55 protein-coding genes (1 of these 55 cut by a window edge) are annotated in these 55,008 nt (G+C 67.9%); 29 read left to right on the forward strand and 26 right to left on the reverse strand.

The genetic code is table 11. From position 1 onward, the window contains the following. The first annotated feature begins 79 nt into the window (after positions 1-79). Entirely contained in the window at positions 80-583 is a 504-nt protein-coding gene (gene secB, locus ACP7AU_RS06700) for a protein-export chaperone SecB (RefSeq protein ID WP_426050920.1), read from the forward strand. A 2-nt stretch (positions 584-585) separates the two neighbouring features. Here the strand turns inward: secB and dnaQ are convergent, their stop codons facing one another. Genes dnaQ through ACP7AU_RS06725 form a run of 5 tightly spaced genes read right to left on the reverse strand, consistent with a single transcriptional unit; the run spans position 586 to position 4,251 of the window. Beyond that, on the reverse strand, positions 586-1,308 hold the full coding sequence (dnaQ, locus tag ACP7AU_RS06705) for a DNA polymerase III subunit epsilon (protein WP_426050921.1): 723 nt from the start codon (positions 1,306-1,308) through the stop codon (positions 586-588). A 6-nt stretch (positions 1,309-1,314) separates the two neighbouring features. Next, positions 1,315-1,956 (reverse strand): dephospho-CoA kinase, encoded by a 642-nt coding sequence (gene coaE / locus ACP7AU_RS06710; RefSeq protein WP_426050922.1) that lies wholly within the window; start codon positions 1,954-1,956, stop codon positions 1,315-1,317. Next, positions 1,953-2,783 (reverse strand): shikimate dehydrogenase family protein, encoded by an 831-nt coding sequence (locus ACP7AU_RS06715; protein WP_426050923.1) that lies wholly within the window; start codon positions 2,781-2,783, stop codon positions 1,953-1,955. The genes coaE and ACP7AU_RS06715 overlap by 4 nt, the downstream gene beginning before the upstream one ends. After that, positions 2,780-3,385: a Maf family protein gene (locus ACP7AU_RS06720; protein WP_426038522.1), complete on the reverse strand. Its 606-nt coding sequence runs from the start codon at positions 3,383-3,385 to the stop codon at positions 2,780-2,782. The genes ACP7AU_RS06715 and ACP7AU_RS06720 overlap by 4 nt, the downstream gene beginning before the upstream one ends. After that, a complete protein-coding gene (locus ACP7AU_RS06725) occupies positions 3,382-4,251 on the reverse strand; it encodes a pyruvate, water dikinase regulatory protein (RefSeq protein ID WP_426038523.1) in 870 nt (289 codons plus the stop codon). The genes ACP7AU_RS06720 and ACP7AU_RS06725 overlap by 4 nt, the downstream gene beginning before the upstream one ends. A gap of 526 nt (positions 4,252-4,777) precedes the next feature. Between ACP7AU_RS06725 and hemE the strand changes: the two genes are divergently transcribed. The 11 genes from hemE to ACP7AU_RS06780 all read left to right on the forward strand — a co-directional run bounded on the left by hemE (position 4,778) and on the right by ACP7AU_RS06780 (position 15,307). Beyond that, the gene (gene hemE / locus ACP7AU_RS06730) at positions 4,778-5,815 is read left to right on the forward strand and encodes a uroporphyrinogen decarboxylase (RefSeq protein ID WP_426038524.1); all 1,038 of its coding nucleotides are present in this window, start codon (positions 4,778-4,780) and stop codon (positions 5,813-5,815) included. Positions 5,816-5,825: 10 nt separating this feature from the next. Further along, positions 5,826-6,878 carry a ferrochelatase gene (gene hemH, locus ACP7AU_RS06735; protein ID WP_426038525.1) on the forward strand — a complete coding sequence of 351 codons (1,053 nt, stop codon included), beginning with the start codon at positions 5,826-5,828 and terminating at the stop codon, positions 6,876-6,878. Then, positions 6,875-7,339, forward strand: coding sequence for a CopD family protein (locus ACP7AU_RS06740; RefSeq protein ID WP_426038526.1), 465 nt, complete (start codon positions 6,875-6,877; stop codon positions 7,337-7,339). The genes hemH and ACP7AU_RS06740 overlap by 4 nt, the downstream gene beginning before the upstream one ends. A 237-nt stretch (positions 7,340-7,576) precedes the next feature. After that, positions 7,577-9,010, forward strand: coding sequence for a transcription termination factor Rho (gene rho / locus ACP7AU_RS06745; protein ID WP_426038527.1), 1,434 nt, complete (start codon positions 7,577-7,579; stop codon positions 9,008-9,010). A 48-nt stretch (positions 9,011-9,058) separates the two neighbouring features. After that, positions 9,059-9,292 carry a DUF6489 family protein gene (locus ACP7AU_RS06750; RefSeq protein ID WP_426050924.1) on the forward strand — a complete coding sequence of 78 codons (234 nt, stop codon included), beginning with the start codon at positions 9,059-9,061 and terminating at the stop codon, positions 9,290-9,292. 145 nt (positions 9,293-9,437) lie between these two features. Next, the gene (gene mnmE / locus ACP7AU_RS06755) at positions 9,438-10,733 is read left to right on the forward strand and encodes a tRNA uridine-5-carboxymethylaminomethyl(34) synthesis GTPase MnmE (RefSeq protein ID WP_426050925.1); all 1,296 of its coding nucleotides are present in this window, start codon (positions 9,438-9,440) and stop codon (positions 10,731-10,733) included. A 135-nt stretch (positions 10,734-10,868) separates the two neighbouring features. After that, positions 10,869-12,734, forward strand: a complete 1,866-nt coding sequence (mnmG, locus tag ACP7AU_RS06760) for a tRNA uridine-5-carboxymethylaminomethyl(34) synthesis enzyme MnmG (protein ID WP_426038530.1) — start codon at positions 10,869-10,871, stop codon at positions 12,732-12,734. A gap of 47 nt (positions 12,735-12,781) precedes the next feature. Then, positions 12,782-13,363, forward strand: coding sequence for a 16S rRNA (guanine(527)-N(7))-methyltransferase RsmG (gene rsmG, locus ACP7AU_RS06765; protein WP_426038531.1), 582 nt, complete (start codon positions 12,782-12,784; stop codon positions 13,361-13,363). A gap of 1 nt (position 13,364) precedes the next feature. Then, a complete protein-coding gene (locus tag ACP7AU_RS06770; protein WP_426038532.1) occupies positions 13,365-14,192 on the forward strand; it encodes a ParA family protein in 828 nt (275 codons plus the stop codon). A gap of 21 nt (positions 14,193-14,213) precedes the next feature. Further along, complete coding sequence (locus tag ACP7AU_RS06775) at positions 14,214-15,104, forward strand: ParB/RepB/Spo0J family partition protein (protein WP_426050926.1); 891 nt, start codon at positions 14,214-14,216, stop codon at positions 15,102-15,104. 26 nt (positions 15,105-15,130) lie between these two features. After that, positions 15,131-15,307 (forward strand): hypothetical protein, encoded by a 177-nt coding sequence (locus tag ACP7AU_RS06780; RefSeq protein ID WP_426038534.1) that lies wholly within the window; start codon positions 15,131-15,133, stop codon positions 15,305-15,307. Between the two features lie 160 nt (positions 15,308-15,467). Here ACP7AU_RS06780 and holA read toward each other — a convergent pair whose 3' ends face one another. The 4 genes from holA to ACP7AU_RS06800 form a co-directional block, all read right to left on the reverse strand. After that, positions 15,468-16,520 (reverse strand): DNA polymerase III subunit delta, encoded by a 1,053-nt coding sequence (gene holA / locus ACP7AU_RS06785; protein ID WP_426038535.1) that lies wholly within the window; start codon positions 16,518-16,520, stop codon positions 15,468-15,470. Next, entirely contained in the window at positions 16,517-16,999 is a 483-nt protein-coding gene (gene lptE / locus ACP7AU_RS06790; RefSeq protein WP_426050927.1) for an LPS assembly lipoprotein LptE, read from the reverse strand. Before lptE ends, holA begins: the two co-directional genes overlap by 4 nt. Then, entirely contained in the window at positions 17,000-19,567 is a 2,568-nt protein-coding gene (leuS, locus tag ACP7AU_RS06795) for a leucine--tRNA ligase (protein WP_426050928.1), read from the reverse strand. Positions 19,568-19,759: 192 nt separating this feature from the next. After that, positions 19,760-20,212 (reverse strand): DUF3576 domain-containing protein, encoded by a 453-nt coding sequence (locus ACP7AU_RS06800; RefSeq protein ID WP_426050929.1) that lies wholly within the window; start codon positions 20,210-20,212, stop codon positions 19,760-19,762. Between the two features lie 393 nt (positions 20,213-20,605). On the opposite strand from ACP7AU_RS06800, the gene ACP7AU_RS06805 reads away from it, so the two are divergent. Then, entirely contained in the window at positions 20,606-20,998 is a 393-nt protein-coding gene (locus ACP7AU_RS06805) for an NtrZ family periplasmic regulatory protein (protein ID WP_426038539.1), read from the forward strand. On the opposite strand, the gene ACP7AU_RS06810 is transcribed toward ACP7AU_RS06805, so the two are convergent. After that, entirely contained in the window at positions 20,995-21,534 is a 540-nt protein-coding gene (locus ACP7AU_RS06810; RefSeq protein ID WP_426050930.1) for a thiamine phosphate synthase, read from the reverse strand. The genes ACP7AU_RS06805 and ACP7AU_RS06810 overlap by 4 nt on opposite strands. A gap of 109 nt (positions 21,535-21,643) precedes the next feature. Between ACP7AU_RS06810 and ACP7AU_RS06815 the strand changes: the two genes are divergently transcribed. Further along, positions 21,644-22,369, forward strand: a complete 726-nt coding sequence (locus ACP7AU_RS06815; RefSeq protein ID WP_426050931.1) for a YggS family pyridoxal phosphate-dependent enzyme — start codon at positions 21,644-21,646, stop codon at positions 22,367-22,369. A gap of 60 nt (positions 22,370-22,429) precedes the next feature. Continuing rightward, on the forward strand, positions 22,430-23,116 hold the full coding sequence (locus tag ACP7AU_RS06820; RefSeq protein WP_303694776.1) for a response regulator transcription factor: 687 nt from the start codon (positions 22,430-22,432) through the stop codon (positions 23,114-23,116). Positions 23,117-23,119: 3 nt separating this feature from the next. Here ACP7AU_RS06820 and ACP7AU_RS06825 read toward each other — a convergent pair whose 3' ends face one another. After that, the gene (locus tag ACP7AU_RS06825) at positions 23,120-23,875 is read right to left on the reverse strand and encodes a hypothetical protein (protein ID WP_426050932.1); all 756 of its coding nucleotides are present in this window, start codon (positions 23,873-23,875) and stop codon (positions 23,120-23,122) included. Between the two features lie 178 nt (positions 23,876-24,053). Here ACP7AU_RS06825 and ACP7AU_RS06830 point away from each other — a divergent pair, with 178 nt between their 5' ends. Then, a complete protein-coding gene (locus tag ACP7AU_RS06830) occupies positions 24,054-25,466 on the forward strand; it encodes an SLC13 family permease (protein WP_426038543.1) in 1,413 nt (470 codons plus the stop codon). A 16-nt stretch (positions 25,467-25,482) separates the two neighbouring features. On the opposite strand, the gene ACP7AU_RS06835 is transcribed toward ACP7AU_RS06830, so the two are convergent. From ACP7AU_RS06835 to ACP7AU_RS06845, 3 genes are all read right to left on the reverse strand, one after another. Next, positions 25,483-26,277: an exodeoxyribonuclease III gene (locus ACP7AU_RS06835; protein ID WP_426050933.1), complete on the reverse strand. Its 795-nt coding sequence runs from the start codon at positions 26,275-26,277 to the stop codon at positions 25,483-25,485. Between the two features lie 306 nt (positions 26,278-26,583). Further along, complete coding sequence (locus tag ACP7AU_RS06840; protein ID WP_426050934.1) at positions 26,584-27,231, reverse strand: LolA family protein; 648 nt, start codon at positions 27,229-27,231, stop codon at positions 26,584-26,586. A 195-nt stretch (positions 27,232-27,426) separates the two neighbouring features. Further along, a complete protein-coding gene (locus ACP7AU_RS06845; protein ID WP_426050935.1) occupies positions 27,427-29,844 on the reverse strand; it encodes a DNA translocase FtsK 4TM domain-containing protein in 2,418 nt (805 codons plus the stop codon). 158 nt (positions 29,845-30,002) lie between these two features. Between ACP7AU_RS06845 and ACP7AU_RS06850 the strand changes: the two genes are divergently transcribed. Continuing rightward, complete coding sequence (locus ACP7AU_RS06850) at positions 30,003-31,256, forward strand: UbiH/UbiF/VisC/COQ6 family ubiquinone biosynthesis hydroxylase (RefSeq protein WP_426050936.1); 1,254 nt, start codon at positions 30,003-30,005, stop codon at positions 31,254-31,256. A gap of 288 nt (positions 31,257-31,544) precedes the next feature. Here ACP7AU_RS06850 and ACP7AU_RS06855 read toward each other — a convergent pair whose 3' ends face one another. The 4 genes from ACP7AU_RS06855 to ACP7AU_RS06870 form a co-directional block, all read right to left on the reverse strand. Further along, the gene (locus ACP7AU_RS06855; protein WP_426038548.1) at positions 31,545-31,739 is read right to left on the reverse strand and encodes a Trm112 family protein; all 195 of its coding nucleotides are present in this window, start codon (positions 31,737-31,739) and stop codon (positions 31,545-31,547) included. Between the two features lie 79 nt (positions 31,740-31,818). After that, positions 31,819-32,478 carry an LON peptidase substrate-binding domain-containing protein gene (locus ACP7AU_RS06860; protein ID WP_426050937.1) on the reverse strand — a complete coding sequence of 220 codons (660 nt, stop codon included), beginning with the start codon at positions 32,476-32,478 and terminating at the stop codon, positions 31,819-31,821. 10 nt (positions 32,479-32,488) lie between these two features. Next, positions 32,489-33,388, reverse strand: a complete 900-nt coding sequence (locus ACP7AU_RS06865) for a tetratricopeptide repeat protein (protein ID WP_426038550.1) — start codon at positions 33,386-33,388, stop codon at positions 32,489-32,491. A gap of 39 nt (positions 33,389-33,427) precedes the next feature. After that, positions 33,428-33,976, reverse strand: a complete 549-nt coding sequence (locus tag ACP7AU_RS06870) for a prolyl-tRNA synthetase associated domain-containing protein (RefSeq protein WP_426050938.1) — start codon at positions 33,974-33,976, stop codon at positions 33,428-33,430. 50 nt (positions 33,977-34,026) lie between these two features. Here ACP7AU_RS06870 and ACP7AU_RS06875 point away from each other — a divergent pair, with 50 nt between their 5' ends. After that, positions 34,027-34,767 carry a DUF6065 family protein gene (locus ACP7AU_RS06875; protein WP_425990487.1) on the forward strand — a complete coding sequence of 247 codons (741 nt, stop codon included), beginning with the start codon at positions 34,027-34,029 and terminating at the stop codon, positions 34,765-34,767. 120 nt (positions 34,768-34,887) lie between these two features. Here ACP7AU_RS06875 and ACP7AU_RS06880 read toward each other — a convergent pair whose 3' ends face one another. The 4 genes from ACP7AU_RS06880 to glmS form a co-directional block, all read right to left on the reverse strand. After that, positions 34,888-35,751, reverse strand: coding sequence for an SDR family NAD(P)-dependent oxidoreductase (locus tag ACP7AU_RS06880; protein WP_426050939.1), 864 nt, complete (start codon positions 35,749-35,751; stop codon positions 34,888-34,890). Positions 35,752-35,759: 8 nt separating this feature from the next. After that, positions 35,760-36,998, reverse strand: coding sequence for an NAD-dependent epimerase/dehydratase family protein (locus tag ACP7AU_RS06885; RefSeq protein ID WP_426050940.1), 1,239 nt, complete (start codon positions 36,996-36,998; stop codon positions 35,760-35,762). A gap of 68 nt (positions 36,999-37,066) precedes the next feature. Then, on the reverse strand, positions 37,067-37,945 hold the full coding sequence (locus ACP7AU_RS06890) for a UTP--glucose-1-phosphate uridylyltransferase (RefSeq protein ID WP_426050941.1): 879 nt from the start codon (positions 37,943-37,945) through the stop codon (positions 37,067-37,069). A 72-nt stretch (positions 37,946-38,017) separates the two neighbouring features. Next, positions 38,018-39,838, reverse strand: a complete 1,821-nt coding sequence (gene glmS, locus ACP7AU_RS06895) for a glutamine--fructose-6-phosphate transaminase (isomerizing) (protein WP_426050942.1) — start codon at positions 39,836-39,838, stop codon at positions 38,018-38,020. Positions 39,839-39,966: 128 nt separating this feature from the next. On the opposite strand from glmS, the gene glmM reads away from it, so the two are divergent. Continuing rightward, positions 39,967-41,316, forward strand: coding sequence for a phosphoglucosamine mutase (glmM, locus tag ACP7AU_RS06900; RefSeq protein ID WP_426038556.1), 1,350 nt, complete (start codon positions 39,967-39,969; stop codon positions 41,314-41,316). Positions 41,317-41,372: 56 nt separating this feature from the next. Continuing rightward, entirely contained in the window at positions 41,373-42,824 is a 1,452-nt protein-coding gene (locus tag ACP7AU_RS06905; protein ID WP_426050943.1) for a response regulator, read from the forward strand. 21 nt (positions 42,825-42,845) lie between these two features. Here ACP7AU_RS06905 and ACP7AU_RS06910 read toward each other — a convergent pair whose 3' ends face one another. Further along, the gene (locus ACP7AU_RS06910; protein WP_426038558.1) at positions 42,846-43,184 is read right to left on the reverse strand and encodes an ArsR/SmtB family transcription factor; all 339 of its coding nucleotides are present in this window, start codon (positions 43,182-43,184) and stop codon (positions 42,846-42,848) included. Positions 43,185-43,234: 50 nt separating this feature from the next. Here ACP7AU_RS06910 and ACP7AU_RS06915 point away from each other — a divergent pair, with 50 nt between their 5' ends. Further along, positions 43,235-43,714 carry an SRPBCC domain-containing protein gene (locus ACP7AU_RS06915; RefSeq protein WP_426038559.1) on the forward strand — a complete coding sequence of 160 codons (480 nt, stop codon included), beginning with the start codon at positions 43,235-43,237 and terminating at the stop codon, positions 43,712-43,714. Here ACP7AU_RS06915 and ACP7AU_RS06920 read toward each other — a convergent pair. Together ACP7AU_RS06920 and ACP7AU_RS06925 are read right to left on the reverse strand one after the other, a co-directional pair. Continuing rightward, positions 43,711-45,012: an FAD/NAD(P)-binding protein gene (locus tag ACP7AU_RS06920; RefSeq protein ID WP_426050944.1), complete on the reverse strand. Its 1,302-nt coding sequence runs from the start codon at positions 45,010-45,012 to the stop codon at positions 43,711-43,713. The two genes, ACP7AU_RS06915 and ACP7AU_RS06920, sit on opposite strands and share 4 nt — an antisense overlap. Positions 45,013-45,233: 221 nt before the next feature. Next, a complete protein-coding gene (locus ACP7AU_RS06925; protein WP_426050945.1) occupies positions 45,234-46,733 on the reverse strand; it encodes a phosphomannomutase/phosphoglucomutase in 1,500 nt (499 codons plus the stop codon). Between the two features lie 129 nt (positions 46,734-46,862). On the opposite strand from ACP7AU_RS06925, the gene ACP7AU_RS06930 reads away from it, so the two are divergent. From ACP7AU_RS06930 to ACP7AU_RS06950, 5 genes are all read left to right on the forward strand, one after another. After that, positions 46,863-47,906 carry a serine hydrolase domain-containing protein gene (locus ACP7AU_RS06930; protein ID WP_426050946.1) on the forward strand — a complete coding sequence of 348 codons (1,044 nt, stop codon included), beginning with the start codon at positions 46,863-46,865 and terminating at the stop codon, positions 47,904-47,906. Positions 47,907-47,953: 47 nt separating this feature from the next. After that, a complete protein-coding gene (gene gpmA / locus ACP7AU_RS06935; RefSeq protein WP_426050947.1) occupies positions 47,954-48,667 on the forward strand; it encodes a 2,3-diphosphoglycerate-dependent phosphoglycerate mutase in 714 nt (237 codons plus the stop codon). Further along, entirely contained in the window at positions 48,664-49,311 is a 648-nt protein-coding gene (locus ACP7AU_RS06940; RefSeq protein WP_426038564.1) for a bifunctional diaminohydroxyphosphoribosylaminopyrimidine deaminase/5-amino-6-(5-phosphoribosylamino)uracil reductase RibD, read from the forward strand. The genes gpmA and ACP7AU_RS06940 overlap by 4 nt, the downstream gene beginning before the upstream one ends. Positions 49,312-49,694: 383 nt before the next feature. Continuing rightward, positions 49,695-50,966 (forward strand): pentapeptide repeat-containing protein, encoded by a 1,272-nt coding sequence (locus ACP7AU_RS06945; RefSeq protein WP_426050948.1) that lies wholly within the window; start codon positions 49,695-49,697, stop codon positions 50,964-50,966. Next, a complete protein-coding gene (locus ACP7AU_RS06950) occupies positions 50,963-52,216 on the forward strand; it encodes a pentapeptide repeat-containing protein (RefSeq protein WP_426038566.1) in 1,254 nt (417 codons plus the stop codon). Before ACP7AU_RS06945 ends, ACP7AU_RS06950 begins: the two co-directional genes overlap by 4 nt. Before the next feature lie 53 nt (positions 52,217-52,269). Here the strand turns inward: ACP7AU_RS06950 and ACP7AU_RS06955 are convergent, their stop codons facing one another. After that, positions 52,270-52,737 carry an Hsp20 family protein gene (locus ACP7AU_RS06955; RefSeq protein WP_426038567.1) on the reverse strand — a complete coding sequence of 156 codons (468 nt, stop codon included), beginning with the start codon at positions 52,735-52,737 and terminating at the stop codon, positions 52,270-52,272. 247 nt (positions 52,738-52,984) lie between these two features. Here ACP7AU_RS06955 and ACP7AU_RS06960 point away from each other — a divergent pair, with 247 nt between their 5' ends. The 3 genes from ACP7AU_RS06960 to ACP7AU_RS06970 form a co-directional block, all read left to right on the forward strand. Continuing rightward, positions 52,985-53,815, forward strand: a complete 831-nt coding sequence (locus ACP7AU_RS06960) for a class I SAM-dependent methyltransferase (RefSeq protein ID WP_426050949.1) — start codon at positions 52,985-52,987, stop codon at positions 53,813-53,815. 142 nt (positions 53,816-53,957) lie between these two features. Then, positions 53,958-54,821, forward strand: coding sequence for a class I SAM-dependent methyltransferase (locus tag ACP7AU_RS06965; protein ID WP_426050950.1), 864 nt, complete (start codon positions 53,958-53,960; stop codon positions 54,819-54,821). Beyond that, positions 54,818-55,008 carry the start of an alpha/beta fold hydrolase gene (locus ACP7AU_RS06970; RefSeq protein ID WP_426038570.1) on the forward strand. 835 nt of this gene lie beyond the right edge of the window, so the window shows 191 of its 1,026 coding nt (coding positions 1-191); it begins with the start codon at positions 54,818-54,820; its stop codon lies beyond the right edge, outside the window. The genes ACP7AU_RS06965 and ACP7AU_RS06970 overlap by 4 nt, the downstream gene beginning before the upstream one ends.

Raw genomic sequence — 55,008 nt, forward strand, 5'->3', positions numbered from 1 at the left:
GAGGGAAAGTTGCGGGACGTCCGGGCTGATGCTAGTCGCGGCGCCTCGCTTTTCCGCCATATTGAACGGCTTCGCCTCCATGACCGACGTTTCGCCCGCCGACGCCAACGGCGCCAACCCGACCGAACGCCCCGCCACCCTGGGCTTCCGCATCCTGGCGCAGTACGTCCGCGACCTGTCGTTCGAGAACCCCAGGGCCCCCGACAGCCTGCGCCTCGAGGGCAAGCCCCAGATCGACATGGGCGTCGAGCTCAACGCCCAGGGTCGTCCCGACGGCCTGTTTGAAGTCGACGTCAAGCTGTCGATCAAGGCCTCGACCGACACGATGCCGGTCTTCCAGGTCGAGCTGCTGTACGGCGGCCTGTTCCAGCTCGAAGGCGTGCCGGAAGACGCGATCGAAGCGATGCTGCTGATCGAATGCCCGCGCTATCTGTTCCCCTTCGCCCGGGAGATCGTGGCCGGGGCGACCACGGACGGCGGCTTCTATCCGCCCTTCATGCTGGATCCGATCGACTTCGCCGGCATCTATGCGGCGCGCCAGCAACAGATCGCCGCCCAGCCGGACGCGACCGGCCAGGCCTGAAGTCAGGCAGCGGGCTCGACGACCTCGAGCCCGTAACCGGCCCACAGCGACTGGTCCTTAAGCGTCGCCAGCAGGAAGGCGCGGTGCGCCTCGGCCTCTTCGGGGTGAATCCGCGGCGTGAGCGGCCGTGATCGTGGCTGATAGCCGCCGGCGGCCGCATGGGCTGCGGCGGCCTGGCTCTCGCGACGACTGGACAGGTCCAGCACACGCTCCTTGCCGCCTTTCAGCTCCAGATAGACCTCGGCCAGAAGGCGGGCGTCGATCAGGGCGCCGTGGAACGAACGGTCGACGAGGCTGACCTTGTAGCGTTTGCACAGGGCGTCCAGCGAGTTGGGCATGCCCGGCCAGCGCTTCTGGGCCAGCTGCAGCGTGTCGATCCAGCGGGTCTCGTGCAGCAGGGCGTGACCGCAGCGACCGCACTCATGATCGATGAAATTGCGGTCGAACTGGGCGTTGTGGGCGACGACCGGGGCCTCGCCGATGAACGCCATCAGGTCGAGGACGATCTCGGCGAATTTCGGCGCGTCCTTGACCTTGTCGTCAGTAATGCCGTGCACCCGGATGGCGTCGGCAGGGATCAGCCGCTCCGGATTGACGAACCGGTGGAAGGTCCGGCCGGTCGGCAGCAGGTCCTCGATCTCGATACAGCCGACCTCGATCAGCCGGTCGCCCGTGCGGGGATCGAAGCCGGTGGTTTCGGTGTCGAGGACGATTTCGCGGGACATGCCCTTCTAATGGGGTGTTTCGGCGGCGCCCGAAAGAGTCCGGCGGAGTGGTTTCCAGTCCGGCGCCAGAATGATCCCCACGATTTCGGCGACCCGGGTCCGGGCGGCGGCGAGGTCCCGGCCGGTGTCGATGACGAAGTCGGCGCGGCGGCGCTTGTCGCCGTCCGGCATCTGACGCGCCAGAATGGCCTCGAACCGCTCCACTGTCATTCCGGGCCGGGCCAGAACCCGGCGACGCTGGATGGCTGCGTCGGCGCTGACCACGACCACCGCATCCACGGCCCGGTCGCCACCGGTCTCGAACAGCAGGGGAATGTCGAGGACGGCCAGCTTCACGCCCGCCGCCCGCGCCGCCTCCAGATCGGTCATGCGGCCGGCGGCGACGAACGGGTGGACGAGGGTCTCCAGTCGCCGGAAGGCCGTCTCGTCGCGGCCAAGCGCTTCGGCTAGCCGCCCGCGATCCACGGCGCCGTCAACGACCACGCCCGGAAAGGCCTCGCCGACCGGCTCGACCGCCGCCCCGCCGCGGGCGTAGAGGGCGTGAACCGCGTCGTCGGCGTTCCAGATCAGGGCGCCGTGCTCGGCGAACATGGCGGTTGTGGTCGACTTGCCCATGCCGATCGAGCCGGTCAGGCCCAGCAGGATCACGCCGCCTCTCCCAGATGGGCCAGCAGCAGAGGCCTCGGGTCCAGCGCGGGCGGAGGGACGCCGAAGATGGCCTCGAACGACGGCTCCGCCTGGCCGATCAGCATGGCGAGCCCGTCCACAGTTGTCAGGCCCACGTCTCGGGCGGCCTGAAGAAAGGGCGTGATGACCGGCCTGTAGGTCATGTCCATGACGGTCGTGTCGGGATTCAGCGCCGCGAGATCCATCTCGGGCCGGACACTGAGGGCATTGACCACCAGGGCCGCACCGTAGAAGGCCGCCGGCCCCTCGGCGACCGAGACCGATCCCCCGAGATCGGCGGCGAGCGCCTCGGCCCGATCCCGCGTCCGATTGACGATGCGAACCCGCGCCCCGGCGCCGGCCAGGGCGGCCGCGGCGGCTCGTGCGGCCCCTCCGGCGCCGAGGATTACCACCGGCGATCCCGCCAATGACAGTTTCGGCGCCTGTTCCTGCAGTGCCCGCAGCAGGCCCAAGCCGTCGGCGCTGTCGGCCCTCACCTCGCCGTCGCGGAAGACGAGGATATTGGCGGATCCGCTGTCCCGCGCAGTCCCGGACGCTGAATCCGCCAGGGCGAAGGCCTGTTCCTTGAACGGAGCGGTGACGTTGACGCCGCTGAGCAGGCCGGCCCGGCCGGCGGCCAAAAGGGTTTCGAACCCGGCGGCGTCCCTCGGCGAGAAGGCGACATAGGCGGCGTCCATGCCGGCCGCCTCGATCCAGCCGTTGTGGATGACCGGGCTCAGCGAGTGGGTGACGGGATTGCCGACGATGCCGCCGACCTTCACCGCCCCCGTGATCCGGGCGCGGATCATGTCCGGATCACTCCCGCGCGCCGCAGTTGGGCCAACACGGGCCACAGCGGCATGCCCAGGACGGTGAAGTAATCGCCCTCGACGCAGTCGAAGAGCTGGGAGCCCATTCCCTCCAGCCGATAGCAGCCGACGGAACCCAGCAGGCCTTCACCCTCGGCGTCCAGATAGGCGTCGAGGAAGTCGTCGGAGAACTGGCGCATCGTCAGCCGCGCGGTCTCGACGCCTGACCAGACCACCGCGCCGTTGTTGGCCAGGGCAGCCGCGGAGTTGAGATGGTGGGTGCGGCCGCGCAGAGTGTGCAACCGCTCCCGGGCCACGGTCAGGTTCGGCGCCTTGGAGATCATGTCACCGTCGAAATCCAGAGTCTGGTCCGAGCCCAGCACCCAGGCCTCCGGATCATGCCTGGAAATCGCCAGCGCCTTGGCCCGGGCCAGCTCCAGCGCCAGTTCGGCCGGATCGATCCCAGCCAGCGAGGTCTTGATGACGTCCTCGTCCACCCCCGCGTCCTCGGCGACGAACGGCACGCCGGCGCCGGTCAGCATGGCGCGACGGGCGGCGCTGCGGGACGCGAGGATCAGCCTCTCGGTCGTTTCCCCGGTCACCAGGATGCTCCCAGACGGCGGGTGCGGCGTTCAGTCAGCAGGTTCAGGATCGCGGCCGCCGTCTCCTCGACCGAACGGCGGGTCACGTCGATGGTGGGCCAGCCCCGCTTTTCGAAGGCGCGCCTGGCCTTGATCGTCTCCTCACGCACCGCGTCCGGCTCGACGTAGGATGAGGCATGGGTGGCGTTCAGCCCGTCCAGCCGGTTCCGGCGGATCTGCACCAGCCGGTCGGGTGAGACGGTCAGACCGACGATCAGCGGATTCTTCAATCCGACCAGCCGTTCGCCGTCCTCCTGCCCCGGCACCAGAGGCACGTTCGCGGCGCGGACGCCCCGATGGGCGAGATAGATGCAGGTCGGGGTCTTGGACGTCCGGCTGACCCCCACCAGGACGACGTCAGCGCCCTCCAGCTGTTCGGCCGTGCCCTGACCGTCGTCGTGGGCCATAGCGTAGTCCAGCGCCCCGATCCGGTTGAAATAGTCGTGGTCCAGGGCGTGCTGTGCCCCGACCCGCGTCGACAGGGCCGCGCCGAGATACCGCGACAGGGCTCCGACCAGCGGATCCAGCGCCCCGATGTGCGGCATGTCGAGCGCCCGGCAACCTTCCTCCAGCTGGGCGCGCAGGTCGCGATCGACGATGGTGTGCAGGACGACGCCCGGCGCCGCAGCCACCTCTGCCAGAACTCGCTCCATCTGCTTTTCGGACCGGACAAGCGCATAGATGTGCTCGATCGGGATGACGCCGTCGAACCGGGCCGTGACCGCCTTGGCCATCGCGTTCAGCGTCTCGCCGGTCGAGTCCGAGACCAGATGGACATGGAAATAGGTCGCCAGCCGCGACGCCCCCGCGGGCCGGGCGGGGCTCATCGCAGACCCCGCGACGGGAGCGCCGGATCCCGGCGAGGGAAAACCACATCAGAGGGGGTGCGAATGGCGAGGATTCCTGTGGACCGGACTGGGCGCCGCCAACCTCGGTCGGGGCGCCGAAACCTATAGCGCGGGCCTCGCCGCCCGGCGAGCGGGGACACAGGTGGAGCACGCGCCTTGTCCGACAACGGATCATCCCCTCCCCCTGATCAGCGATCGGTTCGACTGGGGAAATGCTTAACGAATGGTAAACGCCCCCCAATCCCGCCTCGGGTCAAACGCCCGGCTGAGCCCCGGGCATTAAGGCTTTGTTAAGGGTTTTGCCCGGTTTCCACAGGCGCGCGCACAGCCACCCGGCAGTCTTTACGGGACTTGGGACAAGGCCGTCCGGTGTGGGGACGAGAGCCGATTTGTCCCCGCCTTCCCACGCCCTACCTGCTTCCTCAGATATTTCTAAGATTCTGATCAGGATAAGAGGAAGGCCGTGGGCTTGAGGGGATGCGCTCATCACCGTAGACCCGGAGTCATGAGCATCACGCCTTCGTTGATCCGGGTCCTGCAGGGTGAGACCCTTGAGCGCCCGCCCGTCTGGTTCATGCGTCAGGCTGGTCGTTACCTGCCCGAGTATCGAGCCTTGCGCGCCCAGGCCCCGGACTTCATCGCCTTCTGCCTGAACCCGGAGATGGCGGCCGAGGCGACCATGCAGCCCATGCGCAGGTTCGGCTTCGACGCCGCCATCGTCTTCGCCGACATCCTGCTCATCCCCCAGGCCCTGGGGCAGGACGTCTGGTTCGAGACCGGCGAGGGACCTAAACTCGGGTTGATGCCGTCGCCAGGTCGGATGGCTGAGCTGGCCGATGGCGCCGGAGAGCATCTGCATCAGATCGGGGAAACCCTCAGCCGGGTGCGGGCCGAACTGGAGCCGGAACGGGCCCTGATCGGGTTCGCCGGCGCGCCCTGGACCGTGGCCACCTATATGCTCGACGGCCACCATAATACGATGGGCAAGGGCGAGCGGGCCCAGGCGCGGTCCTACGCCTATTCCGACCCGGACAAGGTCGATGCGGTTCTGGACGTCCTGGTCGAGGCCACCGCCCGCTATCTGAAGATGCAGGCCGACGCCGGCGCGGATGCCCTGAAGATATTCGAGAGCTGGGCCGAGGGTCTGCCGGACGATCTGTTCGAACGGCTGGTGATGCGGCCGCACAAGAAGCTGGTCGCCAGGGTGCGCGAACTGGGCGTCACCGTCCCCCTGATCGGTTTCCCGCGCGGTTCGGCCCTGCATGCCGAACGCTATGCCCGTGAGGTCGATGTCCAGGGCGTGGCGCTCGACACCGCCTGTTCGCTGGAACGCGGCAGACAGGTGCAGGCGATCAAGCCGATCCAGGGCGCCCTCGATCCCCTGTTGCTCCGCGCCGGCGGTGCGGCTCTGGACCGCAGGGTGGATGAGCTTGTCAAGGCCTGGGGTGCGGGTCCATGGATCTTTAACCTCGGCCACGGGATTCTGCCGGACGTGCCGATTGCCCATGTCGAACAGGTGCTCAGGCGCCTGGGTGCCCAGTAAGGACTGACAAATGGCCGGTAGACGGATCGCAGTCGTCCTGTTCAATCTTGGCGGCCCGGACGACGCCGACTCTGTGCGGCCCTTCCTGTTCAACCTGTTCAACGATCCGGCCATCATCGGCCTGCCCGGGTTCGCGCGGATGCCTCTGGCGAAGCTGATCTCCTCGCGCCGCGAGAAGAGCGCCCAGGCCAACTATGCGATGATGGACGCCGGCGGCGGCTCACCCCTGAAGGCGGAGACCCGCAAACAGATGGCGGCGCTCGACGCCCGGCTGGCGACCCTGTTGCCCGGCGACGAGGTCAAGAGTTTCGTCGCCATGCGCTACTGGCATCCCTTGACCGAGGAAACGGCCGTCGACGTAGCCGCTTTCGGCCCTGACGAGGTGGTCCTGCTGCCCCTCTATCCGCAGTTTTCGACCACCACGACCCAGTCGTCGCTGAAGGCCTGGAAGGCTGCTTACGCGGGCTCGGGCCGGTCACGCGCGATCTGCTGCTATCCCCGGGCCGCCGGCTGGATCGAGGCCCAGGCGGAAGGCATCCGCGGCAAGTTGGCCGAGGCCGCCCGCGACCATCCGGGCCGCTCGATGCGGGTCCTGTTCTCCGCCCACGGCATTCCCGAGAAGTTGGTGGTACAAGGCGATCCCTATCAGGAACAGATCGAATCGACGGTGTCTGCTGTCGTCAAGGCTGCCGGATTGCAGGACTGGGCCCTGTGCTATCAGAGCCGGGTCGGGCCGATGAAATGGCTGGGCCCCTCGACCCCGGATGCGATCAAACAGGCCGCAGCCGACGGGGTCGGCGTTGTCGTCACCCCGATCGCCTTCGTCTCGGAACACATCGAGACCCTGGTCGAGCTCGACATCGAATACGGCGAACTGGCCCACGAGGCCGGTCTGCATCCCTATCTCCGGGCGCCCGCCGTCGGCGTGGCCGAATCTTTCATCGGCGCCCTGGCCCAGGCCGTGACCGACAGCCTCGACCGTACCGGCACGGCGCCGTTCGGACCCGGCTGTCAGGCGCGGTGGAAAGCCTGTCCGTTCCAGACTGAACGGGCCGCAGCGTGAACCTCTATGACCTCGCCCGAGGCCTCCACATCCTGGCGGTCATCGCCTGGATGGCGGGACTTCTCTTCCTGCCCCGCCTCTATGCCTATGACGCCGAACAGGCCGAAAAGCCCGAGCCGCTGAAAAGCGAAATGCGCGCTCTCCTGCGGGCCTGGCAGGCGCGGCTGATGAAGATCATCCTCAATCCGGCCGCGGCACTGGCCCTGATCTTCGGCGCCTGGCTGATCCATCTCGATGTCCAGATGCGCGGGGCCGCCTTCCTCGCGGAGCCGTGGATGGTGGTGAAGCTGATCGGCGTCGTCCTGCTGTTCGGCTGGCACGGCTTCCTGTCGGCCGAACGCAAACGCATCACTGCCGGGACATCGACGAAGACCAGCCGTTTCTGGCGGATGACCAATGAGATCCCGTTCGTGCTGGCCATCATTATGGTCCTGTCGGTGACGACCGAGTGGACCTTCTGAGCCGCGACGCTTGACCCACAGGCCCGGAATGTGGTTCCGCTGGCGATGAGGCGTCGTTCGCGGCGCTGCCCTTCTCTTCGCGTCGACCGATCGCTGGCGAACTCGCCGCCTTCGGACCCGACGCTCTCCCACCCGGCCGCAAGGCCTTCGTCATCCTCCGGCCAGGCCGGGGGACCATCCGTCCCCGCCTGACGTCCTCGACGCCGGGCCGTGACGGCGTGAATCCAGAGCTCCGACATGACCGACGTCCGCGACACCGATACCACAGCTCCTGAAGCCGAAGCGCTCGAGGGGCTGACGCCTGAAACCGCCGACGACACCTCGCAGGCGGATGGGGCCAATGACGCCGACGTGGCCGCCGACATCGGCGACGACGCGGAAGAGGACGGCGAACCCGTCGTGCCGTCCGGCCGGATCACGCTCCAGGAGCTGAACGACAAGACTCCGGTCGAGCTGGTCGCCTTCGCCGAACAGCTGGAGATCGAGAACGCGTCCAATCTGCGCAAGCAGGATCTTCTGTTCGCCATCCTCAAGACTCTGGCCGACGAAGAGGTCGAGATCATCGCCTCTGGCACGCTGGAAATGTTGCCCGACGGCTTCGGCTTCCTGCGCTCGCCGGACGCCAATTATCTTCCGGGTCCGGACGATATTTATGTGTCTCCGTCCCAGATTCGCCGCTTCGGCCTGCGCTCTGGAGACACTGTCCACGGCGCCGTGCGCGGCCCCCGCGAAGGCGAACGCTACTTCGCTCTGCTCAAGGTCGACACGATCAACTACGAGGACCCGGAGACGGTCCGCACCAAGGTCAATTTCGACAACCTGACGCCGCTGTATCCCAATGAGCGGCTGATCATGGAAATTCAGGACCCGACCCTGCGGGATCGTTCGGGCCGGGTCATCGACATCGTCGCCCCTTTGGGCAAGGGCCAGCGCTGCCTGATCGTGGCACCGCCGCGGGTCGGCAAGACGGTCATGCTGCAGAACATCGCCAAATCGATCGAGGCCAACCACCCTGAGGTGTCGCTGATCGTTCTGCTGATCGATGAACGCCCCGAGGAAGTCACCGACATGCAGCGGACGGTGAAGGGCGAGGTCGTGGCCTCCACCTTCGACGAGCCGGCCACCCGCCACGTCGCCGTGGCCGAGATGGTGATTGAAAAAGCCAAACGCCTGGTCGAGCACAAGAAGGACGTCGTCATCCTGCTGGACTCGGTCACCCGTCTGGGCCGGGCCTACAATGCCACCGTGCCGTCGTCGGGCAAGGTCCTGACCGGCGGCGTAGACGCCAACGCCCTGCAGCGGCCCAAGCGGTTCTTCGGCGCAGCGCGGAACGTGGAGGAGGGCGGCTCGCTGACCATCATCGCCACGGCCCTGATCGACACCGGCTCGCGTATGGACGAGGTCATCTTCGAAGAGTTCAAGGGCACCGGTAACTCGGAAATCGTGCTGGACCGCAAGGTCGCCGACAAGCGGATCTTCCCGGCCATCGACGTGCTGAAATCCGGCACCCGCAAGGAGGAGCTGATCACGCCGAAGGATCAGCTGACCAAGACCTATGTACTGCGCCGCATCCTGAACCCGATGGGCCCGCAGGACGCGATCGAGTTCCTGCTCGACAAGCTGCGTCAGTCCAAGAACAACGCCGATTTCTTCCAATCGATGAACACCTGACGGCAAGCCGGGTCTGGCCAATGTTTCACGTGAAACAGGGAGAGCGACATGAAGGTCAACGTCGAAATGGAATGCACGCCGGCCGAGGCGCGGGCCTTTCTGGGCCTGCCGGACGTCGCGCCGCTGAACGATCATCTCGTCGCCGAGGTGCAGAAACGGATGGACGCCAACATGTCGGCCATGCAGCCCGAAGAGCTGATGAAGACTTGGACCAGCTTCGGCCTCCAGGCCCAGGACCAGTTCCGTCAACTCATGCAGGCCGCGGTGACGACGCCGAAGTGAAGACCCTTCTCCTCCCCCGTCGGGGGAGGGGGACCGCGAAGCGGTGGGGGGGGGCCAGCCCAGACTCGGCTTGTGTGGCGAGCCCGCTCCGTCACGTCGCGAAGCCGCGACGCGTCACCTCCCCCGACGGGGGAGGTGAAACACAATGACCGACACCGTCTTCGCTCTCGCCACCCCACCCGGCCAAGGCGCCATCGCCATCCTGCGCCTGTCGGGACCCGCGACGGATCAGGCCCTTAGCGCCCTCGGCGCGCCCGATCTGAAACCGCGCCTCGCCGCCCTGCGCATTCTGCGACACGGCGGCGTCATCCTCGACCAGGCCCTCGTCCTCCGCTTTCCAGGCCCGAACTCCTACACGGGCGAGGACTGCGCCGAACTCCACCTACACGGCGGACGCGCCGTCATTGACGCCGTCTCCACCGCCCTGATCGATCTCGGCCTACGCCCCGCCGATCCGGGAGAGTTCACCCGCCGCGCCTTCGAGAACAGCCGCATGGATCTGGCCCAGGCCGAGGCGGTCGCCGACCTGATCGACGCGGAGACCTCGGCCCAGGCGGCCCAGGCCCTGGGCCAGCTCGACGGCGCCCTCAGCCAGACCTACGCCGGTTTTCGCCGGGACCTGCTGACGGCTCTCGCCCTCGTCGAGGCCGAGATCGACTTCCCGGACGAGGACGTACCCGACCATCTGGCCTTATCCGCCGGTCCGGTGCTTGATCGCCTGACCGCCGACCTGAACGGCGCCCTGGCCGACGCCGACCGGGGCCGCCGCGTCCGTGAGGGCTATCACATCGTCCTAATCGGCGAGACCAACGCCGGCAAGTCGGCCCTGTTCAACGCCCTGGTTGAGCGGGAGGCCGCCATCGTCACCCCCATTGCAGGCACGACGCGCGACGTGCTCGACGCCGACCTCGTCATCGGCGGCTATGCCGTGACCCTGTCCGACACGGCCGGCCTGCGCGAGAGCCAGGACCTCGTCGAGGCCGAGGGTGTCCGTCGCGCCCGCGCCCGCGCCAGCACCGCCGATCTGCGCCTTTGGGTCCGGGCTCCGGGCGATCCCGAGGGGGACGCCGCCGACTTTGCCCGACCTGACGACGTCACCGTCTGGACCAAGGCCGACCTATCACCGGCCTCGGGGGAGGGCATCGCCGTCAGCGCAGTGACCGGAGCGGGCCTACGCCATCTGCATGATGCGCTCGCAGCCCGACTTGCGCGAGACCTGTCCGGCGCTGATTTTCCGGTGGTGACCCGTGAACGCCATCGGCGCAGAGTGTCAGAAGCCGTGGCGATGGTTCAGGCCGCGCGCAGCCACCTGGCGACGGCGCCCGAGTTGGCGGGTGACGATCTGCGCCGGGCCGCTGACGCTCTGGGCCGGGTCACGGGTGCAGTCGGGGTCGAGGAGATCCTCGGTGAGGTTTTCTCGACCTTCTGTATCGGCAAATAGGTTGGCCGCCGGCCGCCCGGCGTGTTTCACGTGAAACACCTTCCGCTCAGGCGGGGGGGACGCCAGGCGTCGAGCGTCAGCGCCACATTCATGTCTGAGTGGCGTTTTCGACCCATCTCGCCTATGTCCCGGCCTATGAGCTTCCCCACTTCCTTCGACGTCATTGTGATCGGCGGCGGCCATGCCGGCTGCGAGGCCGCCGCGGCCTCCGCGCGCGCCGGCGCCCGCACGTTGCTGCTGACCCAGACGCTCGAAACCATAGGCGAGATGAGCTGCAACCCGGCTATCGGAGGCCTGGGCAAGGGCCATCTGGTCCGCGAGATCGACGCCCTCGATGGCCTTATGGGCCGGCTCGGAGACAAGGCCGGCATCCAGTTCCGTCTGCTGAACCGCTCCAAGGGCGCCGCCGTGCGCGGCCCTCGCAGCCAGATCGACCGGCGCCTGTACCGCGAGGCCATGCAGGCCGAGCTGGCCGACTATCCCAACCTAACCCTGATGGCCGGCACGGCCGAGGCTCTGATCCTGAACGGAGACCGGGTCGTCGGCGTGACGACCGGTGAGGGCATCTCGCTCCGCGCGGGCGCAGTGGTTCTGACGACCGGCACCTTCCTCAACGGCGTCATCCATCGCGGCGACGAGCGGATTCCCGCCGGCCGTCATGGCGAGGCCCCCTCGACGGGTCTTGCCGCCGACCTCTATGGCGCCGGACTCAAGATGGGGCGGCTGAAGACCGGAACCCCTGCACGCCTCGACGGCCGCACCATCGCCTGGGACCGGCTGGAGATGCAGGCGGCCGATGCCGAGCCCGTGCCGTTCAGTTTCCTGACCGACCGGATCGACGTGCCCCAGATCGCCTGCGGCATCACCCAGACGACCGAAGAGACCCACGCGATCATCGCCGCCAATCTTGGCGAAAGCGCTGTGTACGGCGGCAAGCTGACCGGTGTCGGTCCGCGCTATTGCCCCTCGATCGAGGACAAGGTGGTCCGTTTCGCCGACAAGACCTCGCACCAGGTCTTCCTGGAACCGGAGGGGCTGGATGATCCGACCGTCTATCCAAACGGCATCTCCACCTCAGTCTCGCCGGGGACGCAGACCGCCTTCCTGCGCACCATGCCGGGATTGGAATCGGTCGAGGTGTTCCGCTTCGGCTATGCGATCGAGTACGATTATGTCGATCCGCGCGAACTGACCCCGGCGCTGGAGGTCAAGCGCCGTCCGGGCCTCTATCTGGCCGGTCAGATCAACGGTACGACCGGGTATGAGGAGGCAGGCGCTCAAGGGTTGATTGCCGGCCTCAACGCCGCCCGCGCCGCCGCCGGATCCCCGGAAATCGTGCTGGGGCGGGAGCAGGCCTATATCGGTGTGATGATCGACGATCTTGTCACGCGTGGTGTGACCGAGCCCTACCGGATGTTCACTAGCCGCGCCGAGTACAGGTTGACTCTCCGAGCCGACAACGCCGATCAACGGTTGACCCCGCTCGGGATTGAGGCCGGAATCGTCTCTGCGGAGCGTCGGCGCACCTTCGGGATCAAGGCGGCGGCCCTGGCCGATGCCACGCGGCTCGTGCGCGACACCCGGTTCACGCCCAACGAGGCCCAGGCGCTCGGCATCGCGGTGAATGCGGACGGCCAGCGCCGATCGATGCGCGATCTGCTGGCCTATCCGGGCGTCGATCTGACCGCCTTCGCGGCGGCATACCCCGTCATCGGCGACTGGAGCCCGTCTGTGCGCGAACAGGTCGAGATCGACGCGGGCTATGCCGGCTATCTGGATCGTCAGACCGCCGACGCCGAGGCCCTGCGCCGCGAGGAGGCTCTGATGCTTCCGGCCAACCTCGACTATGCGGCGATCGGCGGCCTGTCGCACGAGGTCCGCGAAAAGCTGTCGCTGGTTCTGCCGCGCACCCTCGGCCAGGCCGGTCGCATCGAGGGGGTGACCCCCGGTGCGCTCACGGCCCTGCTGTCCCACGTGAAAAAAGCGGCGGTCGCGGCCTGATGACTGCCGAGGAATTCCAGAAGGCGACCGGCGCCTGGCCGGAACGGATGGCCGACCTCGAACGGTTTCGGATCATGCTGACTGAGGCCAACGCGGTCATGAACCTGGTCGGGCCGGACAGTCTGCCGGACTTTTGGAACCGGCACGCCTGGGACTCGGCCCAACTCCTGGATCTCGCCGGTTTCGCACGGACCTGGGCGGACCTGGGTGCGGGCGCAGGGTTTCCCGGCGTCGTACTGGCCATCCTCTTGAAGGGGCGGCCGGACGCCCACATCTGGCTGATCGATTCCCTGCAGAAACGCTGCCGCTTCCTGCAGACCATCGTGGATGAGCTGGCCCTGCCGGCGACCGTCGTCTGGGGGCGGGCCGAGGAACAGGCGCTGAAGGTGGATGTCGTCACCGCGCGTGCCGTCGCGCCGATGGAAAAGTTGCTGGGTTATGCACAGCCCTATCTGTCTCGCGGTGCACAAGGTTTGTTTCTCAAGGGAGAGAAGGCCGAGGCGGAGTTGCGGGAGGCCTCGAAGTCCTGGCAAGTCGACGCTGAGCTTTCGGTCTCGCGCAGCGATCCGGGGGGCCGCATCGTTACCGTCCGGAGCCTTCGCCCCCGTGGAAATCAGCACCGTGGTTAGTATGACCAAGTCAGTCCCGGGCTCCGGCCCGAAGAGGTCTCCGCGCGTCCTCGCCGTGTCCAACCAGAAGGGCGGGGTGGGGAAGACGACGACCGCGATCAACCTGGGCACGGCGCTGGCCGCCATTGGCGAGAAGGTGCTGATCGTCGACATGGATCCCCAAGGCAATGCCTCCACGGGTCTGGGTGTTCCACGTGAAACACGACGGATCACCATCTATGACGTGATCGTCGACGGTCGGTCCGTCCATGATGCGGCCGTACCGACGGCCGTTCCGGGCCTGCACATCATTCCTGCCGACGCCGACATGTCGGGTGTCGAGATCGAGCTCAGCCAGGCCGATCGCCGCTCCTACCGCCTGCGCGACGCGCTCGCGGGACAGGGCGGGGAAGGCCATACCGGGTATGACTATGTGCTGATCGACTGCCCGCCGTCGTTGAACCTGTTGACGCTCAACGCCATGGCCGCGGCCGACGGAGTTCTTGTCCCGCTGCAGTGCGAGTTCTTCGCCCTCGAAGGGTTGACGCAGTTGATGAAGACGATCGAGATGGTCCGTCAATCATTGAATCCGACGCTCGAAATCCAGGGTCTGGTCCTGACCATGTATGACCGCCGCAACGCCCTCTCGGGACAGGTGGCAGCGGACGTTCGGAGCCACTTCGGGGACAAGGTCTATGACGCGGTGATCCCCCGGAACGTGCGGGTGTCCGAGGCGCCGTCCTTCGGAAAACCCGTTCTGATCTACGATCTGAAATGCACTGGCAGCCAAGCCTATCTGAAGCTCGCCAAAGAAGTTGTCGGTCGCGAACGCCGCCGCCTCGCCGCCTGATCATCATACGGAATCAAGAGTTTGTCTGAACGTCAAAGAGGTCTGGGCCGCGGCCTGTCCGCCCTGATGGGCGAGTCGATCAACGAGCCTGTGCCGGTCGCGTCGGGCGCGGTTCTACCGACCGGCGTGCTGTCGGTCCCCATCGAGAGCCTGAAGCCCAACCCGGATCAGCCGCGCAAGCAGTTCACCAAGGCGGACCACGACGAACTGACCCAGTCGATCCGCGACAAGGGCGTCCTGCAGCCGATTCTGGTGCGTCAGCAGCCCGGCGAAGACGGCGTCTGGCAGATTATCGCCGGCGAGCGCCGCTGGCGCGCGGCCCAGGGCGCGCGCCTGACCGAGGTGCCGGTCATCATCCGCGAGATGGACGACCTCGAGGTGCTGGAAGTCGCCATCATCGAGAATGTCCAGCGCGCCGACCTCAACCCGCTGGAGGAGGCCGCGGCCTATGGCGTGTTGATGGAGCGGTTCGGGCGCACCCAGGACGCGGTCGCCGGCATCGTCGGCAAGTCGCGCAGCCATGTGGCCAACACCCTGCGCCTGACCCAGCTGAGCCCTGGCGCACGAGAGCACGTGCTGGACGGCCGCCTGTCCGCCGGACACGCTCGCGCCCTGCTGACGGCCAAGGACCCGGATACGCTGGCCGACCAGGTCGTCGCCCAAGGGCTGAACGTCCGTCAGACCGAGGCTCTGGCCCGCAAGTCGCAGGACGAGCAGAAACCGAAGATCGCAAAGAGCTCCGCCGACCAGGCGTCTGCATCGCCCGACATCGCCGCCCTGGAACAGGACCTGGCCGATGCCCTGGGCGTCAAGATCGCCCTGGCCGACAGGGGCGGGAAGGGCGAACTGACCCTGTCCTACGCCAGCCTGGAACAGCTGGACGACCTGTGTCGCCGGTTGATGCGCGCCTGAGTGCCCGAGCGTGCTAGGGTGAGGTCATGACCGACACGCCTGAAACCCCCTCCGAAGCCCTGAAACGCGTCCTCGCCGCCAAGAAGGCCGCCGCGCCGGCTCACGCTGCGATGAACGGCGGCAAGGGAGAGGAACGCGCCGCCGCCGCCAAGAGCGCCGCCCTGGCCAAGCCCGCCTTCCGCAAGGCTTCGAAGCGGGGCTGATTCATCGTCTCCTCCCTGCTGCGCAGCAGTGGGGATGTTGCTCGGAGCGAAGCGGAGAGACGGAGGGGTTCTTGCCGCCGTCCAGAGCCCCTCCGTCAGCTCGCGAAGCGGCTCGCTGCCACCGTCCTATTCGCCAAGCGGCGAATGGGGAGGAGACGGGTCACAGGCCCAGTCGTCGCGCCCGTGCGGCAATCTCCAGCAGCAAACGCTCGGCAATCAGGTGCTCCGGCATCCCTGTCGTCTTCGTCGCGACATCGGCCGTATTGACGCTGTCCTGAACCACGTCGAGCTCTTCCAGCCGCCAGGCGCGGGCCTGACGCAGCATCTCGGCCTCCTGTTTCCAGAACACGCCGGCGGCCTTGGCGGCCTCCTTGGCCCCGGCGCCCGAGCCCTGAAGCACATTGATCCGGCGCAGCTTGCCGAGATGGATCGAGGCGGAGCGCACCGCCATGACGGCGCTTTCGCCTTCGGCCAGGGCGCGTCTCAGCCCGCCTTGCGCCGGAGCGGGGCGACCGCCGAAGGCCTGCAGCGCCGCATCGGCGAGCGAAGCGTCCGCTTCCACGCCCAGATGCGCCTCCAGCTCCTCGACATCGATGGTCCGGCCCGATCCCGGACCCACATACAAGGCCAGCCGCTCGATCTCCTGGCGCATCAGGCCGCGCTCGCGGGGCAGGCGGGCGACGAAGGCGGCCAGGGCGTCGGTGGTCAGGCCCACCTTGTCGACGGCGAGAGCCTCGCGCGTCATGCGGGCGATGTCGCCGGCTTCATCCTCGTAGACGGCGATGCCGACCGAACCCTTGCCGGCCTCGGCCGCCTTGCGCAGGGCGGAATCGCGGCCGAGCGCGCCCGCCTCGACCACCAGCATGCAGTCTGGATTGTAACCGCCGTCGGCATGGACCTTGAGCGCCGCCGCCAGCATCTTGTCGATCGAGGCCTTCTCCGACCCCAGCCGCACGCGGACCAGCCTGCGTCCGCCGATCATCGACAGGGCGGTCAGGGCCTCTTCCAGCCGGGCTTCGTCGCCGTCGATGTCGCTGTCGGTCAGCAGGGTGACGTTGAACGGGTCGTTCAGATCGGGGGTGACGGCCCGGCACAGGATCTCTGCGCGCTCGGCGACGCCGGAGCGGTCCTTGCCGTGGATGACGGCGGCGCGGATCCCGGCGTCCGGCTTCGCCAGGAAGCGGTCGACCTCGGGCCGCTTGGCGAGGATCATGGGGCGGAGAGAGCCCGCATCAGGTCGACGCGGATCAGCCCGGCCAGTTCGGTGGCGGCGCGGTCCTCGCCGTCCTGCTGGGCTGCGATGGCGGCATAGGGCTGGTCGGCGGCGGCGTAGGTGGTGGTGACGGCCTCGGTCCCGGTCAGGGCCGCGCCGCCCGCGACGGGCGTCAGGGTCCAGGCCCCGCGCACGGTCAGCTCATAGCGGGTGGCGGTGTCGTCGATCCGGCGGCCCAGAGGACGACGGTTCTGCTGAACCACCGTCTCCAGCCGATACAGGGGCGCGGCGTTGCGGTTCCAGCCGAGAGCGTCCTCCAGCTGCTCGCGCAGGCGGTATCCCAGCCGGTCGTCCTGGGTCGTCACGGCGATCCGGCTCAGCGACGGCGATCCACCCGCATCCCCGTACAGCGGCGTGAATCCGCACCCGGCCAGGAGCAGGGAGGCGGCCGCCAGCGCTGACAGGCTGCGGACCGACATCTAGCCGGCCACCAAGTTGACGATGCGATCGGGCACGACGATCACCTTGCGGATCGATTGCGAGTTGGCTTCCAGATAGGCCTGAACAGCCGGATTGGCGAGCGCCTGGGCCTCGACCGCCCTGGCGTCGGCCCCGCGCGGCATCGTGATCTCGCCCCGGCGCTTGCCGTTGATCTGGATGGGCAGGACGACCTCGTCATCGGCGGCGAGGGCCGGATCGAACACAGGCCAGGGGGCGTCGAGAACCATGCCGGTCTCGCCCAGACGGGTCCAACCCTCCTCGGCGACGTGCGGGGTGAAGGGGGCGACGAGACGGGCCAGGGCCGACAGAGCCTCGCGCCGCGCCCCGCCTGACGCGCCGTCGTGGTCGCGGATCGTGGCCACGAAGGCGTAGAGCTTGGCGATGGCGGAGTTGAAGCGGAAGCCTTCGACGCCTTCGGACACGGCCTTGATGGCCTTGTGTGTTTCCTTGAGCAGCAGGGCGTCGGCGGCCGGATCACCGGCTGTGTCGGCCTCGAAGCTGTCGAACAGGGTCCAGACGCGCTGGACAAAGCGGCTGGCGCCCTCGACGCCGCCGGGGGTCCACTGCACGTCGCGCTCGGGCGGGCTGTCGGACAGGACGAACAGGCGGCCGGCGTCCACGCCGTGCGAGTCCAGGATTTCCTGGGGCGCGACGACGTTCTTCTTCGACTTCGACATCTTCTCGATGTCGCCGATGATCAGGGTCTCGCCGGTCGACCTCTGGCGAGCGGATCGCACGCCGGCGTCGTTGGTCAGGTCGACGTCGGTCGGCTCGACCCAGGCGCCGTCGGCCCGGCGATAGGTCTCGTGGACCACCATCCCCTGGGTGAACAGGCCGGCGAAGGGCTCCTTCACCGACAGCATGCCGGCGTCGGACAGGGCGCGGGTGATGAACCGGGCGTAGAGCAGGTGCAGGACCGCATGCTCGACCCCGCCGATATACTGGTCGACGGCCAGCCAGCGATCGGCCGCGTTCTTGGTGATCGGCTCAACCGCCTTCGGGTCGGTGAAGCGGGCGAAATACCAGCTGGAATCGACGAAGGTGTCGAGCGTGTCGGTCTCGCGCGTCGCGTCGGCGCCGCAGGACGGGCATTGGACGTGTTTCCAGGTCGGGTGGCGATCCAGCGGGTTGCCGGGCACGTCAAAAATCACGTCGTCGGGCAGGACCACCGGCAACTGATCGCCGGGAACCTCGACCACGCCGCAGGACAAGCAATGGACGATGGGGATGGGGCAGCCCCAGTAGCGCTGCCGCGAGACGCCCCAGTCGCGCAGGCGATAGATGGTCGCGCCCTTGCCCATGCCCGCGGCCTCGATCCGGGCGATCGCGGTCGCCTTGGCGTCCTCGATCGACAGGCCATCGAGGAAGTCGGAGTGGAACAGGGCGCCAGGGCCCGTATAGGCCTCGGTCTCGACCGCGAAATCATCGCCCGCGCCATCCGGCTTCACCACGGCCAGGACTGGCAGCAGATATTTGCGGGCGAAATCCAGGTCGCGCTGGTCGTGGGCCGGGCAGCCGAAGATGGCGCCCGTGCCGTATTCCGACAGGATGAAGTTGGCGATCCAGACGCTGACCTCATGCCCGTCGAACGGGTGGAGGACCTTCAGTCCGGTGTCCCAGCCGATCTTTTCGGCCTGTTCGATGTCGGCGGTGGAGGTTCCGCCCGCGCGGCACTCGGCGACGAAGGCGGCGACCTTCGGATCGGCCTCGGCCATGGCCCTGGCGATCGGATGGTCGGGCGCGATGCCCATGAAGGACGCGCCGAACAGGGTGTCGGGGCGGGTGGTGTAGATTTCCAGACCGTCCGGCGAGGCGGCCGGAGCCTCCCCGGCCCATGTCCACGTCATCTGCAGGCCCTTTGACCGGCCGATCCAATTCTCCTGCATCAGCCGGACCTTGTCGGGCCAGCGGTCGAGGTCCTTGAGCCCGTCGATCAGGTCGTCGGCATAGTCGGTGATACGCAGGAACCACTGGTTCAGCTTGCGCTTCTCGACCACCGCGCCCGAGCGCCACCCCTTGCCGTCGATGACCTGTTCATTGGCCAGGACAGTGTTGTCGACGGGGTCCCAGTTGACGACGCCGTCCTTGCGATAGACCAGGCCGCGCCGATACAGCTCCAGGAACCAGGCTTGCTGCTTGCCGTAATATTCCGGGTCGCAGGTGGCGAATTCACGCGACCAGTCCAGCGACAGGCCCAGCAGCTTCAGCTGCGCCCGCATCGAGGCGATGTTGTCGTAGGTCCAGCCCTTGGGGTGGATGCCGCGCTCCATGGCCGCGTTCTCGGCCGGCATGCCGAAGGCGTCCCAGCCCATCGGGTGCAGGACGTCGAAGCCCTGGGCCCGCTTGTGGCGCGCGACCACGTCGCCCATCACATAGTTGCGGGCGTGCCCCATGTGGATGTTACCCGACGGATAGGGAAACATTTCAAGGACATAGTATTTCGGGCGACCCGTATCCCGGGTGACGAAGGCGTCTGCATCGGCCCAGCGCGCCTGCTGGCGCGGCTCTGCGGTCTTGGGGTCGTAACGGGTCGGAGAGGCGGACACGGGCAATCCTTCAAGGCGTCTCCTCCCTGTTCGCTGCTGGGCGAATAGGGAGGTGGATCCGTAGCGAAGCGGAGGAGACGGAGGAGTTCTTGAAGCGGACTCGGTCGTGGGGCGTCAAGAGCCCCTAAACCCCCGCCGAGCGGCGGGCGGTCCCCCTCCCCATCGCTCCGCGACGGGGAAGGGACGCGGCCTCTAGCCCGCGTTGGACAGGTTGAGCTGGCGCGCCTTGGTCAGGATCGCATTTTCCAGGTCGGCCTCGGTCTGGGCGGCCACGGGTGAGGCGGTCCAGTCGCCGCCGGCGGTGCGGACCTCCTTGGTCACCGTGACGTTCAGGGCGTCGGCGCGCAGGCGGGTGTCGAGGATGAAGACGGTCGCCTTGAAACGCTCGTTCGGCGTCTGCGGATTGACGTACCAGTCATAGTTCACGACGCCGCCCCACGGATCGGCGGTCAGCAGCGGCATGAAGCTGAGGGTGTCGAGAGTGGCGCGCCACAGATAGGCGTTGACGCCGATGCCCTGCTGCGCCGTCGTGGCGCGAGGGGCCGAACCGCCCGAGAAGGGCAGACCGCCGCAGGCGGAGAGGAGCAGACCGCCGGTGACAACCAGGGTGGTCGCCAGGACCGTCTTGCCGCGAACAGAACCCATCGAACGTCGTCTCCATCAGGGCTGATCCGCCGGTCCCGAACAGGAGGGGCGGGCGCAAGGGCGAGACGGTCCGCGACCGTTCGCCAAGCGCGGCTCTATAACACGCCCAAAAGGGGCGATGACAAGGCAATCCACAGCCGAGGCCCTCCGTATACGGCGGCCACGATCCGCATCGGGCTCGGAAGACGATTTCCCCAACCCGGCGAACACCTTCCCGACGTCTTCCCGTGACGCTTGCGCCACAGGCGGGCGCAAGAGTCGGTGGAACCGGGTTGCTTCGGCCTCGTTGCGTTGACCGGGCGGACTACCGGTGTCTAATCGGCAGGTCCACGGTGGAAACACCGGGTTCACGAACAAGGGTCCGGCGAGAAACGCCGGGTCGAAGGGTTGGAAATGCGTCTCGCCGCGGTCATCGCTGCCTCTGTCGGTCTCGTCGCCCTTCTCGGCGTCGCGGGCGAAGCGTCCGCGCAATCGCGGTCGCGCGCGCCGGCCGTGACCCTGGCCGAAGCGTCCAACGCCCAGCGTTCGACCCCCGCCGCACCGCGTCGCGGCCTGCGCTGGAACGAGAACGGCCGCTGGGGCCTCGACTTCAACCTGAACCAGCCTGTCGGCCGCGAAGCCGAATGGGGCGACGTCGAAGCCGGCGCCTACTATCGCCTTTCGCCGCGCCTGCGCGTCGGCGCCGCCGCCGGCCTGGCCACGCCCGAGCAGGACCCGGCCCGTGCGCCCGAGACCGACCGCCGCGCCCAGCCGCGCGTGCGTCTGGAAACCCTGTTCCGCTTCTAGGGCCCGAACGGCCCGGCGATCCCGCCGATCGCCGCCAGTCCGTAGACGCCCGATCCCTGCAATCCGCCTGCATTTCCGGCGGTGATCCCGCCGAGCGCGATGACTCGCATCCGGCCCTCCGAGGCGCGGGCCAGCGAATTCCTGCCGAGAGAGGGTTTCGCCGAGGACTCCCCCCCCGCCGGGAAGATCGGCGACAGCACCACCGCGTCCAGATCCCGCGCGGCCAGCGCCGCCTGGACCGAATGCACCGCACCGGTCAGAATCCAGTCCGGCCGCCTTCCCGACAGGGCATAGGCCGCCGAGATGGCCCGTTCCGGCAGATGCAGGCCGTCGGCGTCGACCCGGTCCGCCAGCCCGGCGTCCAGTCCGATCAGCAGGCTCATGCCGCGCTCCCGCGTGGCGATGCGCAGCCGCTCCGCGGTCTCGATCGCGTCCGCCGCGCCGAACGACCGATAGACGACGCCCGATCCCGCCGGCATCCGCGCCGCGATCTCCCAGGGCCTCGGCGTCCGTTCCGGGTCGGTGAACAGCAGCATCGGCGGGACACGCGACCGCCCGCCACTCCTGACAATGTCGGCGTCACGGGCTAAAGCCTGAGCCACGGCCCACAATCGGGCTCCGTCTTCCGTCATATCCGGCACGTCCATGGTCGCCTCATCCCCCGCTTCGACGCCCCCGTCTACTGACGACACCTTCGCCGCGCGTCTGGCGACGATCCGGGCGCGCATGGCGGCGGCTGCCAGGGCTGCGGGCCGCGATCCGGCCGCGATCACCCTGACCGCTGTGTCCAAGACTCAGCCGGACGAGGCCATCAAGGCCGCCCTCGCCTCGGGGCTGAGGGTCTTCGGTGAGAACCGGGTGCAGGAGGCGCAGGGCCGCTGGACCGATCGCCGGACGGCTCTGCCCGACCTCGAGCTTCGCCTGATCGGCCCCCTCCAGTCCAACAAGGCCGAGGACGCTGTCGCCCTGTTCGACGTCATCGAGACGCTGGACCGGCCAAAACTGATCGGCGCCCTGGCCTCGGCCTCGCAGAAAATCGGTCGCTCACCCCGCCTGCTGGTCCAGATCAACACCGGTGAGGAGGACCAGAAGACAGGAGTCGCCCCCCGCGACGCCGATGCCCTGATCGCCGCCGCCCGCGCCCAGGGGTTGATCGTCGAGGGACTGATGGCCATTCCGCCCGCTGACGAGGAACCGATCCTGCATTTCGCATTGCTGGCCCGGATCGCCGGCCGCAACGGCCTGGGCGTCCTGTCCATGGGGATGAGCGCGGATTACGAGGCCGCGATCCGGCTGGGTGCGACTCACGTCCGGGTCGGATCGGCGCTGTTCGGGGAACGAAACCCGGCTTTCGCGCCCTCTGGTTGCTGATTCCACGCCAAATTCAGCCGCTGCCTTGGCGTTTGCCTCCAGCCTCGCCATTCTAGACAGATGCCCCCAGCCAAGACCCTGCTTATCATCGACGACGACGACGACCTGCGCGAGGCCCTGGCCGAGCAACTGGCGCTGCATGAGGAGTTCAAGACCGTCCAGGCCTCGACCGCCACCGAGGGCCTGCGCCTGGGTCGAGAGATCCGCGCCGACCTGATCCTGCTCGACGTCGACCTGCCCGACATGGACGGCCGGGAGGCCTGCCGGCTGTTGCGCAAAGACGGCGTCTCGACCCCCGTCATCATGCTGACCGGGCAGGATTCGGACGCCGACACGGTTCTGGGTCTTGACAGCGGGGCCAACGATTATGTGACCAAGCCTTTCCGCTTCGCCGTCCTTCTGGCCCGCATCCGCGCCCATCTGCGCAGCCACGAACAATCCGAGGACGCCGTCTTCCAGATCGGCCCCTATTCCTTCCGCCCCGCAGGCAAGATTCTGGTCGATCCCAAGGGCAAGAAGATCCGGCTGACGGAGAAGGAAACCAACATCCTGAAATACCTCTATCGCGCCGGGGCCAAGCCGGTGTCGCGCGAGGAGCTGTTGACCGAGGTCTGGGGCTACAACGCCGGGGTCACGACCCACACGTTGGAGACCCATATCTATCGCCTGCGCCAGAAGATCGAGCCCGAGCCCGGCCAGGCGCGCCTTCTGCTGACCGACGCGGGCGGGTACCGGCTGCAGCCCTAGGCGTCAGCCTCCAACCCGCCACTCCGACAGGGTCTTGCCGTCGGCGGTCTCGAAAGCCACCCGATCCAGCTGAACTGCGCCGATGCAGACCGGCCTTTGGTTGGCGGAAGCGGCCCGGCAACGAAGGGCGCGCCCGTCCGCGAATGCAGCCAGGCGACCTTCCAGCACCAGCCGATAGCCGCCGGCCGGCGCGGCCGGAGCCTGGTCGCTCTCGCCGCGCACGGTGAATTCGTAGGCGCGACCGTTGCGGCGACCCAGTCGGGAGCCATCTTCCTCGAACACCGCCGCAAGACCGACGGACTGGGGCGACGGCGCCTCCACCGGGCCGCTTGCGAGGGGATCGCCCTCGACACCTGGACAACCGTCGGCTCGCAACCATGGCCGGGATATCCAGAAGCCCTCAGCCGCTTCCCAGCTGTCGGCGCTCCCCGCGAGCAGCGGCGAATCCGTCCAGTCGCCGGGGGCCAGGGTCAGTCTCAGGCTCTCGCGCCGGGGGCCCCACGACCAGGCCGCCAGCCCGTTTCCGGGCGCCGCCTCAACGGGCGGCGGGCTCGCGCCCGCGCAGCCAAAGGCCTCGCGGACGACGAACCGACGTCCGGTCAGCGAGCCTGCGGAATCCTGGCCCGCCGCATAGGCCGAGGCGGCTGCGTCCATCGCCTGCAACAGTCCGGCGCGATCCAGGGTCGGGGCGGGCGGCACGGGAGGCACGGGCGGTTCAGCCGTTTCGGCCGGCGGGGGCGCAATCGGCGGCGCAGTCACGGCTGCCTCCCGCTGACATCCGGAGAGAAGAAGAGCGGTCGCCGCGAGCGCGACGGCCGACGGGCGAAGGAACGCGGTCGGTTCGAGCATGGAACAAGCCTAGCACGGCTTCGCTGTTTCGATGTCCATCGCCTGAAAAAGGTTGACGAAAGCGTTCGGGAGCGGTCTGCACGGGATCATGACCTTCGATCAGATCGCCGCGCTCGCGGTGCTTGTCGGCGTTGTCGGCGTCTTGATCCATGGCAAGCTTCGCGCCGACGTCGTCGCCCTGACTGCCGCCGCCATCCTGCTGTTGCTCGGGGTCGTGCGGCCGGTCGAGGTGCAGGGCGCCTTCGCCAGCCCGGCCGTCATCGCCCTGGCCGGTCTGTTCGTCATCGCCTACGCCATCGAGCTGTCGGGGCTTCTGGGCTTGCTGATCCGCCAGGCGACACAACTGGCGGCGAGGATCGGAGCGACGGGAATCTGGATCGTCATCGGCCTGTGCGGCGCCGTCGGCGGCTTTCTGAACAACACCCCGGTTGTCGTGCTGGCCGCGCCGGTGATCCGCGACGTCGCCAAGTCCCTGCATCTGTCGCCCAAGCGATTCCTCATGCCCCTCAGCCATGTGACCGTCCTCGGGGGGCTGCTGACGCTGATCGGGACATCGACCAACCTGCTGGTCAACGACATGGCGCGGAACGCGGGCCAGCCGGTCTTCAGCCTGTTCGAGATCACGCCGGTGGGGCTGGTCATCGCCGTGGCCGGGGGGCTCTGGCTCTATTTCATCGGCGCGCGTCAGCTGGGCCGTGCGGTGGCCGAAGACGAGGCCGAGGCTGCACGGATCGCGATGATCGAGGAGAGCCGCCGGCGCGCCGAGGCTGAGGCGAAGAACCGCCAGCGCCGTCGGCTCCTGCCCTTCGGCCTGCCGCGCTTCGGGGAATCCCGCAACCAGCCGGACGGCTCGGGCGACGCCCATCTGGGAGACGTGGCCCTGTACGGAGCGGCGGACCAGCCGTTTCGCCTGAGACCGGCTATGATTTCGCTGGCGATCTTCGCCCTCGTCATCGCTTCTGCGGCGCTGGGATGGGCGCCCATCGCGGCCTCGGCCTTCGCCGGGGCGGTCGCCCTGATCCTGTGCCGGGTCATCACACCCGAGGAGGCCTATGCCGGGCTGAGACCGGAAATCCTGCTGCTGATCGCGGGGATGGTCGTGGTCGGCACAGCCATCGAGGTCACCGGACTGGCGGCCGCAGGGGCAGACGCCCTGATCCATGTGATTCGTCCGATGGGACCGCTGGGCGCTCTCATCGTCCTCTACGGCGTGACCCTGTTCGCGACCGAGTTGCTGTCAAACGCGACGGTGGCGGTGCTGATCACCCCGATCGCCGTGGCGCTGGCCGAGAGCCTGGGCGTGGATCCGCGCCCCTTCCTCGTCTGCGTCATGATGGCCGCTTCGGCTGCTTTCGCCACGCCGTTCGGCTATCAGACCAATGTGCTGGTCTTCAACATGGGCGGGTACAGCTACATGGACTTCGTCCGCGTCGGCCTGCCGCTGAACCTGGTGACCTGGGTCGCGGCCATGTTCGCCATTCCGATCTTCTTCCCGTTCTAGAGGCTGGAGGCCTGCTCTAGAGGTCCAGATCGACCGTGATCGGGCAATGGTCGCTCGGCTGGGTCCATGCGCGCACCGGCTCGTGGATGATCGCCGAGCCTGGTACGACCGACGGCGTCAGGCCCGGAGAGGTCCAGATGTGGTCCAGGCGCAGGCCGCGCTGCGATACCCGGAAATCCTGGGCGCGATAGCTCCACCATGAGGCCAGCTTCTGCGGTTCCGGCCAGGCGTCGCGGACCACGTCGTGGAAGCCGCCTGCCGTCTGCAGCCGGTTCAGGGTCTCAACCTCCAGCGGGGTGTGGCTGACGATCTTCGACATATAGCGGTGGTTCCAGACGTCGAACTCGCTCGGGGCGATGTTGAAGTCGCCGCACATCAGCAGTCGCGACGAACGGTCCTGGCGCGCGATCGTCGCGGTCAGCTTTTCGTAGAAATCCATCTTGTGATCGAATTTCGGGTTCAGCGCGCGGTCGGGGACGTCGCCGCCGGCCGGGATGTAGAAATTCTGGATGTCGACGCCGGCGACCCTGGCCGAGACGCAGCGGGCGTGACCCAGTTTGCAGGCCTGGAAGGTGTCCGAATGTTCGATCGGCAGGCGCGAGGCGATGGCGACGCCATGCCAGCCCTTCTGACCCGCGATCTTCAGGTGCGGCATGCCCATGTCGGCAAAGGCGTTCCGCGGGAACTGGTCCTCCAGGCATTTGATCTCCTGCAGGCACAGGACGTCGACGTTCGCCTCGGCGACGAACCGGGCGACCTGGTCGATGCGCAGGCGGACGGAGTTGATGTTCCAGGTGGCGACGCGAAGCATGGACCCCGTCTAGCGCAAGCTGGGCGGCGCTCAAGCCGTGAGCGACCGCAAAGTTCAGCCTCGGGCGGATCAAAGATCCGACCCAGGGGCTCACGACCGCGCATTGAAAAGAAAACCCCCGGCGCGGACGCCGGGGGTGAAGGTTGTTTCTCTCTCGCCGCCATCGGGAGGGGATGAGGTCCGAAGGCGCAGGAACGGCCGCCGCCGCTCTGTGTTCAAAGTGTCACTCCTCATAGAAATAGTCAAACCCCAAGAGAGGGTGATTGCCTGCGTTCTATCGAACACGGTTCACGATTCGTGGCTCCGTCAGTTGCGGCCGGGTCGGCGGGTCGGATCAATCAGGCGGAACAGGCTTGCGGCCAGGCCCGACGCTGGCGTCAGAGTGGTCAACTGGGTCCGGGTGCGCCCGCCCTGCGAATCCGTGATGGTCCATTCCTGCAGCCGCAGCGGCGTGCCGGAGAAGGCCAGGATGACCGACCCTTCATTCGGACTGCGTTCGTCGCGGGCGGTGATGGCGAAGGCGCCGGATTGCATCCGGGTGACGCGGTCGATGCGCACCCCCTGGTCCAGACGGACGTTGCGGGCGAGGAATGTCGACAGCGGCGTCACGCCCAGAGGCACCTGGCGGAAGACGTTCAGGCGAGGGTCGTAGCGTTTGACGTTATTGCCGTCCGACACGACCAGCAGGCCCGCTGGATTGGTGTATTCGAACCGCATCTTGCCCGGACGCTGCAGATAGAAGCGGCCTTCGCGGCGTTGCCCGCCGGCGCCGGTCTCGACGAAATTCCCCTGGGCCGAGGTCAGGTTCTGCAGATAGGTCTGGGCCTGGGCCAGGGTGGCGCGATCCTCCGCCGACAGCGCCGTCTGGGCACTGGCGGGCAGGGCGGCCCCCATGCCGGACAGGCCGGCGATGACGGCGAGGCCGAAGCCGAGGTCTCTGCGGGAAAGGGTCATGGTCGTCTTTCTCCCTTCGTCATCCCCCGGCTTGACCGGAGGACGGGATGGTTTTCGAGGCTGGCTTTGTGCCGGTCCAGCGCGGCGCGGCGATGACGGCAGCTAGACCTTATTCAGGCGGCGGGATGAAGCCCTGTTCAGGTCGAAAGGTTCCCGAAAGCCGTCTCCCGCCCATTTAAAGGGGAGGGAGCAGGATCAGGCCATCGGCGGCGGACCGGCCAGGATGTCACGCTTGCCCGCGTGGTTGGCCTGGCTGACGACGCCCTCCTGCTCCATCCGCTCGATCAGGGAAGCGGCGCGGTTGTAGCCGATCTGGAGCCGGCGCTGAACGTAGGAGGTCGAGGCCTTGCGGTCGCGGGTGACCACGGCCACGGCGCGGTCGTAGAGGTCGTCGCCCGACGAAGCGCTGCCGCCGTCGTCCATGGCGTTGTCTCCGTCGCCGTCGGGATCGTCGGTGATCAGGTCGAGATAGTCGGGCTCGGCCTGGGCGCGCAGATGTTTGCAGACTTCCTCGACCTCCTGGTCCGTCACGAACGGGCCGTGCAGGCGGGTGATGCGGCCGCCGCCGGCCATGTAGAGCATGTCGCCCTGGCCCAGCAGCTGTTCGCCGCCCTGCTCGCCCAGGATGGTGCGGCTGTCGATCTTGGAGGTGACCTGGAAGGAGATCCGGGTCGGGAAGTTGGCCTTGATCGTGCCAGTGATGACATCGACCGAGGGCCGCTGGGTGGCCATGATCAAGTGGATGCCGGCGGCACGGGCCATCTGGGCCAGGCGCTGGACCGCGCCCTCGACGTCCTTGCCGGCGACCAGCATCAGGTCGGCCATCTCGTCCATGACCACGACCAGATAGGGCATGGGCTCGGGTCGGATCTTTTCGGACTCGAACACCGGACGGCCCTGGTCGTCGAAGCCGGTCTGGACCGTGCGCTCGAAATGCTCGCCCTTGGCCTGGGCCTCGCGGGCGCGCTCGTTGTAGCTGGCGACATTGCGGACGCCGAGCTTGGACATTCGGCGATAGCGGTCCTCCATCTCGCGCACGGTCCATTTCAGCGCGACGACGGCCTTCTTGGGATCGGTCACGACGGGCGCCAGCAGGTGCGGGATGCCGTCATAGACACTGAGCTCCAGCATCTTGGGGTCGATCATGATGAAGCGGCATTCGGCCGGGCTCAGCCGATACAGGATCGACAGGATCATGGCGTTGACCCCGACCGACTTGCCCGAGCCGGTGGTGCCCGCGATCAGCAGGTGGGGCATGCGGGCCAGATCGGCCACGTAAGGGTCGCCGCCGATGGTCTCGCCGAGGGCCAGCGGCAGGATGTGAGCCGGCTTGCCGTATTCGGACGAGGCGAGCAGGTCCCTCAGATAGACGGTCTCGCGCTTCAGATTGGGCAGTTCGATGCCGATGGCGTTGCGGTTGGGCACGACGCTGATACGGCAGGCGCGTGCGCTCATCGACCGCGCGATGTCGTCGGACAGGGCCACGACGCGGCCGTGCTTCACGCCGGGCGCCGGGACCAGTTCGTACAGGGTGACCACCGGGCCTGGGCGGATCTGGTCGATCACCCCCTTGACCCCGAACTCCGCCAGGACGCCTTCCAGCATCTTGGCGTTCTGTTTCAGCGCGTCCTCGTCGACCATGCCGGCGCGGGCCTGGGGCTTGGCCAGCATGCCGAGCGGTGGCAGGGAGAAGTCGCCTTCGGGCCGGACGAAGTCGAAAGTCGTCTGGTCGTCGTCAACGGTCTTCTTCGAGGATTTGGCGGGCTTGGGCGCAGCGACCTTTATCTCGTTCCCGGACGTGGGCGAGGCTGGTGCGGCGGAAGCGAGCCCGTGGACCGGCTCGTCCCGGTGCAGGGGCGTTCCAGGTTCAGCATCGTCGTCGTCGGGCAGCTCGAGCCTGGGCGCGCGGCGCGGGGCGCGGACCGGCGCGGCCTCCGCGTCCGGCGCGGGCCGGACGGGGCGCCTGCGCGAAGGCGGCGCGGGCTCTGCGGAACGGCGCAGCCCCGAGGCCCAGGCGACCCCCTCGGCAAAATCGTTCAGGCGCAGGCCCACGGCGTATCCGCAGGCCCACAAGCCGAAGGTGAGGAAGGCGACGCCGCCGATGATCTCTCCGCCGGGAACGCCCAGGGCGCGGAAGCCGGCATCGACGAGGCCGATGACCCCGTCGCCCCACAGCCCGCCAAGCCCCACCGCCAGCGGCCAGGCGGTCGGCGCGGCCAGGGCCGACAGGGCGGCGGACAGGCTTAGGACACCGCCCGAGGCAGCCAGGGTCTTGAGCGGCGTGGGCTTGAGGCGTTGCTGGATCGCGTCGCCGATGGCGGAGGCCAGGCCGAAGGCGACGGTCAGGGCGGCGGCCGGCCAGGCGGCGAGGCCCAGCGACTGCATGAACAGATCGGCGAACAGGGCGCCGTTGGCTCCCAGCCAGTTGGTAGGGGCGATCGATGACGCAGCGTTCAGGCTGGGATCGGCGGGGTTCCACGACACCAGGGCGATGACCAGCAGAGTCGCCAGTAGGGCCTGCAGCACGCCGCGAAACCGCACCATGAAGGGGGCTTCCCAGATCATGAGAGCGCCCAGAATGGCGCGCTGGCTGATGGCGAGGGCTGCGGACATGCAGGGGCTCCGGACGGACTTGCAGACCAGTGTCGCAGGCTTGGGGTTAAGGGGCTGTTTACCTCGACAGATGGTCTCCTCCGCCTTCGTCGAGCGGCGAACAGGGAGGAGACATTACGCCCACTGGACGCGCCCGCCGGACAGCGCGACAAGCGGCCATGGCCTCACCTCACACCCACGAAGTCATCGTCGCCGGCGCAGGCATGGCAGGGGCGACATTCGCCCTGGCCGCGGCGCGGGGCGGGTTGAAGGTCGTCCTTATCGATCCTCAACCCTTCCCGGCCCAGCTGGCCCCGACCTTCGACGGGCGATCGACGGCGATTGCATTCTCGACCTTCCGCATGCTGGACGCGCTGGGTCTAGGCGACGGTCTCCGGCCCCATGCCTGCCGCATGGACCGGATTCTCGTGACCGACGGACGCCGTCCGGGCGCGGCGTCGAAGGCCGCCTCCCCGGTTTTCCTGCGCTTCGATGCCGACGAGATCGGCGACGCCAACGGCGGCGAGCCGCTGGGCTATATGGTCGAGAACCGCCGTATCCGCGCGGCCCTGGCCGGGGCGGTGACGGCGAGCGACATCGATCTGCGCACGCCCGGTTCCGTCGTCGGGGTCGAACAGACGAACCCTGCCGCGCGCGTGACGCTGGCCGACGGCTCGGTCATCAGCGCCCCGGTCGTGGTCGGCGCCGAGGGGCGCGGGTCGAAGGTGCGCAAGGCGGCCGGGATCGAGACGGTCGGCTGGGGCTATGGCCAGTCCGGGGTGGTGGCGACGGTCCGGCTGGGCCGCGACCACGGCAATGTCGCCCACGAATATTTCCTGCCCGGCGGCCCGTTCGCCATCCTGCCCCTGACCGAACAGCGCGCCAGCCTGGTCTGGACCGAAAGCACCCGCGCCGCCGAGGCGCTGAACGCCTGTTCGGACGAGGCCTTCCAGGCCCATCTGACCCGGCGGTTAGGCGATTTCCTTGACGGCACCACGCCGGAGGGCCCGCGCTTCGTCTATCCGCTGGCGCTGGAGCTGGCGACGACACTGACCGCCCCGCGCACGGCGATCCTCGGCGATGCGGCCCACGGCGTGCATCCCGTGGCGGGCCAGGGCCTGAACATGGGACTGAAAGACGCCGCCGCCCTCGCCGAGGTGCTGATCGAGGCGATGCGGCTGGGCGAGGACATCGGCTCGACGGTGGTTCTGGACCGCTACGCCCGCTGGCGGCGGTTCGACACTGTCGCCCTGGCGGCCGGGTTCGACGGCTTCGTGCGGCTGTTCTCCAACGACCTGCCGCCGGTGCGCCTGGCGCGAGATCTCGGCATGGCGGCGGTGAACCGTATCGGCCCGCTGCGCCGCGTCTTAATGCGCGAGGCCGGCGGTGCGACGGGGGACTTGCCCAAGTTGCTGCGGGGCGAGCTGGTCTAGCCTTGAGCCGGGTCAGTGGTCGGCAGGACCATACCGAATGACCGAAAATCCGCAGGCCTCTACCGTCTCAATCGCTCTAAGGAGGTAGTCGTTGGCGCTCGCCTTAGCGTTGGGATCGAGTTCGACGCGCCGCGAGACTTCAATGTCCACTCAGCCGCGCAGGGTCATCTGATCAATCGCGAAGGCCAGACAGGCTTGCTCATCCGCGCCGCTGGCCAGTGCGACTAGCTCTCTCGGCTCTTCATCAGGCCTGTGGGCGGTGGTCTTGAAGACCCACGTCTGCACCACTCAGTCCAATTGCCGCGCTTCTTCGGGCAGCATGATCGGCACGCCGTCGCGAATGGGGAAGGCCAGCTTCGCCCCCTTCGAAATCAGCTCATTGGCCTCGCGGTCGTAGTCGAGCCGTCCGCGCGTGATCGGGCAGACGAGGACTTCCAGCAGGCGCGGGTCGACCGATGACGGCGTGTGAAAAGCATCGCTCATTTTTTGTAGAGGGCTACCGCTTGCGCCGCGGGCGCTCGCAGCTTGAGCCCGGTCCTTCTGTGGATCGAGGGGGATTTGTCTACTGCATCGACGTCGGCGTGTCGCCGTCGCCGGTCTCGGCCGCGTCGATGCGCATCAGGGTGGTCAGGACCTCGACGCGGTCTGCGAGCGCCGGAGATTCCAGCAGGGCCTGTTTCTCCGCAGGTTCGAACGGCAGGGCCATCGACAGGCTGTTGATCAGGGCCTCCTGAGGCGCGGCCTCGGCCGTCTCCCAGTCGATCTCCAGCTGACGCCGCTCCAGATAATGTTTCAACCCGGCGAGGAAGGCCTCGCGGTCGAAGGCTTCGCCGCCGTGGGGGGTGGACAGGTCGGCCTCGAACGGAGCGAAGGCGGCGCGGACCTGACGGTAGGGGGTCTGGGTCGGTAGTTCGGACGCCACCCGGAACCGCGCCACCCCGGTCAGGGTGACCAGATAGCGGCCGTCGGAGGTCTCCGCGAAGCTGGTGATCCGTCCGGCGCACCCCACCGCCGAAAGGCTGGGCAACCGCGCCGGCCCACCGGACGGCTGGATCAGGCCCAGCACCCGGTCGCCCGCCATCGCGTCGTCGATCATGTTCAGGTAGCGCGGCTCGAAGATGTTCAGCGGCAGTTGACCGCGCGGCAGCAGGATGGCTCCCGGCAGCGGAAACACCGGGATCACCTGGGGCAGGTCAACGGCCTTCACATAGCCCTGGGCCATCGAACGTCCTTCAGGAAAACAGAATGGAAGACAGGCGGCGGCGCCCGTCTTTTGCAATGTCGGACGACAGGCCGGCGGCCTCGAACACGACCAGAAGATGCTTCCTCGCCGCCTGGTCGTTCCAATCGCGATCGGCCGACACGATGTCGAGCAAGCTGGTCGCCGCGCCCTTCAGGTCGCCCTCGGCGGCCTGGGCCAAGGCCAGGTCGTAGCGCGCCTGATGATCGTTCGGATCGGCCTTCACCCTGGCCTCGAGCGCGGCGGTCTCGCCGACCGGGGCGCTGGATGACAGGGCCAGCTGGGCCCGGACCGTGACGACCGAGGGTTCGGTCGAATCCTGCGGGGCCATGGCGATGGTCTGGCGGGCCTGATCCGCGTCGCCTCCGGCCAGATAGACCCGCGCCATGCCGGCGATGGCCTTCTGGTTCTCGGGCTCCATGGTCAGGACGTGGGCAAACGCCTGGGCCGCGCCGCCGAAGTCTGACAGGCCCAGAGATTCCTCGCCCAGGGCCAGCAGTTGCTCGACGTCGGTGTTGACGGCCGCGCCGCCCGACAGCTTTTCGATGAAGGCCTTGATCTGGCTTTCCGGCACTGCGCCCTGGAAGCCGTCGACCGGCTGGCCGTCGACGAAGGCATAGACAGTGGGGATCGACTGGACCTTCAGCTGACCGGCGTAGGCGGGGTTCTTGTCGACGTCGATCTTGACCAGTTTGACCGCGCCGCCGGCCGCCCGGACCTGTTTCTCGAGCGAGGGGGTCAGGGTCCGGCACGGGCCGCACCAGGTGGCCCAGAAGTCGACGATGACGGGCTGGATCTTGGACTGGGCGATCACGTCGTCCATGAAGCCGGCGTCGGAGCCGTCCTTGATCAGGTCGTCGGTTTCGGAGGTCTGGGGATCGGCTAGGGTCATCGGGTCTCTTTGAAGCTCGGGGCTGTAACGCGGTAGGGCTCAGATGGTCGCGGAGGCCGCCTGCGGCAAGTCGCCGGAGGCGTTGGAGCAAAAGTCGATCACCAGCGGTTCCCGCCCGATCTCGGCCAGCACGCGCCGGAACGCGGCCTGGCTCAGAGCCGTCGTCGCCGTATTCGTCAGGGGGTGGAAGTTGACGATGTCGGCGTCCCACAGCCGCTGGTCGATGACGAAGGTCACCCTCCGATCGACGTCGTTGATCAATCCCAAAGCGGTGACCGAGCCGGGCCGTACGCCGAGGGTCTCGTGCATCAGGACCTCGTTGCCGAACGACACCCGGTCGGAACCGATGGTCCGGGGCGCGGCCTTGAGGTCGATGACCGTGTCCTGACGGGCCGAGATCAGCCACAGCCGGCCCTTCTTGTCCTCGAGGAACAGGTTCTTGGTGTGGGCGCCGGGCATGGCGGCCTTGATCTCGTGGCCCTGGTCGACGGTGAAGACGGCGGGGTGGTCGTGGGTCGTCTGCTCGATGCCCCGCTCGGCCATCCAGGCGATCAGACTGTCGCGATCATGCAGTGGTTGAGCGGTCATGCTTGGCCGGGCTAGGAGTGATGCACCTCGATACCGCCCGGAGCGTCGCCTTGGAACTGGAATGCTACCCCATGTCGGCCCGGCCGCCGGATCTGGTGCCCGGGCGCCAGTCGCGAAACTGGATGGACGCCTTCGTCAGCCGGCATCCGTATCGCTGCCTGCCCCTGACCATGGCCAACACCACGGGATGGGAGATCCTGTGCCCCTTCACCTTCACGGCCGAGTGGAACGGCGGGCCGTCGCAGGCCGACATCACCATTACGCCCGAGCGGCCCCAGCCCGAGCTGGACCATTTCGTCACCTCGCACTTCTCGCGCGGGGTCCTGACCATGCACCCCCAGTATCTGTTCCGCACGCCGCCAGGCTGGGGGATGATCTGCGGGGGCTCGCCCAACCATATGAAGGACGGGATCCAGCCCCTGGTCGGCCTGATCGAGACGGACTGGCTGCCCTTCCCCTTCACCATGAACTGGCTGTTCACCCGCCCGGGCCGGGTGAAGTTTGAGCGCGGCGAGCCCTTCTGCTTCATCCACCTGGTCGAGCACCGCAAGATGGAGGCGGTCCAGCCGGTGATCCGGACGCTGGAGTCCAACCCGGTGATGAAGGGCCAGTTCGAGGCCTGGAACCGCCAGCGCACCGACTTCAATACGAGGCTCGCCAGCGGCGATCCCGACGCGGCCAAGGAGGCGTGGCAGCGGTTCTACTTCAAGGGCGAAATCCCCGAGGCCCTGGGCACGGCGCCGGACACCCATGCCAACAAGCGCAGGCTGAAGACCCCGCGGGTGGGCTAGGCAGCGAGCCCTTGCGAGCTGGCGGAGGGGTTCTGGCCGCATGCAGAAAGAACCCCTCCGTCTCCTCCGCTTCGCTCCGGATCCACCTCCCCCCGCCTGCGGCGCGGGGAAGAGACACGATCACACTGCCAAGATCGCCTCCAGCCCCTCGCGCCAGGTCGGATGGGCCGGTCGCCAGCCCAGTTCAGCCTTGGCGCGGGCGTTCGAGATACGTTTGCTGTCGAGATAGAAGCGCCGCATCGCGTCCGACACCGATGGATCGGTCCAGTCGACCTCGGGCGGCTGTGGCAGGCCCATGCGCCGCGCGGCGTCGGCCATGACGACATCGACCGCCGAGGGCGCATCGTCGGCCAGATTGTAGGCCGCGCCAGGCCTGGGCCGGTCCATCGAGGCGAACAGACCGGCGACGGCGTCGTCGACATAGATGCGGTTGAAGACCTGGCAGGGCTTGCGCACGATCCTCGCCGAGCCGTCGCGCAGCCGGTCGACCACCGACCGGTCGGGGCCGTAGATGGCCGGCAGGCGGAACACCTGCACCGTCAGCCCCATGCCGCGCCCTGCGTCCAGCCAGTCTGCCTCGGCCCGGACGCGACGCGCGCCCTCGAGGCTGGACGCGTTCAGGGCGTCGTCCTCGAACACCCAGCCGCCGTCGCGATCGCCATAGACGGCGGTCGAGGAGACGTAGCCGATCCAGTCGGGATAGGCCTGCGCCTCGGTCAGGGCGGGCAACAGGGCCCGGGCGCCGGGACAGCCGCCGCCGTCCGGCGGGGCGGTAATCAGGATGGCGGAAGCCTGGCTGACCGCTGTGGCCAGCGCCGCCTTGTCCGCAGGATCGACGGCGGCGGCGCCGTCGGCCGTCAGCGCAGCCCGGCGTTCCAGGTCGCGCGAGGTCGCCGCCGTTGACAGGCCGCGTTTCGCCGCCTCGGCCAACACCGCCCGGCCGAGATAGCCGGCGCCGAAAATCAGCAGGGACCCGTGCGCCATTGCTGGGCTCAGCCGACCCGCGCCTCGGCGGGAGTGGGAACGGGCGCCGGCGCGGTTTCCGGGGCGGCGCGCAAGGCTTCGGCTCGCTTGCCGTTCCAGGCGGAGACGCAGGGAATCTTGGTCCGGTCGGCCCGGTCGGCGTAGCGGCGCGCGATGTCGGTGACGTCGGCCATCAGCCCCTCGGCCAGGGTGATGGGCTTCAGCCCCAGGTCGCGGAACTGGTCGTTGGCGACGACCAGTTCGTTCTCGTCGGCCTCGAGACGGGGATTGGCGACATTGTGGACCTCGGCGCCCGTCATCCCGGCGACCATGGCGGCGAGGTCGCGGACCCGGCGGCTCTCGGTCATCTGGTTCAGGATCTTGACCCGTTCGCCCTTCTCTGGCGGGTTCTTCAGGGCCAGTTCGACGCAGCGCACCGTGTCCTGGATGTGGATGAAGGCCCGTGTCTGGCCGCCCGTGCCGTGCACCGTCAGCGGATAGCCGAGCGCGCCCTGCATCAGGAACCGGTTCAGCACCGTGCCGTAGTCGCCGTCATAGTCGAACCGGTTGATCAGCCGCTCGTCCTGTTTCGTCTCTTCGGTCTGGGCGCCCCAGACGATGCCCTGGTGCAGGTCGGTGATCCGGACGCCGTCGTTCTTGGCGTAGAACTGGAACAGCAGGGCGTCCTGGGTCTTGGTCATATGGTAGATCGAGCCCGGGTTCGGCGGGAACAGGATCTCCTGTTCGGTCGGGCCGAAGTCGGTCTGGACCGTGACCTTCAGATAGCCTTCCGGGATGCGCAGCCCGGCGGTGGTGTAGCCATAGACACCCATGGTCCCCAGATGAGCCAGGTGGACGTCCAGCCCGCTCTCGACGATGGCGGCCAGCAGGTGGTTGGTGGCGTTGATGTTGTTGTCGACGGTGTAGAGCTTGTGTCGCGCCGACTTCATCGAATAGGGGGCGGCCCGCTGTTCGGCGAAATGGACGACGCTGTCGGGCTTTTCGTCCCGGATCAGGGCGACGAGGCGGTCGAAATCCTTGCCGACGGTCATGTTGACGAAGCCTATGTCGCGGCCGCTGACGTCCTTCCATGCGGCGATCCGCTCGCCCATGGTCCGGATCGGGGTCAGGGACTGAACCTCCAGCTCGTTGTCGATGTTCCGGCGGCTGAGGTTGTCGATGACGATCACGTCCCAGCCGCGGGCCGATAGATGCAGCGCCGTGGGCCAGCCGCAGAAGCCATCCCCGCCCAGAACCAGTACCTTCATCGCGTCTTTTCCTCCGCCCCAACCTTGCCTAGCCGAAGGCGGGGACCGGAGCAAAGCGGAGCGGTTGCCTAAAGCAGGGGCGCGATCGCCGCACGCGCCGCCTCGCCGAGGCCCGCATGCTTCAGTCCATAGGCGACATTGGCCCTGAGCAGCCCCACCGGATCGCCGCAGTCGAAGGTCGTCCCCTCGTATTCCAGCGCGTGGAAGTCCCGGACCTTCATCAGCCGGGCCATGGCGTCGGTCAGCTGGATCTCGCCGCCGGCGCCCGACTGCTGGTCGGCCAGCAGGGGGAAGATGTCGGGCGTCAGTACATAACGGCCGGAGATGAACAGGTTCGACGGCTCGGACCCCAGCGGCGGCTTCTCGACCATGCCGGTCATCCGGTTCAGGCGCCCGTCCTGCCCATTCAGGGCGACGATGCCGTATTTGTGGGTCTCTCCCTCGGGCGCCGGCTCGACCACGACGATGTTTCCGCCTGTCTGGTCGTGGGCTTCGATCGCCTGTTTCAGCGCCGGGGTCTCCGCCATCATCAGCATGTCGGGAAGGATGACCGCGAACGGTTCGTCGCCGATCAGGTCGCGCGCGCAGAAGACGGCGTGACCCAGGCCCAGAGGCGCCATCTGGCGCACGAAGCTCATTTCGCCGGGGCGGGGCAGGTCGGCCAGGATCTGGGCCAGGATGTCGTCCTTGCCCTTGGCCTTCAGGATCGCCTCGACCTCGTAGCCGTGATCGAAATAGTCCTCGATCGAGGTCTGGCCGCGTCCGACCACGAAGATCATGTGCTCGATGCCTGAGGCGCGCGCCTCTTCCACGATATGAGACAGCAGGGGCCGGTCGAACACATTGAGCATGTTCTTGGGCGTCGTCTTGGCGGCAGGCAGCACCCGCGTGCCCAGACCGGCGACGGGAAGGACGGCCTTGCGGACGCGGGACGACGACGAACTCATGAAAGCTCCCAGACAGCGACGGCGAGCGTAACGCGCGTCGCCCGGTTTCGTAGCCCCGTCCGCGCGATTTCGCTATTCGACCGTCACCGACTTGGCCAGGTTCCGCGGCTGATCCACGTCGGCGCCCTTCACCACGGCCACGTGATAGGCCAGCAGCTGGATCGGGGCGGCCATCACCAGGGCCGAGATCAGCGGATCGCAGGCCGGGGCCGTGACCACCACCCTGGCGCCTGCGGGAGCGTGTTTCGCTCCTTCCGGGTCGGTGATGAAGACCACCTGACCGCCGCGCGCCATGACCTCGCTCATGTTCGAGGCCGATTTCTCGAACCAGGAATCATAGGGGGCCAGGATGATGACCGGGGTGGCTTCGTCGACGAGGGCGATCGGGCCATGCTTCAGCTCGCCGGCGGCATAGCCTTCGGCGTGGATGTAGCTGATCTCCTTCAGCTTCAGCGCGCCCTCCAGGGCCAGGGCCGACATTGGGCCGCGGCCGAGGTAAAGGACGTCCCGCGCCTTGGCGATGTCGACGGCGATGTCCTTCAGCGCGTCCTCCAGACCGATGGCCTCGGCGATCAGGCGCGGCGCCTCCAGCAGGACGCGGACCAGACGCTGCTCCTCGACCTCGTCGATCCGGCCGCGCGCCCTGGCCGCGGCGATGGCGATGGCGATCATGACCGAGACCTGGGCAGTGAAGGCCTTGGTCGAGGCGACGCCGATCTCGGGCCCGCAATGGATCGGCCAGACGACGTCGGCCTCGCGGGCAATGGTGGATTCGGTGGCGTTGACGATGGCAGCGGTCTTCATCCCGGCCTGGGCGCAATGACGGAAGGCGGCCAGGGTGTCGGCGGTCTCGCCCGACTGCGACATGGCGATGGCCAGGGCGTTGGGCCGCAGCGACGGATTGCGGTAGCGGAACTCCGAGGCGATCTCGACGTCCACGGGCAGGTCAGCCAGCTGTTCGATCAGGTACCGCCCGATCATCCCGGCGATATAGGAGGTGCCGCAGGCGACGATCTGGATCCGGTCCAGCGCCGCAAAATCGACATCGCCGGCGACCTTGGTCCGGCCGGTCAGGGTGTCGACATAGGCGGCGATCGTCTGCTGGCACCCCTCGGGCTGGTCATGGATCTCCTTTTCCATGAAGTGCCGGTAGTTGCCCTTCTCCATCAGGACGGCGGAGGCGGGCACGATCTTGATCGGCCGCGCGACCTCCGATCCCGAGGCGTCGAAGATGCGAGCCCCGCCATGGGTGGCGATGACGTAGTCGCCGTCTTCCAGATAGGTGATCCTGTTGGTGAACGGCCCCAGGGCCAGGCCGTCGGAGCCGATGAACATCTCTCCGTCGCCGTGACCGACAGCCAGCGGTGGGCCGTTGCGCGCCGCCAGGATCACCTCGTCCTCCCCCGAGATCAGGACGCACAGCGCAAAGGCGCCCGACAGCCGGTCCAGCGTCGCCTTGAAGGCGTCGAGCGGGGACAGGCCTGTGGCAAGCGCCGAATCCAGCAGATGGGCGACCACCTCGGTGTCCGTCTCGGACGAGAAGACGCGGCCGGCGGCGATCAGCTCGGCCTTCAGCTCGGCGAAATTCTCGATGATGCCGTTGTGGACCACGGCCACGCGGCCGGCGATGTGCGGGTGGGCGTTGGCCTCGGTGGGGGCGCCGTGGGTGGCCCAGCGGGTGTGGCCGATGCCGGTCGTGGCCACCAGCGGGTTCGCCGCCAGCACCTTTTCCAGCGCCTTCAGCTTGCCGGGCGCGCGACGGCGCTCCAGCACCCCGTTGACCTGGGCGGCGATGCCGGCCGAGTCATAGCCGCGGTATTCAAGACGCTTCAGGCTTTCGATCAGGCGATCCGAGACCGGCTGGATTCCGACGATGCCGATGATGCCGCACATTCCGGGGTCGCTCCTGGCGCAGGGTCGTCTACGGCCGAGGATGACGGCCGGGATGGTCTGCTCTAGGACGGCCTTAGGACGCCGACACCTAAAAAGGCGTTTCGGCAGGTTTCGGCGGAGGGCCGCACATGGGCGAGCGCAAATATTTCGGTACGGACGGCATTCGCGGCAAGGCGAACAGCAGTCCGATGACGGCCGAGGTCGCCCTGCGCGTCGGTCTGGCGGCGGGCAAGCTGTTCATGTCGGGCGACGACCGCCGCCATCTGGTGGTGATCGGCAAGGATACCCGCCTGTCGGGCTATATGATCGAACCGGCGCTGGTGGCGGGGTTCGCCTCGGTCGGCATGGACGTGCTGACGTTCGGGCCGCTGCCGACGCCGGGCGTGGCGATGATGACCCGATCGATGCGGGCCGATCTGGGCGTGATGATTTCCGCCTCGCACAACGATTATGCCGACAATGGCATCAAGCTGTTCGGCCCCGACGGCTACAAGCTGTCGGACGAGACCGAACTGAAGATCGAATCCATGATGGACGACGGGCTGAACGAGGGGCTGGCCGTGTCGGACCGGCTGGGCCGGGTCAAGCGCATCGACGACGCCCAGGCCCGTTATATCGAGATCGCCAAGGCGGCCTTCCCGCGTCACCTGTCGCTGGCGGGCCTGCGCATCGCCATCGATTGCGCCAACGGCGCCGGTTACAAGGTTGCGCCCACCACCCTCTATGAACTGGGCGCCGAGGTCTGTTCAGTCGGGGTCTCGCCCAACGGGACCAATATCAACGCCGACTGCGGCTCGACCCATCCGGCGACGCTGGCGGCCGTGGTCAAGGAGAAGCGGGCCGACATCGGCATCGCTCTGGACGGCGACGCCGACCGGCTGATCATCTGCGACGAGAACGGCAAGGTCGTCGACGGCGACCAGATCATGGCCCTGATCGGCCGCGACTGGGCCCGGCGCGGCGTGCTCAAGGGCGGCGGCGTGGTCGCCACCGTCATGTCCAACCTGGGCCTCGAGCGCGCCCTGACCGGCGACGGCCTGACGCTGGAGCGGACCAGGGTCGGCGACCGCTATGTCATGGAGCGGATGCGCGAGGGCGGCTTCAATCTCGGCGGCGAACAGTCCGGCCACCTGATCCTGCACGATCACGCCACCACCGGCGACGGCCTGATGGCGGCGCTGCAGGTGCTGGCCGTCCTGGTCGAGAGCGGCAAGCCGATGAGCGAACTGGCCCGCCAGTTCGAGCCCGTGCCCCAGCTGCTCCAGAACGTCCGCTTCACCGGCGGCAAGCCGCTGGAGGACGCGAAGGTCAAGGCCGCAATCGTCGAGGCCGAGGCCGCCCTCGCCGGTCAGGGTCGCCTGCTGGTCCGCCCGTCCGGCACCGAGAAACTGATCCGCGTCATGGCCGAGGGCGACAACGAGGCCCTGGTGAAACGGGTCGTGGCCGAGGTCGCCGCCGCGGTGAAGGCGGCCGGCTAGCCCGATATCACGAAGACTTAAGTGAAAATTCAGGTCGCTCTGGCATGGCAGATTCCATGCACAGCGCGACCCCTGCCCTGGATGACTCGTCCCTGTTCCTCGCCTGGGACCGGCTGCATCGTCCGATCTGGATGTTCGACCCGGCGGCAAGCAAGGGAGTGTACGCCAACTTACCCGCCCTGGCCCTTTGGGGATCGGATACGCTCGAGGCTCTGCTGGCCCGGGACTTCTCCGACCTGTCGCCCTCCGTCAAGGCGCGGACCGCCCGACTGGTGCAGGCCACGGCGGACGGCGAAACGGTCAGCGAGCGCTGGACCTTCTATCCAAACGGGCAGCCGGTCACGGTGAAGGCGACGATCTCGACCTTCGTGCTCGACGACGATCGGCCCGTCCTGTTGTTCGAGGCTGCGCCGATCGAGGTCGGGCCGGCCGAGCGGCGCGCTGTCGAGGCGCTGCGCTATGCACCCACCCTCATTTCCCTGTTTGACCAGGAGGGCGGGGCCCTGTTCTGCAACCCCGCCGCCTTCACCGCCTACGGCAGCGAAACCTTTGCCTATGCGGAGCGGTTTGTCCGGGCCGAGGCCGTGGAAAGTCTGCGTACGCGCGCCCTGGAAGGCCATGGCGCCTTCGATGTGTGCGAGATCCGCACCGCAAAGGGAATTCGCTGGCACTATCTGGTCCTGACCGCTGTGCCGGACCCGGTGACCGGCGAAATCGGCCTGCTGCTTAGCGAACAGGATGTCACCGCCCGGGTCGAGGCCGAACAGGCGCGCGCCGCCGCCGAACAGAAAGCCGCCATGGCCGAGGCGCGCCAGCAGTTCCTGTCCGACATGTCGCACGAGCTGCGGACGCCGCTGAACGCGATCCTCGGCTTCGCCGAGGTGATGGTGCACGACGCCCTGCCGGAGCGGACGCTGCAACAGGCCGGACGGATCCACGAGGCGGGCCAGCGGCTGCTGACGCTGGTCAACGAGATGATCATCGTGTCAGACCAGGACGTGATTGTCCCTGAAGGGCAAGGGAGCGTCCTGCCGCCGACCGTCACGCCGATGGCCGCAACGCCCGCTGCGCGCGAACCCGACAGTGGACCGGTGGTCCTCTATGTCGACGACAATGAGAACAACCGCACCCTGGTGGCCACAATTCTGGCGACCCAGGGCATCCGGTGCGAGACCGCCGACGACGGTCTTCAGGGTCTGACGGCGGTCGAAAAGGGCGACTTCGACCTGATCCTGATGGACATCGCCATGCCGGTCATGGACGGGGTGGAGGCGTCCCGGCGCATCCGGGCCCTGCCGAGCACCATGAGTGCGGTCCCGATCATCGCGGTCACCGCCAACACCCTGCCCGAACAGCTCGCCAGCTATGCCGCCGTAGGCATCGACGACTGTCTGGCCAAGCCGATCAATATGGTCGGGCTGCTGACGGCGGTCTCGGTCTGGAGCGCGGGAAGACCGGACGCCGGCTCGGTCGAGGGCTCGACGGGTGAGGGCGCCCGCCCGGTCTGACCGCGCCCTGCGATCCCGTCCTCAACCCCCCGGATCAAAGGCCTCTGCCCTCGTCTTCAGATCGGCCAGCATGGCGACGGCCACGCGCGCATAGGGGGCCAGCCAGCGATCGTGGACAGCCTTGATAGGCAATGCGTTCAGGTGGTTCCAGCGCTCGCGTCCCTCGCGCCGAATGATAATCAGATCCGCGCCTTCCAGTGTCTTCAGATGCTGCATGACGGTGCAGCGATCCAGCGACGGCTCGGCCTCGCACAGCTGGCCTGTCGTCCGCGGGCCGTCTTTCATCGCGTCCAGAAGACGACGCCGGATCGGGTTGGCGAGCGCCTTGAAAACGGCGTCAAGATCGTCCTCGTTTGACATGTTGTATTTCTATAACATATAAGCGCCGCCATCAACCATGGAGAGGGACGATGGAGCTGAAATTCGAGGTGTCGACCCGGGTCGCGAGGCCGGTGCACGAGGTGTTCGAAGCCGTCGCGGATCCTTCGAAACTGTCGGCCTATTTCACCACCGGCGGTGCCGTCGGGCGGCTGGAAACCGGGGCGACGGTCCAGTGGGATTTCGCCGACTATCCGGGAGCCTTCCCGGTCCAGGTCGTCGAGGTAGTGCAGGACCAGAAGATCGTGCTGCGCTGGGAAGCCAATGAAGGCGTCCCCGACGACGCGGATCCGGTCGTTGCGGCTGAATACATGACGACGGTCACCATGACGTTCGCGCCGCTGGACGACGGGACCCGCACCCTGGTCCGCATTGCCGAGGAAGGCTGGCGCGAGACGCCGACCGGACTGAAGGCGTCCTATGGCAACTGCATGGGCTGGTCCCAGATGCTCTCGGCGCTCAAGGCCAGCGTCGAATACGGGATCAACCTGCGGACCGGGGCCTACCGCTAGACGAGCGCCAGGACCACATCCTCGATCCGCTTCCTGATATCGGGCACGGCGATCGTCTCCCAGAAGGCGGCGCGGGCCGGCGGGCCGAGCACGAACAGTCGGGGATCGGCGTCTCCGTCGGCCGCCAGCACCCGGCCGGAGGCGTCCAGCTCCAGCCCCAGCCGCAACGGATCCAGCCGGGCCCGGCCGTCGATCAGCAGGGGGCCGGTCACGGGATCGGCCTCGGGCGCATGGCCGGGGCCGGTGCAGTCGATCAGCCAGCGGGCGGTCAGCGGCTCCCGGGCCGGGCCCTGACGCGGACGCCAGTCGAGACGGACGCCGTCCGCATCGGCCGTGATCGCCTTTACCCGGCCGGAGACGACGGCGAGCCGAGCTTCGGCCACCAGCCGGTCGATATCGGCGCCGATCTGCGGCGCCAGCCGATGGCGGTGGACGTCCCACCAGGGCCGCAGGTGGCGCACGATCCGGCCGCGCGTGGCGATATCGGCCTCGCCCCAGAGATCGGCGGTGATGGGGCGCAGGCCCTCCATCATCTCGCGCCAGCCCGAGCGGGCGGAAACCTTTCGCGCCTCGGCGAGACGCGCGGACAGCGGACCGTTCAACAAAGCCGGCGATGCCCGCGCGGGCTGATCGGGAAGCTCGCCGTGCGCCCGGGGCAGCAGGCCGCGTCGGGACACGGCCATCGCCCGTCCGCGCCAGCCGCGTCCCTCAAGCGACAGCAGCATATCGACCATGGTCAGGCCCGTGCCGACGATCAGGATGTCGTCTTCGGCGCCGACGGGATCGAGCGCGCCCGGCGCCCAGGGGTCGGAGATGACCGCCCCCGCCTCGCTCGAGGCCGTGCGCGGGGCCGGATTGCCGGTGGTCAGGACGACGGCGTCGGCGGCGATGCGGCGGCCGTCGGACAAGGCGACGCCGCCAGCCTCCAGGCCCGTGACCTCGCCGACCACGCGTTCGATCCGGCCGGGATGGGCGGCCTCGACCTCGGCCAGCCTCGCCTGGACATAGCGGCCGAAGATCATCCGCGGCGCGAACCCCTCCGGATCCTCATGTTCGGGCGCGTTGGCCTCCAGCCAGCGGACGAAATGATCGGGTCGATCCGCCAGGGCGCTCATCCGCGCCGAGCGGACGTTCAGCAGATGCCCCTCGAACGGCGTCGAATAGGCGACGCCCAGACCGAAGTCCGGCGTCCGGTTGATCAGGAGGGCGTTCGTCCCGCGTTCGGCCAGCCGCGCCGCGAGCATGGCCCCCGAGAAGCCGCCCCCGACTATGGCGACCCTGTCGATCCGTCCCGTCACGCCGCCTCCTGCCCGTTGCGGCGGTTCTGGACCGCGCCGCGCTGGGGGTCAAACGGCGGAGTCGGTCTCCCCCCTGTCGCGCAGCGATGGGGAGGTGGATCCCTACCGAAGCGGACGAGACGGAGGGGTTCTTGATGCACGAAGACCCCCTCCGTCAGCTCGCGAAGAGCTCGCCGCCACCTCCCCATTCGCCAGGCGGCGAACAGGAAGGAGACGCTCGGTCAGATTTCCTGGTTGTAGGCGCCGACCTCGGGGTGGACGGAGAGGCGGGGCTTCACCTCCTTGTGGAACAGGTCGCGCATGTCGTCTTCCGACCGCATCGACTCGACCACCACGACCATCTCCGGCTTGTTCGAAGAGGCGCGGACCAGGACCCACGATCCGTCCTCCAGATGCACCCGCGCGCCGTTGACCGTGATGACCTCGACGATCTTGCGGCCCAGGATCGACCCGCCCTCGGCCGCCAGTTTCTCGTATTCGGCCACGACCCTGGCCAAGACCTCGTACTTCAGCTCGTCGTCGCAGTGGGGCGACATGGTCAGGCTGGTCCAGGCGTCCGGCAGGGACGACTTGAGATCGAACAGGGTCTTGCCCGGATTGCGATCCAGCATCTGCAGGACGGCGGCAGCGGCGACCAGGCCGTCGTCGTAGCCACGCCCGATCGGGTTCGCGAGGAAGAAGTGGCCCGACTTCTCGAACCCGGCCAGGGCGCCCAGTTCGGCGGTCTTGCGCTTGATGTAGGAGTGGCCGGTCTTCCAGTAGACGGTGGTCGCGCCGTTGGCCTTCAGCACCTCGTCGGTCTTGTAGAGGCCGGTCGATTTCACATCGACGACGAAGGTGGCGTTGGCGTGTAGGGCCGACAGGTCGCGGGCCAGCAGGAGGCCGATCTTGTCGGCGAAGATTTCCTCGCCGGTGTTGTCCACCACGCCGCAGCGGTCGCCGTCGCCGTCGAAGCCCAGGGCAAGGTCGGCGCCGGCCTCCTTCACCCGCGCCGCCATCTGCATCAGCATGGCGTGGTCTTCGGGGTTCGGATTGTATTTGGGGAAGGTGTAGTCGAGGTCGCAGTCCATCTCGATGACCTCGCAGCCCATGCGGCGCAGGGCCTCGGGGGCGAAGGCGCCGGCCGTGCCGTTGCCGCAGGCGCAGACCACCTTCAGCGGCCGGCTCAGCCTGATCGAACCGACCACCTCCTGAAGGTAGGGCTCGCGGAAATTCTCGACCCGCTCCAGACGCCCGCCAGGCCGCGCGACGCCGGTTCCCTCGAGGACGATTTCCTTGAGTCGGCCGATCTCCTCGGGGCCGAAGGTGACCGGCGGGTTGGTGCCCATCTTGACCCCGGTCCAGCCGTTCTCGTTGTGCGAGGCGGTGACCATGGCGACGCAGGGGGCCTCCAGCGCGAACTGACCGAAATAGGCCATCGGCGACAGGGCCAGGCCGATGTCCAGCACCTCCATCCCGCCTTCCAGCAGGCCGATGATCAGGGCGTGCTTCACGGTCGAGGAATAGGAGCGGAAGTCGTGTCCGACGACGATGCGCGGCTGGATGCCGCTCTCGTGAACATAGGTGGCGAGGGCCAGGCCCAGGGCCTGGATGCCGAGAAGGTTGATCTCCTTCTCCAGAATCCAGCGGGCGTCGTATTCCCGGAAGCCTGTCGGCTTGACCAGGGGGATGGTTTCGAATTCGAAGGTGTTCGGAACCAGGTCCTGGCGGGGCTTCAGCATGCGATGTCCTTGAAGGCGGGGAGGTCCAGACGACCGGCGGTATAGCCGCAGGCTTTCGGGCCCACAACAACGTGCGATCGGTGTTATGGCTGCGCGTGGAAGCGGCATGATCGGTCCCTGGGGGCTCCAATGACGAAACGGCTGGCCTGGGTCGCAGCGGCGGCGCTGCTTTTGATCTTGCCCGCAGATGCGTCCGCGCAGCCTGCCCGGGACGGCCGCGACGCCGTCCAGGCCCGCCTGTCCGTCGAGCCGGGCTACGCCGGAGTTTTCGGCGTCGCGCGGGAAGGCCGAATGTCTACGGGTCTCCTGGGTCAGGCGGAGCCGGGTCGCCCCCACGATCCGTCGGCGGCGTTCCGCTGGGCCTCGGTTTCCAAGATGATCACGGCCATCCTGGTCTTACAGCAGATCGATGACGGCGCCCTTTCCCTCGATGCGCCGGTTTCGTCCTATGTTCGGCTCCCGACCCTTCCCAACGCCGACCGCATCACCATCCGACAGCTTCTGGCGCACCGTTCGGGACTCGCGGGTCAGTCGGACCTGCCAAACGGTCCGCCGGGTGATCTGGCGCAGTATTGCACGACCGTCGCGGCCGAACCGGGATCGGTCTTCCTCTACAACAACTGCGACACCATCATCCTGGGCAAGGTGCTGGAGGCCGTGACCGCCTCGTCCTACCTCGACCTTGTGAATGTCCGCATCGGTGCCCCGCTCGGCGTCACACTCGCCCTGCCCGATGAAGCCCGGATCGAGGCGACGATGGAAGACGGCTCGGCCGAGGCCCCCGTCTGGCCGTCGGGTTACGGCCCAGCCGGAGGCCTTTATGGAACGATTGAGGACCTGCTGACGATCGACGTCGCTCTGATGGAGGGGCGGCTGATGTCGGCCGGCTCGCTGGAGACTATGCTGACGGGTGATCCGGCGTCGGGCTACGCGGCGCTGAGCGTCTGGTCCTATTCGCCGGATCTGGGCGGGTGTATCGGCAAGACCCGGCTGGTCGAACGCTACGGCGAGATCGGCGGGGTCCAGGTCCGAAACTTTCTGCTTCCCGATCTGAAACTCGCCGTCGCGGTCTATTCGAACGACCACCGGACCGGCTTTGGTGAGGTCTGGCGGGGCCAGGGCCTGTCCATCGATCTGATCCGCGCCGCCGCCTGCGGTTCGCCCGGCGCTTGACCCTTCGGGTGGGTCGCCCTACCCCGGCAGGCTGACCTGGAGAGCCAATGCCCCGCCTGATCCTGCTGCGCCACGGCCAGAGCCAATGGAACGTTGAGAACCGGTTCACGGGCTGGGTCGACGTCGACCTGACCGCCGAGGGCGAGGCCCAGGCGCGTCGTGGCGGCGAACTGATCGCCGAGGCGGGGTTCAAGCCCGCCGTGATGTTCACCTCGGTCCTGACGCGGGCCAAACGCACCGGCGCCCTGGCCCTGTCGTCGGCCGGGTTGAAGGCTGTGCCGGTGATCGAGGACTGGCGGCTGAACGAACGCCATTACGGCGGCCTGACCGGGCTGGACAAGGCCGAGACCGCCCTGAAGCACGGCGAGGACCAGGTGAAGATCTGGCGACGCAGCTACGACATCCCGCCGCCGCCTCTGGAGGCGGGCAGCGAGTGGGATTTCGCGGGCGATCCCCGCTATGCCGGCCAGGCCATTCCCGACACCGAGAGCCTGAAGACCACGCTCGACCGGGTCCTGCCCTACTGGAACGAAGCCATCGCGCCGCGTCTGAAGGCCGGCGAGGACGTGCTGGTCGCCGCCCACGGCAATTCCCTGCGCGCCATCGTCAAACATCTGTTCGACGTGCCCGACGATCGGATCGTCGGTGTCGAGATCCCCACCGGAAATCCGCTGGACATCGACCTGGACGCCGACCTGAAGCCCGTTTCGGCCCGCTATCTGGACGCCGGCCGCGCCACCGCACTTCCGGCGATTTCATGAGCGGCGACCTCCCCCGTCGCGGCATGAGCGACGATGATGTCTACATGCGCCGGGCCATCGACCTGGCGCTGGAACGGATGGGCGAGACCTGGCCCAATCCGGCGGTGGGCTGTGTCATCGTCAAGAACGGCAGGCTGCTGGCCGAGGCTGCGACCGCCGCGGGGGGACGCCCCCACGCCGAGGAACAGGCCGTGCCGGCTGCCGGCGCCGAGGTCGAGGGCGCGACCGCCTATGTGACGCTGGAGCCCTGCGGGGCCCGGTCGTCGGGGCGGGCGTCCTGCGCCCAGTTTCTGGCCGAGGCGAAGATCGCCCGCGTCGTGGTGGCAGCCCTGGATCCCTCGCCGTTCGCTTCGGGGCGAGGCACCGAGCGGCTGCGTCAGGCGGGCCTCATCGTCGAGACCGGCCTGATGAAGGACGAGGCCGCCGTCCTGTCGGAAGGCTTCCTGCACCGGCTCGAGACCGGACGGCCGATGGTTCGCATCAGCGCCGACGGCCAGGGTTTCGACGCCCGGTTCGCCGCCTCGGCCCGCGCCGATCTTGTCACTGAACTGAAACGGCTGGGCGAGGCCGGCTACACGCGGCTTTGGACGTCTCCGGGCGAACTGGCCGATGCCCTGGCCGAGCAGGGGTTGCTTACAGTCTGAACCTGATCGGCGTCGAACCGGCGCAAACGCGCGAGGCATGGGCCGTCGAGCTGAGTCGTCGTAGGATTTAATTCATACCCAGGTCTTGTTTGACCTTCCGGGCCTTACCATCTGCTCAATCGGGTCTTTGACATCAGAACCGGAACACCGATGGTCCCCCGACGGCAGGCGGCGGACAAGGGCTGGAAATCCTAATCCCTGTTTTCGTTGAGTATATTTCGGGATTCGCCCGTCTCGTCCGTTTCGTCATGGTCTAATTTTTGTCCGCTTCGGACGAACCGCAGGTCAGACCCGGGATCGCGGCGCAAATCTCCGCCAGAGGGCTGAAAGAAATCAGGGTTTCCGAAAACCTTCCTTAAGCGACCTTGTCCCATCATGGGATCATGTCAGCGGTCCAGGAAGGCGTCCTTCGGCGCCGCATCACCCAGCAGGAAGTCGACGCCATCTGCGCGCGTCACGACCGCCTGTGGCAGGCGCGCCCCGGCGGCGCGCGGGCGGTCTTCGCCTGGATGGACCTGTCTGGCCTCAGCCTGAAGGGTCGCAATCTCGCTGATGCCGACTTCTCCGCCGCCGCGATGATCGGCTGCGATCTGACGGGCTGCAAGCTGGACAACGGATCCTTCTTTGGCGCGGACATGCAGGACGCGATCCTGGTCGAGGCCTCGATGCGCCGCGCGGACCTGCGCGGCGCCTGCCTGCGAGGCGCGGATCTGTCGGGAGCGGACCTGTTCGAGGCGGACCTGCGCGAAGGCACGATCGCTTCGGCGGACCGCAAGGTCGGGTTCCGCGTGCTCGAGGCCAAAGGCCGGGAGGTCACCCAGGCCCAGGGCGCCAGCCTGGTCGGCGCCAATCTGCAGCGGTCGCGCCTGTCGGGCATCGCGGCCCAGTCGGCGGACTTCTCCGACGCCATCATGAAGGACTGCAAGCTGGTCCGGGCGAACCTGAAACAGGCTAATTTCCGAGGCGCGGACCTGGCGGGCGCCGACATGTCCGGGGCCGACCTGACCGGCGCGGATCTGCGCGACGCCATTCTGGTCGGGGTGATCTCGTCCTTGTGGCGCACCGATGGCGCCAATCTGGACGGGGCCTTGACCGACAAGGGTTCGGCCGGCGAGCCGGTGGCCCAGTTGCCGGCGGCCGAGATGCTGCACGAACATGCCAACTGGTGCGAGACCGGCGGGGTCGAGGGCCGGCCCTCGGTGTTCGACGACGTCGATCTGCGCGGCCTGGGGTCGATCACGGGCCTCAACCTGACCGCACTGTCGGCAAAGCGCGCCGTGTTCTACGGCCTGAACATGGAAGGGGTGCAGTTGCAGGGGGCGCATCTCGGGGGGGCGGACATGAGGTCCGTCAACCTGCGCCGGGCCGACCTGCGCGGGGCGCGGCTCGTCGGGGCGCGGCTGAATGGGGCGGACCTGCGCGAGGCGCAGCTTGGGCCCCTGATGCTGGGACCTGAGCGGTTGCTTCCGGCCGATCTGACCAAGGCGGTGCTGCGCTCGGTCGATCTGTCAGGGGCCGATATGCGACGCTGCGTTCTTGTCGGGTCGGATCTGACCCGGGCCATCCTCCACGGCGCCCAGACGCGCCATGCCGATTTCACGGACGCGGTTCTCGCCGGGGCCCGCGGACTTCAGCGGGACGGAGAACCGGCATGACCATGACCCGACGCCGCCTCGGACAGGGCGATTTCGACATGTTCGCCGCCGCCCACGAGCGGTTCGTCACCGGCAAGCCGGGCGGGCGCAAGCTGTCGCTGAAATTCATCGACCTGACCGGCGTCTCGATGGCGCATCGGATACTGGACGACGCAGACTTCTCCGGTTCGATCCTGGAGAACTGCAACATGGCCGGGGCGCGGCTGGAACGCGCGGTCCTGTTCGGCTGCGACCTGCGCGGCGCCGATCTGACCCGGGCCTGCCTGAGGCGGGCGGATATCCGGGGAACCTGTCTGCAGGGCGCCGACCTGTCCGAGGCGGACCTGACCCAGGCCGATTTCCGGGAAGGCGTCATCGCCGTCCCGCATGAGACCAAGGGTCTCGCCTCGGCGCGTCACGAGACGCGTCAGGGTTTGGCCGACGGTGCGCGTTTCTCGGGCGCGAATCTGGACGGCTCGCGTTTTGACGGCGTCAGCGCCTGCAAGGCCGATTTTACCGATTGTTCGATGCGCGGCGCGCGGCTCACAGGCGCCAACCTGAAGGATGCGGACCTGTCCGGCGCCCTGCTGGAAGGCGCCGATGTCGGTGGGGCCAATCTGGCGGGAGCGCGCCTGTGCGGCGCCATCCTGACCGGCGTGGCCATGGATCGGGCCAGGCTGGACCGAACCGACACAACCGGCTCGCTCCGTGAGCCGGACGCGGCGACCATCGCCCGGGCCGAGGAACTCTATCAGATGGCGCTGGACGCCAACGCCTGGGCCGAAAGCGGCGGTGTTCTGGGCGGACCGGCGATTCTGGACGGCGAGGATCTTCGCCCGCTCGGCGATCGGCTGAAGGGGCTGAAACTCTCGGCCATGAGCGCCAAGGGCGCCTGTCTGGCGGGTCTCGACCTGCGTGGCGCCCAGCTGCAGGGGGCCAATTTCGAGAAGGCCGATCTGCGCGGCGCGCTGCTGGGCAAGGCGGACCTGCGCGGCGCCCGCTTCGGCGAGGCCCTGATGACCAAGGTCGATCTGACAGCGGCCGACATCAGCCCGCTGCCCCTGGGTCCGACCCGCTGTGTGCCGTCGAACCTAGGCGGCGCGCGCATGCGCTATGCCGAACTGTTCCGTGCAGACCTGTCGAAGGCCAATCTGACGGGCGCGGACCTGTCCGGCGCCAACGCTACGGGGGCGAAGCTGGACGGTGCGACCCTGACCGACGCCCGTCTCGACCGCGTCACAGGCCTCGTCCAAACGGCGGTCGCCGCCTGACAAAAAGGGCGGCCCGAGGACCGCCCTTTCCATTCATTCGCGAAGGCCGAGGCTTACGCCGCTTCGCCTTCGATCAGAGCCGCGGTCGGCGCACCCGTCGCGATCTCGATGCGCCGGGGCTTGAGGGCCTCAGGCAGCTCGCGCTTCAGGCTGACGGCCAGGAGCCCGTTGTCGAGCGAAGCTTCGGTCACCACCACATAGTCAGCCAGCTGGAAGCGGCGCTCGAAATCGCGCTCGGCCAGGCCGCGATGCAGATAGGTGCGGTTCGCCGACGCATCGTCATTGGCGGTCTTGCGACCGGTGACGGTGAGCAGGTTTTCCTTGACCTCGATGTTCAGCTCGTCAGGCCTGAAGCCGGCGACGGCGATCTCGATCCGATAGGCGTTCTCGCCCGTCGTCTCGATATTGTAGGGCGGCCAGCCGGTCTCCGGGCCCGTGCGCGCGGCGCTTTCGAGAAGGCCGGCGAGGCGGTCGAAGCCCACGGCGGAACGATAGAGGGGGGTGAAGTCGATGGTACGCATGTCGATCTCCTGATCATCAGCAAGACTGAGCCGCTCCGCGTTGCCCGAAGCGGCGGTTGGAATCAGTCCGAGCGGTCCCTGTTGGGCCCCGTCCGGCCTGCGAGAGCCCGTGATCGGCGCTCTCGGATGAAGAGGTGGGATGCCTGAGTGCGACGTCAAGGGCAGGCCGGTTGCGGGATCGTCACTTGCCCGCGTGCGACCTGTCCGTAAGGTGCCGCCCAACCCGCCCTCTGTTTCGGAGCTGACCATGCACGCGTCCAGACTCGTCCTCGTCACCACCCTCGCCCTGATCTCGGCAGGAGCCGCCGCCGCCCAGACCGCTCCTTCCCCTGGAGAGACCCCGGCCCAGCGCGAGGCGCGACGCGAGGCCATGCCGCCGCCGGTGCTGCAGGAGGATGAGGCGCTCCAGGCCGCGATCGGCTCGGATGCGCGCCCGGCCGCAGACGTCGCGCGTGACGCCTTCCGCCATCCGTTCGAGACGCTGACCTTCTGGGGGCTGACGCCCGGGTCGACCGTGGTCGAGATCGAACCCGGTCGGGGCGGCTGGTGGAGCGCGATCCTGCAGCCCTACGCCCAGGCGACCGGCGGCGCCTATGTCCCCGTCAATCGTCCGCTGGAAGGGATGGTCGTGGCTGACGGCGCGGCGGACATGGTCGTCGTCGCCCGCGCCTTCCACAACTGGCACCGCTCGAACTCGCAGCGCACCGGCCCCTACCTGGCGGCCTTCTTCAAAGCCTTGAAACCGGGCGGCATCCTGGCTGTGGAACAGCATCGCGCCCTTGAGGGGCTGAACGCGGATGTCACTGCGCCCACCGGCTATGTCCCGGAAAGCTATGTCATTCATGCCGCGCAGGCGGCCGGCTTCGTGCTGGAGGCACGCAGCGAGTTGAACGCCAATCCCAGGGACGACCGCGACCACCCGTTCGGCGTCTGGACCCTGCCGCCAGTGCGGACCAGCGCCGCGCGCGAAGGCAACGCCACCGACCGGGCGACGCCGCTGACCGAGGCCGAACGGACCGAATATGACGCTATCGGCGAGAGCGATCGGATGACCCTGCGATTCCGCAAGCCCGCCTGAGTTTCAAGCCTTTGACGGCATTGGCGAACCCCTCTATCCCAACCCGTTCCGGGACGGCGTCGCCCTCCCGGCGACGGCCGGCGGGGAAGAGTTGATGCGGCATCAGGCGCGGATAGGGCGAACGGGACCATCGCGTCGGGCCATGCTGTCCGGCGTTGGTCTCGTGCTGATCTCCGGCGTCGCGGCCTGTGGGGGAAAGGAACAGAAGACCGCCGACCCCGAGGCTCCCGCCGGGCCGCCGGAAGGCTCACTCGAATGGGCCATCCAGGGGCCCTGGCGAGCCGCAGACCGGCCGCGCGACATCTATCGTCACCCACTGGAGACGCTGCGCTTCTTCGGCCTGCAACCGTCGATGCATGTGGTCGAGTTTTGGCCGGGCAGCGGCTGGTACACCGAGATCCTGGCCCCCTATCTCGCCAAGGGCGACGGCGAATACTACGGCGCGGGCTTCGCGACCGGACCGGGGACAGACCCTGCCCAGGCGGCCCTGGTCGCCAATTTCGAGCGCCGGTTCGGTTCGGACCGCAGGCTGTACGGCGACGTGAAGTTCAGCGCCTTCGGGTCCGGGACCGGACCCGCGGCGCCGGCCGGGACCGCCGACATGGCCCTGTTCATGCGTAACATCCACGCCTGGATGGCGGCGGGCATCGCCGAAAAAGCTTTCGCGGACGCCTATGCCGCCTTGAAGCCCGGCGGCGTCCTTGGCGTGGAGCAGCACCGGCTGGCTCCCGACGAGGATCAGGATCCGGCAGCCTCCAACGGCTATGTTCAGGAGGCGTTCGTCAAACAGCTGGCGGCCGAGGCCGGGTTCATCTTCGTCGCCGCCTCCGAGATCAACGCGAACCCGGAAGACACAAAGGACCACCCCTTCGGCGTCGAGACCCTGCCGCCGCGCCTCTTGACGGCGGCCCAGGGTGAGGCGCCCGATCCGGCGTTTGATTCCGCCAAATACCGCGCGATCGGCGAAAGCGATCGCATGACCTTGAAGTTCAGGAAGCCCGAGTGAACCGCGCCGCCGCCTTCGCAGCCAATGCACCGCTGATGGGCGTGCCCGGAGCCGCCGCCCCTCCCGGAGGGGTCGGCGAATGGTTTCGGGGCGCCGGGGGCCTGCGTCTGCGCGCTGCTCTCTGGACCCCGTCCGCCCTGGTCGCGCCGAAGCCGCGAGGCACTGTGGTGCTGTCGCCGGGCCGGAC

The sequence above is a fragment of the Brevundimonas sp. SL161 genome (assembly GCF_049896985.1).
Taxonomy (GTDB): Bacteria; Pseudomonadota; Alphaproteobacteria; order Caulobacterales; family Caulobacteraceae; genus Brevundimonas.

Excerpts from the sequence above, each read along its gene's own strand:
- secB (WP_426050920.1), top strand. The coding sequence starts at position 80 with ATGACCGACGTTTCGCCCGCCGACGCCAACGGCGCCAACCCGACCGAA.
- dnaQ (WP_426050921.1), bottom strand. The coding sequence starts at position 1,308 with ATGTCCCGCGAAATCGTCCTCGACACCGAAACCACCGGCTTCGATCCC.
- ACP7AU_RS06715 (WP_426050923.1), bottom strand. The coding sequence starts at position 2,783 with ATGATCCGCGCCCGGATCACGGGGGCGGTGAAGGTCGGCGGCATCGTC.
- ACP7AU_RS06725 (WP_426038523.1), bottom strand. The coding sequence starts at position 4,251 with ATGAGCCCCGCCCGGCCCGCGGGGGCGTCGCGGCTGGCGACCTATTTC.
- hemE (WP_426038524.1), top strand. The coding sequence starts at position 4,778 with ATGAGCATCACGCCTTCGTTGATCCGGGTCCTGCAGGGTGAGACCCTT.
- hemH (WP_426038525.1), top strand. The coding sequence starts at position 5,826 with ATGGCCGGTAGACGGATCGCAGTCGTCCTGTTCAATCTTGGCGGCCCG.
- rho (WP_426038527.1), top strand. The coding sequence starts at position 7,577 with ATGACCGACGTCCGCGACACCGATACCACAGCTCCTGAAGCCGAAGCG.
- ACP7AU_RS06750 (WP_426050924.1), top strand. The coding sequence starts at position 9,059 with ATGAAGGTCAACGTCGAAATGGAATGCACGCCGGCCGAGGCGCGGGCC.
- mnmE (WP_426050925.1), top strand. The coding sequence starts at position 9,438 with ATGACCGACACCGTCTTCGCTCTCGCCACCCCACCCGGCCAAGGCGCC.
- mnmG (WP_426038530.1), top strand. The coding sequence starts at position 10,869 with ATGAGCTTCCCCACTTCCTTCGACGTCATTGTGATCGGCGGCGGCCAT.
- rsmG (WP_426038531.1), top strand. The coding sequence starts at position 12,782 with ATGGCCGACCTCGAACGGTTTCGGATCATGCTGACTGAGGCCAACGCG.
- ACP7AU_RS06770 (WP_426038532.1), top strand. The coding sequence starts at position 13,365 with ATGACCAAGTCAGTCCCGGGCTCCGGCCCGAAGAGGTCTCCGCGCGTC.
- ACP7AU_RS06780 (WP_426038534.1), top strand. The coding sequence starts at position 15,131 with ATGACCGACACGCCTGAAACCCCCTCCGAAGCCCTGAAACGCGTCCTC.
- holA (WP_426038535.1), bottom strand. The coding sequence starts at position 16,520 with ATGATCCTCGCCAAGCGGCCCGAGGTCGACCGCTTCCTGGCGAAGCCG.
- lptE (WP_426050927.1), bottom strand. The coding sequence starts at position 16,999 with ATGTCGGTCCGCAGCCTGTCAGCGCTGGCGGCCGCCTCCCTGCTCCTG.
- ACP7AU_RS06800 (WP_426050929.1), bottom strand. The coding sequence starts at position 20,212 with ATGGGTTCTGTTCGCGGCAAGACGGTCCTGGCGACCACCCTGGTTGTC.
- ACP7AU_RS06805 (WP_426038539.1), top strand. The coding sequence starts at position 20,606 with ATGCGTCTCGCCGCGGTCATCGCTGCCTCTGTCGGTCTCGTCGCCCTT.
- ACP7AU_RS06810 (WP_426050930.1), bottom strand. The coding sequence starts at position 21,534 with ATGCTGCTGTTCACCGACCCGGAACGGACGCCGAGGCCCTGGGAGATC.
- ACP7AU_RS06815 (WP_426050931.1), top strand. The coding sequence starts at position 21,644 with ATGGTCGCCTCATCCCCCGCTTCGACGCCCCCGTCTACTGACGACACC.
- ACP7AU_RS06820 (WP_303694776.1), top strand. The coding sequence starts at position 22,430 with ATGCCCCCAGCCAAGACCCTGCTTATCATCGACGACGACGACGACCTG.
- ACP7AU_RS06830 (WP_426038543.1), top strand. The coding sequence starts at position 24,054 with ATGACCTTCGATCAGATCGCCGCGCTCGCGGTGCTTGTCGGCGTTGTC.
- ACP7AU_RS06835 (WP_426050933.1), bottom strand. The coding sequence starts at position 26,277 with ATGCTTCGCGTCGCCACCTGGAACATCAACTCCGTCCGCCTGCGCATC.
- ACP7AU_RS06840 (WP_426050934.1), bottom strand. The coding sequence starts at position 27,231 with ATGACCCTTTCCCGCAGAGACCTCGGCTTCGGCCTCGCCGTCATCGCC.
- ACP7AU_RS06845 (WP_426050935.1), bottom strand. The coding sequence starts at position 29,844 with ATGTCCGCAGCCCTCGCCATCAGCCAGCGCGCCATTCTGGGCGCTCTC.
- ACP7AU_RS06850 (WP_426050936.1), top strand. The coding sequence starts at position 30,003 with ATGGCCTCACCTCACACCCACGAAGTCATCGTCGCCGGCGCAGGCATG.
- ACP7AU_RS06855 (WP_426038548.1), bottom strand. The coding sequence starts at position 31,739 with ATGAGCGATGCTTTTCACACGCCGTCATCGGTCGACCCGCGCCTGCTG.
- ACP7AU_RS06860 (WP_426050937.1), bottom strand. The coding sequence starts at position 32,478 with ATGGCCCAGGGCTATGTGAAGGCCGTTGACCTGCCCCAGGTGATCCCG.
- ACP7AU_RS06865 (WP_426038550.1), bottom strand. The coding sequence starts at position 33,388 with ATGACCCTAGCCGATCCCCAGACCTCCGAAACCGACGACCTGATCAAG.
- ACP7AU_RS06870 (WP_426050938.1), bottom strand. The coding sequence starts at position 33,976 with ATGACCGCTCAACCACTGCATGATCGCGACAGTCTGATCGCCTGGATG.
- ACP7AU_RS06880 (WP_426050939.1), bottom strand. The coding sequence starts at position 35,751 with ATGGCGCACGGGTCCCTGCTGATTTTCGGCGCCGGCTATCTCGGCCGG.
- ACP7AU_RS06885 (WP_426050940.1), bottom strand. The coding sequence starts at position 36,998 with ATGAAGGTACTGGTTCTGGGCGGGGATGGCTTCTGCGGCTGGCCCACG.
- ACP7AU_RS06890 (WP_426050941.1), bottom strand. The coding sequence starts at position 37,945 with ATGAGTTCGTCGTCGTCCCGCGTCCGCAAGGCCGTCCTTCCCGTCGCC.
- glmS (WP_426050942.1), bottom strand. The coding sequence starts at position 39,838 with ATGTGCGGCATCATCGGCATCGTCGGAATCCAGCCGGTCTCGGATCGC.
- glmM (WP_426038556.1), top strand. The coding sequence starts at position 39,967 with ATGGGCGAGCGCAAATATTTCGGTACGGACGGCATTCGCGGCAAGGCG.
- ACP7AU_RS06905 (WP_426050943.1), top strand. The coding sequence starts at position 41,373 with ATGCACAGCGCGACCCCTGCCCTGGATGACTCGTCCCTGTTCCTCGCC.
- ACP7AU_RS06910 (WP_426038558.1), bottom strand. The coding sequence starts at position 43,184 with ATGTCAAACGAGGACGATCTTGACGCCGTTTTCAAGGCGCTCGCCAAC.
- ACP7AU_RS06915 (WP_426038559.1), top strand. The coding sequence starts at position 43,235 with ATGGAGCTGAAATTCGAGGTGTCGACCCGGGTCGCGAGGCCGGTGCAC.
- ACP7AU_RS06925 (WP_426050945.1), bottom strand. The coding sequence starts at position 46,733 with ATGCTGAAGCCCCGCCAGGACCTGGTTCCGAACACCTTCGAATTCGAA.
- ACP7AU_RS06930 (WP_426050946.1), top strand. The coding sequence starts at position 46,863 with ATGACGAAACGGCTGGCCTGGGTCGCAGCGGCGGCGCTGCTTTTGATC.
- gpmA (WP_426050947.1), top strand. The coding sequence starts at position 47,954 with ATGCCCCGCCTGATCCTGCTGCGCCACGGCCAGAGCCAATGGAACGTT.
- ACP7AU_RS06940 (WP_426038564.1), top strand. The coding sequence starts at position 48,664 with ATGAGCGGCGACCTCCCCCGTCGCGGCATGAGCGACGATGATGTCTAC.
- ACP7AU_RS06945 (WP_426050948.1), top strand. The coding sequence starts at position 49,695 with ATGTCAGCGGTCCAGGAAGGCGTCCTTCGGCGCCGCATCACCCAGCAG.
- ACP7AU_RS06950 (WP_426038566.1), top strand. The coding sequence starts at position 50,963 with ATGACCATGACCCGACGCCGCCTCGGACAGGGCGATTTCGACATGTTC.
- ACP7AU_RS06955 (WP_426038567.1), bottom strand. The coding sequence starts at position 52,737 with ATGCGTACCATCGACTTCACCCCCCTCTATCGTTCCGCCGTGGGCTTC.
- ACP7AU_RS06960 (WP_426050949.1), top strand. The coding sequence starts at position 52,985 with ATGCACGCGTCCAGACTCGTCCTCGTCACCACCCTCGCCCTGATCTCG.
- ACP7AU_RS06965 (WP_426050950.1), top strand. The coding sequence starts at position 53,958 with ATGCTGTCCGGCGTTGGTCTCGTGCTGATCTCCGGCGTCGCGGCCTGT.